The organism is Frankia sp. Mgl5, assembly GCF_023242985.1.
Lineage (GTDB): Bacteria > Actinomycetota > Actinomycetes > Frankiales > Frankiaceae > Parafrankia > Parafrankia soli.
The window spans coordinates 31,121-88,791 of sequence record NZ_JALKFY010000010.1 but is presented as its reverse complement, the minus strand read 5'-3'; the positions used below and the strand labels follow the sequence as shown (position 1 = coordinate 88,791).

The window sequence follows — 57,671 nt, the reverse complement described above, 5'->3', positions numbered from 1 at the left end:
TGTGCGTTCCGACGATGCGGGCCCGCCGGCCGGGGATCGACAGCCGCGCGGCCTGGGCCGGCGCGCACGACGGTCGGAGGATGAGACCGTCCGGCGGATGCTGCGCACGGCGGCGGACGTGGTGAACCGGACAGGACTGACGGTGAGCCTGGACCACCTCAACCTCGAGGAGATCATTCGTCTCGCCGACGTGTCACGCAGTGCTGTCTACCGTCGCTGGCCGTCCAAGGACCTTTTCGTCTCCGACCTGGTGAAGGAACTGGCGGCGGGTGCCGTCCCGGGTATCGAACGGGACGAGATAGAGCTTTTCCGACGTGTCGTGCGCGCACACGAGGACGGGTTCAGCACGCCGCAGGGCCGGCAGGATCTGATTACCGAGCTGTTCCGCGAACTGGCTCTGCTCGACTTCGAGGTGCTCCGGACGTCGGCGGGGTGGCGGACCTATATCGCCTTGCACGCCACATTCCTGAGCCTGCCCGACGGAGGGCTCCGTGAGGAGGTCCGCGAGGCTCTCGCCCGATCCCAGCGCGACCATGTCGCTCGCGTCGCGCGATCCTGGGTGCAGCTCACCCAGGTGTTCGGCTACCGGCTGCGCCCTGAGCTGGAGGCCACGTTCGACACGATGGTGAACCTGTTCGACGCGACCCTTCGGGGGTTGTACCTCGTATCCCTCGCCACTCCGGACGTCGCCGAGCGGCGGCTGAACGCACGCCCGTTCGGGGCTTCGGGCACGGAGGAATGGTCGCTTCCAGCGATGGGGCTCGCCGGTGTCGCGATGACCTTCCTGGAGCCCGACCCGACTGTCGTCTGGAGCGACGAACGGATCACGGCGGTGCGTCAGGCACTGGCGCACTGGACGATTCCCGACGAATAAGCCGCTACCCCCGGCCCAGGACGACTGAGGTGACAGGAGCCCCCATGGCGACCCCCGCAATCCGCGCGGTCGGGCTCGGTAAACGCTACGGCAAATTCCACGCACTGCGCGATCTCGATCTCGAGGTTGCTCCCGGCGAGGTCGTCGGCTATCTGGGGCCCAACGGCGCGGGGAAGACCACGACGATCCGGCTGCTTCTCGGATTCGCGCACCCGACATCCGGACATGCGGAGATCTTCGGGCACGACTGCCAGCGACGGAAGACACAGGCCCACCGTCATCTCGCCTACGTTCCGGGCGAGGCGAACCTGTGGCCGGAACTGACCGGAGCCGAAACGCTGTACCTGCTGGGCCGAGTCCAGGGCCGGGTGGACGCCGCCTACCGCGACGAGCTCGTCGAACGGTTCAGCCTCGACCCGTCGAAGAAGGTGCGGGCCTACTCCAAGGGCAACCGGCAGAAGGTGCTGCTGATCGCCGCCCTGATGAGCCGCCCCGACCTGCTCGTGCTGGACGAGCCGACCAGCGGGCTGGACCCGTTGATGGAGCAGGCGTTCCGGCTCAGCGTCGCGGAGGCCCGCGACGCGGGCCAGAGCGTGTTCCTCTCGTCGCACATCCTCAGCGAGGTCGAGGCCCTGTGCGACCGGGTCGGAATCCTGCGCGAAGGGCGGCTCGTCGAGATGGGAACGCTCGACCAGATGCGCCACCTCGCGGAGTTGGCCGTCGAGCTCACCTTCGACCGGCCGCCGCCCGACCTTGCCCGCGTACCGGGCGTGACCCGGGTCGTGGTGGACGGCCACCGAGCCCGGCTGGGGGTACGGGGGCCGATCCAGCCCCTCCTCGACGCCCTTTCCGGCACCAATGTCCAGGAGTTCCTCAGCCGGGAGCCCTCCCTGGAGGAACTGTTCCTCGCCCACTACGGCCCGGACGAAGCCGAACGCGACGAGGGGTCGCCGGAACAGCTGACACGGCAGCAGGCACTGGCATGACGGTGCTGCCCCTCTCCGTGCCGCGTGGCGCCCTGAGCCCAGCGGGCGGTGACGCACGCCTGGTCGTGGGCGGTCGGGTGGCCCGTGCCGCCGCCCGGTCAGGCGCGCTGTGGGGGTGCGTGTTCGGACTGTTCGTCGTCGTGCAGACCGTCGCGTTCACAGCGCAGTACGACACCCAGGCGGCCCGCGACCAGATGGCCGCCACCTACGGCACGGAGGGCGGCCTGACCGCGGTCCTGGGCCAGCCGGACGCGCTCGACACCGTCGCCGGCTGGGCGACCTGGCGCTTCGTCGGCATCCTGGGCCTGCTCGGCTCGGTGTGGGGAGTCCTGCTGGCGACCCGCCTGCTGCGCGGCGAGGAGGAGTCCGGACGCTGGGAACTGCTGCTGACCGGGCAGACAACCCCGCGCCGCGCGGCCGGTCAGGCGGTGGCCGGCCTCGGCGTGGGACTCGCGATCCTTCTCGCGCTCACCACGCTCGGCATGGTGGTCTCCGGCCGTTCGACGACTGCGGACTTCAGCCTCGGGCAGTGCCTCGCCCTCGCCGCCACCGTCGTCGCCGGCGCGGCGATGTTCCTCGCCGTCGGCGCACTCGCCAGCCAGCTCGCCGCGACCCGACGACAGGCGGCGACGATCGCCGCCGCCGTTTTCGGAGTCGGGTACGCCCTGCGGATGGCCGCCAACACCGACCGCGGCCTGCACTGGCTCGGCTGGCTGAGCCCGCTGGGATGGGTGGACCGGATCCGCCCACTGACCGACCCGAACCCGGTCGCCCTGGTCCCCGTGCTCGCCCTGACCGTCGGGGCCACCGCCGCGGCGGTATGGCTGGCGGGGCGCAGAGACGCCGGGACGGCGATCCTCCCGGAGCGGCACGCCGGACCGCCGCGGGTGGCGCTGCTCGGCGGCCCGGTCAGGCTCGCGGTCCGCCAGACGCGGCTGGGCGCGGCCGGATGGCTGGTCGCGATCGCGGCGTTCGCCGCCCTGTTCGGCGTGGTCGCCGACTCCTCGACCCAGGACGTCGACGGATCACGGGACATCGAGGAGGCGATCAGCCGACTCGGCGGGCACGGGGCACCGAGCGCGGTCTACCTCGGCCTCATCTTCCTGGTCGTCTCGTTTCTGATCGCGCTGATCGCCGCCGGCCAGGTCAACGCCCTGCGCGCCGAGGAGGAGGCCGGGCAGCTCGACGCCCTGCTGGTCCGTCCGGTCAGCCGGGCCCGGTGGCTCGCCGGACGACTGGCGGTGTCCTGCCTCCTGCTCGGCTGCGCCGGCGTGGCCGCCGGCGTCGGCGCCTGGGTCGGTACCGCCGGCCAGAGCGACGGGATAGGCGCCGGGGACCTGGTGACGGCCGGGGTGAACATCGTCCCGCCCGGCCTGCTCCTGCTCGGCTTGGGTACCCTGGCCTTCGGTGGGTGGCCCCACGCTACCCGGCCCGTTGTTTACGCCTACCTGACCTGGGCTTTTCTCGTCGAGTTCTCAGGCGGCGCCGTGCGTCTCAATCACTGGCTGCTGGACACGTCTGTCTTCTTCCACGTGTCCCCCGCACCGGCGGGTCCCCCGGACTGGTCGAGCGCCGCGGTCGTCAGCGGCCTCGGGCTCGCGGGGGCCGTGCTCGGCGGCTTCCTCTTCCGCCGCAGAGACCTTCGCGCCGCATGAGCGCCGAGGCCCCGGACCGTACCGGGAGCAAGTACGAAAGGCGGGGCACGTGACAGTGTTGATCGTGGCGGAGTCGTGTTTCGGCAACACGACCGCGGTGGCTCATGCCGTCGCAGCCGGTCTGACCCGAACCGTCCCGCTGGAGCCGGTCAGCGTCGTCCACCCCGCCGAGGCTCCCGTGGCCCTGCCCGGCGACGTCCGGCTCCTGCTGGTCGGCGCCCCGACCCACGCCTTCTCACTTCCCCGGCCGCAGAGCCGTAGGGAGGCCGGAGAAAAAGGGGCACAGGGCGTCGACTTCCCCGGAGTCCGCGAGTGGATCGAGAGGGTGACACCGTCCAAGGATCTTCACGTCGTCACCTTCGACACCTCTATCAAGACCAGGTTCGTCCCTGGAACAGCGGCCAAGGCCTCGGCGAAAGCGCTGAAGAAACGAGGGTTCCGCCACGTCGACCGTGGACCAGGTTTCTTCGTCACCGCCACCGAAGGGCCCCTGGCCGACGGGGAACGCGAGCGGGCCGAGGCGTGGGGGATACAGCTCGGCCGAGACCTGAACGGCTCGCCGGGCCACACGGGCAACCGCACCGACTGACCGCCGCCATCCAGGTTCCGGGCCTCTGATGGGACGTACCGGGTCGCCGTGAGGCAGGCTCGGTGCTGGTAGCCGCTGGCAGCCACGAAGCGTCGGCTCAGCTCTCAGCGGGGGGGATGTTGGGGTTGAGCCGGAAGCGGTTTTCCGGGTCGTAGCTGCGCTTGACCTGTCGAAGGCGATCGACGTTGCGTCCCCAGGCTCGTGCCCGGGCGGCGTCGTCGAGATCGGCGTCGCCGCCGAAGTTGAGGTAGGTGCCCGACGCGGCCCGCAGCGTGACAGCCTCGTCGTAGGCATCGCGCACCCAACGGATGTTCGCGGCGTCGTCGGCCGGGTCCAGCCAGTTTCCGTCGAGGCTCAGCATGTGCCGGGCGCTGCGATCGCCGAACGCGGTCTCCGTCGCCCCGACCCGCGACATGGCGCCTCCCAGAAGAGGCACGTGCACCAAGGTCGTCGGGTGCGGGCGGTCCTGGCCGACGCGGACCACGAACGCGGTCGCATCCTCGTCGAGTCGGTCCAGGTAGACGGACTTCCAGTAGCTCTGCAGCCCGCCCTTCGGGAAGAACGGGTCGAGGGAGGACTGCGCTGTCCGGTACGACAGCGCCTGGCTCATGTCGGCGAGCGGCGTGCCGAACTCGGCAAGCGCCCGACACGCCCGCTGACCCTCGTCCGGGTCGCCCGCGTACAAGGCGGCCGTGATGAACACGTCGCGGTTGTGTACAGCGGGCGGGAGTGCCGGCGACGCCGGCAGCGACCACATCATGGCACGGCTGGTGACCTCGTCGGGGACCGTGGACGTCCACTCCCCCCAGCGGGGGAGCACCTCGGCAGCGGCGTCGATCGGGTAGACGACCATGCCGTTCCAGACGACCGGACCGAGCGGATAGGCCTCGAACTCGAAGGACACCACCACGCCGAAGTTGCCGCCCCCGCCACGCAGCGCCCAGAACAGGTCCTCGCGCTCGGAGGCGCTACACCGCACGACGTCGCCGCTGGCCGTCACGACCTCGGCCGCACGCAGCGCATCGCAGGCCAGCCCGTACTTGCGGTGCAACCAGCCGATTCCGCCACCGAGCGTCAGACCAGCCACACCCGTGGTCGACACCACTCCCCCGGGTACCGCGAGCCCATGCAGCTGCGTCTCACGGTCGACGTCGCCCCAGGTCGCACCACCGGCCACCCGCACACGCCGCTGTTCCGGGTCGACCCAGACGCCCCGCATCGCCGACAGGTCGATCATCAAGCTGTCGTCGGCCGTGGAGGTCCCGGCGATGCTGTGGCCGCCGCCGCGGACGGCGACGAGCAGGTTTCGCGTTGCGGCGAGGCGGACGGCGTCGACGACGTCGGCAGCCCCGGTACACCGGATGATCAGACCTGGCCTGCGGTCGAGCATGGCGTTCTGGATGACCCGCACGTCGTCGTACCCGACGTCGTCCGAGGTCAGAACCTGCCCGCGGAAGATCGCGCGGATCTCCTCGACCGTCTCGTCCGAGAGTGTCTGCCGCTGGCCTTCCAGCGTGAGCACCTGTGCCGACATGGAGCGCTCCTCCCCCTTGCGCTCGCCGGTGTCCACTGGTGAGCACCGGTCTGCGTCACTCACCCATACAGGGTCGCGCTACGACCGGGTCGTCGCAAAGCGTGCCGGTACAGCAACCAGGCGTTGCCGTCACGGGCGACAGGTCTGACGCTGAGGATCGGCGCCGAAGCAGACACCCGACATGCGCGAAGGCTGCAGCGCATCGACATCACCTGCCGAAAACGACCTCGGGAGCAGACCGCGACGATCTGATCGTCCTGCGTCATGGTGCCCACACACGCGACGAGGACGAGCCGGCCCGCCCCGCCCCGCCCCGCCCCGGGAAGCACCCTTACAGGAGCACACCGAGGAAGATGAGCAGGATCAGTGGGAGAAAGCCGACAAGACTCCAGGTCAGGGAGGAACGGGCGGCCCGCCGGGCGCCAGCGAGATCCCCCTGAATACGTCGTGGCTCGACCGCCGCCGACCTGTTGATCGCAACGATGCCACACGGCGGGAAGATCATCGTGACGATGATCGCCAGCCAGAGAAACGAGTGCACCGGTGGGATCACCGTGGGGCCTGGCCATCCATAACCCCACGCGCGGTGGGGAGCCCCGTAGCCCGCTTGCGGATAGCCATGGACCGGATAGCCAGGGCCATAGCCGCTGTGGGGACGAAACCCAGGCGTCCAGCCGCCAGGGCCCGTCCCAGCGGTTGTTCGCCACGGCTGCCATGGGTCCTGTCGCTCATGCCCTCGCCGTTCATCCCACAGGCTCGGTTCCTGCTCCGGTCCGGCGCCGTTGTCCGCGCCGGCGCGCGCCTGCGCGGCGGTCTCCTCAAGGTCTTCGGCCGGGGCGGACGGGGCGTCCCAGAGCCCGCCGGCGGGGTGGCCGCCGCGCGTTCGGTCCGCGTCGCCGGTGTCGGCCCGCCTGTCCTCGGCCGCGGTCTGCCCTCGTTCGGATGTTCCGTGCCGCCCGGTCCGCGACGCGGCGAGATGGCGGTCGTAGTCCGTCCGCAGATCACGTAACACCTCGTACGCCACGTTGATCAGAGCCATCTCCGCCACGTCGGTCCCGCCGGTCCGGTCCGGGTGACGGGCCCGCGCGAGGGCCCGGTAGGCCTCCTTGATCTCCGTGTCCGACGCCGACGCGGAGACATTCAGCGTCTCGTAGGCGTTCTGGCCGTGCAGCGCCCGCAGCGTGCGGGCCAGCCGGGTCAACGCCCGATCCTGCGGACCACGTCGGCGCGGTAGCAGGCGAGGGACCAGTGAGCCGTCGCGAGGCTGTGCCCCGGCGGGATGTGCATGCGGCCCGCCGCGACCGTCACGGTCCGTGGGCCGGCGAGGATGAACGTGACAGCGTCCATGGCCGTGGCGTTGCCCTCGTAGTGCCAGTCGGCGCGCAGGATCTGCTCGCCGCGGACGAAGGGCTCCTGTAGGAGCTGCTGGACGAGGGGCGGTAGGTTGCCCAGCACCTCGCGCTCGCGGCCGCTCAGGCTCGTGCTCGGCGGAGCCCCGTACGGCAGATGCTCGTCGGCCGGCGACATCGACGTCGACGATGCCGCCGGCGGTGGGGTGCCGGAAGCGCGGGCGCCGGGACGATGATCGATGTTCTTCCTGCGGACCGTCGCCGGATCGATGACGTAGGTGCTGACGGAGTAGCTGCGCGTGCCGTTCGGACGGGTCGTGGGTTCGGCGACGCAGAGGCCGAGGCTTCCGAAAGCGACCGCCTTGACCCGCCCGTCCGCCTGGGTGGTCGCCCACCATGCCTGGATTCGGCCGGCGCGTTCCTCCACACGGGAGCGGATCTGGGAGTCGAGCATCCGCCAACAGGCGTCACGCAACGGGAGTGCGGCCAAATCGAACCCGTGCGCGGCGAAGACCGGCGGAACCGGAGGGTCTGCTCCACGGATATCCGCGGCCGTGGACCGGAAAGGCTCCACAGTGGACGGCGTCGACGCGGGCGGCCGAGGACCACGTCGGTCGGGATCATCGATCAGGGGAAGGCGGTCGGGGGGCATACGCGACATCACCTCGGCTTGGGGCCGGACAGGACCGTGCACCGCTGACGCGCCGGCGGCTGCTTGCGGGGCGAGTACATAGCGCATCAGAACGTGCGCTGGCTGACAAGAGTCGATCGCACATGGCCCAACCCTGGGACGGCAAGGCCCTCGTCGAACGCATCGGGTAGCAGTCGGAGCCGCGGCATGACCTTTCCGCCGTCGGCGGGCGGTCATGGTCACGCCTGGCACTAGGGTGGTGTCACTATGGCGGGAATGGTGGGGGTGGGGCGGATCCGTCCCGGCAGCTGGTGATCGTCGGACGGGAACGGGTCGAGCGGGCGCTGCCCGGCTACGCACGGGCGCTGCCCGGCTACGCAGTGGGCGAGCGGCTGGGGTCGGGCACATTCGGCCTGGTACTGGCCGGGACGGACCAGCGGACCGGCCGCCCGGTGGCCGTCAAGGTGATGGAAGGCGAACGTGCCGAGGGCACGACACTCGACTTCGCGGCCGAAGCCCGGGTGCTGGCGGGGCTGGACCATCCCCACGTGGTGCGGGCGTTCGACTACGTCGAGGCCGAAGGTCTGTGCCTGGTCGTGATGGAACTGCTGGCGGGGGGCACCCTGTCGGCCCGGCGCCAGGGGATGGGTCCGGAGCAGGCGTGCGCGGTGGGGCTGGCGGTCGCCGCGGCGTTGGGGCATGCGCACGGCCGCGGCGTGCTGCACCGCGACATCAAGGCGGACAACATTCTGTTCGCCGCGGACGGCACCCTCAAGGTCGGCGATTTCGGCATCGCGAAACTGTTCGAGGGGTCCGCGGCCACGGCCAGCGGGCTGGGCCCTCGGCACCGAGCTGCCTCTGCATCTGGCCGACGACGTCCGCGAGGCCACCCTCCCGCCGCCACCGACGGAGGCGCAGACGACGCAGGCGTCGCGGGGGGAGTCCCTCTCGGCGTCCTCCGACGTCCACGGCGAGGCGACCGTTCTGGCCGGGCAGGAGCGGGCACGACCGGAACCGCCGCGGGGGCGGCGCATCCGGCCCGCGGCGGCGGCGGCGCTGCTCGTCGCGGTGGCGCTGGTGGTGCCGCTGGTGGTGTGGCAGCTGGGCGGGAAGTCCGCTTCCCACGCCGGCTCCGGCACCGGCCCCGAAGCGCAGGCGGCGTCCCGGAAGCTGGCGGCCGAAGCCGGCCGGATCGCCGGCGATCAGCCGGAGCTCGCCCGCCGGCTCGCGGTGGCCGCCTACCGCAGCTCCCCCACGCCCCAGGCCGCCAGGAGCGTGCTCGCGCTGCTCGTTCCCACCGGGCCGCTGGCCACGCTCACCGGGAGCCTGTCACCGGCATGGCGTTCAGTCCGGACCAGAGCCTGCTCGCGACCTTCAGCTATGACGGATCCACGTCGCTGTGGGACACGACCGCGCAGGGCGAGCTCGCCCGACCCCTCGCCACTCTCGGCCAGCCGAGGGACGACATCATGGACGAAGTACTCGACGCGCGTTTCAGCCCCGACGGCAGACTGCTCGCCACCAACAGCAACGGCAGTGTCCGGCTGTGGGACACCTCCGCCCGTGACGAGAACGTGCAGCCGCGCGCCGTCCTCCCCACCGGCACGGATTTCATCAAAGGCATGAAGCTGAGCCCGGACGGGAAGCTGCTCGCCACCATCACCGGAAACGACGCGGCTCAGCTGTGGGCCACCGACGCCCATGGCACCGTCCAGCCCGTCGCCACCCTGGGCCGTCCCGGGGAGGTGCTGGATGTGGAGTTCAGCCCGAACGGGGAACTGGTTGCCGTCGCGAACCTCGCCACGATCCAGCTCTGGTCCACCGCCACCAGGGATCAGAACGCCCAGCCGCTGGCGACCCTGACCGGCCACACCCAGCTGGCCACCGACGTCGTCTTCAGCCCGGACGGCGAACTGGTGGTGGCCGTGAGCGCATTCAGCGGGAGCGCGCTGGTGTGGAAATCTGCTGCCCGTAGCGAGAACGTCGCACCGCTGGTCACGCTGGCCGACGTCGCTGGCGTGCGGTTCAGCCAGGACGGCAAGCTCTTCGCCGCCTACGGTGGCGACACCGTCCGCCTCTGGGATATCGGCTCCCTGAACCGGAACGCCCCGCCGGTGGCCACCTACTCCGCGGCCGCCACCGATTTCCACGATCTGGTCTACAGCCCGGACAGCGCGATGTTCGCCACCCTCAGCCGCTCGGGCGGTTCTGCGTTCCTGTGGGATGCCACCGCCCGGGGTCAGAACATCGCACCGCTGGCCACCATGGTGAAGGACGGCGGGGAGAACAGTCCCCAGGACTTCGACCTCGGAATACTGGGTGCGGTGTTCAGCCCGGACGGGCGGCTGCTGGTGACAGCTTCCAGCGACACCGCGCAGTTGTGGGACGCCGATGCCCGCGGCGCCCTCAAACCGCTCGCGGCTCTCCCCGGCGAGCCCAGCTATCTCTATGACACGGTGTTCAGCCCGGACGGGAAACTGCTCGCCACCAGCAGCTACGACAACAACGCCCTGTTGTGGGACTTCGACCCGGGACGGCTGGTCGCGGCTGCCTGCGCCGAGCAGGCGAACCGGCTCACCGAGGCCGAGTGGAAGGCGGTCGTCCCGGACGCCGCCTACACCCCGCCCTGCTCCTGATCCGTCCCGTCAGGGATGGCCCTCGCGGTAGAAGATCTCCAGCTGGATGCCGTCGGGGTCGCGCAGGCACAGCACCGACCCGTACTCCTGATGGCTGATCGGCGAGTGCCGCACGTCGAGATCGCGCAGGTGTGCGAGCCAGCCGTCCAGCTCGGCCCGTGTCTCCACCCGGAATGCCAGGTGGTCCAGGCCGGTCCGGTGCGGCGCGAAGGACTCCCCGGCATTGGCTTCGTGTTGCTGGAACTCCACGATCGCGCCGCTCGGGTGGGCGCAGACGGTCGCCTGCCACCCTTCGCCGCTCACCTCGTCGAGCGGCCGGAACCCGAAAACCTCTCGGTAGAAGGTGGCGCTCGCCGCCCGGTCACGAACCGACAGCGACACATGAGAGATGCCTTTGAAATCCACCATTTCATCCCCTTTCTCAGCGTGGGCGGTTCCTGCGCGCAGGCGTGTCGGACGAGGCGGCCCGCGGTGACGTTCCCGGCCTCGGCGGCCCTTTCGGATCGAGGCGCATCAGGTCTGATCGGGCGCCGGCTATGGGCCGACGAGGCTGACGGCGCCGAGCTGGGTCAGCAGGCCCAGCTCCTCGGGCACCGACCAGACCTCGGCCACCCGGCCGTCGGTGATGTGCAGGATGTCGATGACCCGAGCCTCGAAGACCCGTCCCGTCGGTGCGACCTCGCCCAGCGGGGTAACCCACGTCCCGGTGTGCCGGCCACGCAGCCGGAAGGCCACCACCTCCCGGCCGGGAGCCTGGACGTGGTCCAGGATCTCGTGGCCGATCTCGGAGAAAGCCGCGTGCAGGGCCCCGGCCCGCTCGGCCAGCTGCCCGACCGGCAGGGCCGTACCGTTGACGATCACAGGGTCGGTGTATAGCTCACCGAACGCCTTTTCCGCGGTGCCCTCGACGGGCGGACCGGACCACAGGTCCATCAGTTTCGACACCAACCCGGCCACGAAGATCACGTCCTTTCGGTTTTTCTTTTGCTGGGAACCGGCATTTCCGGCCTTCACGCCCGCCTGCGCGGCGGCAGACCGACCACCAGTATCGGCCAAACGAAGATCATGAAGATGAACAGTCGCTGAAACAAGCCGTGGTACGAGTTACCGATTTCGGCCATGAAGACGACGGCGATGATGGCCAGACACGACAAGGCGACCACGCGGGTCGGGGTCGCGAGATGCTCCCGGCCCTCACTGCGGCGCAGTGCCCGGGCGAGCAGGAACTGCGCGACGGTCAGCGCGAGGAACAGCGCGAGGGAGACATACTGGTGCACCCAGAAGTGGGTCGACGCCAGCGGTGCGGCACCGTGGTCGATGCAGGAGGTCAGCCGCTCCGAGCAGTCCTGCCGGGCCAGCCCGCAGACGACCAGGGCCGGCGCGGCCAGCATGACCAGCACGGCCGCGATCCGGCCGGGCCTGACACCGGCGAACCGCTGCCACAACGCGATCGCGGTGCAGGCCTGTGCTACGGCGGCGAGCAGAAATCCGCCGATCATGACTCCGGCGTGTTCCGCGTCCGTCGCGGCCAGTGCGCTGATGGCCTCCCGCACCGGGTCGTAGCCGGGGTCGAGGGCGCCGGCGATGATGGAGGCGCCGAAGAATCCGCCGACGCCGACGGCCGCCGCGCGGGCCAGCGGCGGCCAGGCGCGATCGGCGACGGCGTACTCCGGGACGGCCCCGGCGTGGATGGTTGCCATGGTGTTTCCTCTCGGACTCGAGGTCGGGAACACCATTGAGGCTCCTCGGAGCCGGGCCGCCTGCCGATGACGTGCGGGCCTCGATGTGTGGTGACACGGCCATCCCGCAGAAGGGGAAGGTGGCACCCCGGTGTCCGCGGCCCCGTCGCCGCCACCTGCTCCGCTTGACTTGGCGTTCAACCTCGTTTCGTGCCGGCAGTGGACTTCTTCGCGTACCCGCTCAGATCGGTCAACGGCGCACCCGATAGCGCAGGTGAAGCACCCGGTTGCCCTGAATCACCACGTCAGGTTCCTCCAACAGGTGCTGCGCGTCGACCGACCCGAAGTAGCGCTTGCCGGACCCGAACACCACGGGTACGACGTCCATGCGCACCTCGTCGACCAGACCTGCGGCAAGCACCTGGCCACCGACCTCGCCAGCGGCGACCTCGACCACGCGGTCACCCGCAAGCTCCTGCGCCTTGGCCACGGCTGCCTCGACGCCGTCGACGAAGTGAAACGGCGCCTCGGGGTCCCAGCCCTCGGGCTCCGGCCGGTGCGTCACGACGACCACGTGGTCGATCCCGCTCGGAGGCTTCCCGCCCCAGCCGTCCGTCAGGTCGAAGACGTGGCGGCCGACGAGCGTCACCCCGATCTGGTCCCAGTACGCCCGGGTGTAATCGTAGGAGGTCTGCGACACCTTCAACTCTCCGCTCTCGTCCAACGGGACGTCACCGCTGGACAACCAGTCGAACAGCGGTCCGGGCTGGTCATTCTCGTCCGCGACGAAGCCGTCCACCGACACCGAGCTGTACATGACCACCTTGCCCACGGGGCTCTCCTCTGCTTTGGGGTGCCGCCAAAATTAGCGTGTCGTGAGCTGTCGCTCTTGTAAGAAATCAATCGGCCGGCAGCGGCCAGCCGTCCATCACGTGGCCGGGATGCTCGCGCAGGAACCGCCGCCGGACTTCGACGTACCGGGTCGGCGTGAGCCCGGTGAACGCCCGGAACTCGTGGCCGAAGTGGGCCTGGTCGAAGTAGCCTGCGCCACCGGCGAGGTCGCCCCAGTCGACCGGTCCGGCGGGGTCGATCGCGAACACGGTGGCGGCGAAGCGGTGGGTGCGGGCCAGCCGCTTCGGCGTGACGCCGATGAGCTCCTTGAACCGCTATGCCAGATGAGTGCTGCTGACACCGGCTGCCACCCTCAGGTCGCCGATCGCCACCGCCCCGCTGGTCGCCGCGATGACGCTGCTCGTGTGGCGGACCAGCCCCAGGCCGGCGGTCTCGCACAGCCGTCGCATCAGCTCCTCCTCGAGCAGCGTCAGCATCTCGTGCGGTCCGTCCGCCGTGGCCAGCCGATCCCGCAGCTCAGCAATGGCGGGCCGGCCCCAAACCTGCTCTACCGTCACCGGCCGGTCACACAGCTCGGCCGCGGGCATCGGCAGGAACGGCGCCAGCCCCCACGGCTTGACGTGCACGCCGACGGACCGTCCGGAGTGGGTAGCCGAACTCCAACGCGCGGGTGGGCACGGTGACCACGCAGCCGTCGGCGTACTCGGCCGTCTCGATGTCGGTGCCGGCGCGGATGCGGAACGGCGCTCCGAGGTTGACGATGAGCAACGCCGACGGCATCGGCGGCAGCGTCAGCCGGGCGTACGGCGGCGCACCCTCCAGGTAGTAGAGGTCGTCGATCAGCCCGTCCAGCGGCGGTCGCGGCACTCTGGACACGTACTTCACGCGCACAGCATCGCCGACGCCCCGCCGGTATCGCGCGGGAATGCGGCGCCGACACCGCGTGAACAGCTTCGTGGCATCGACAACAAGATCTCCACACTTCCGGTGCGCTAGTTCCGGTCCGCTAGTTCCGGTTCGTTTAGTCCTGGTTCGCCGCGAGGTACAGCAGGACGGCCTTGACCCGTCGGTGCACCTCGGCCTCCTCGTTCAGCTGGAGCTTGGCGAAGATCCCGTTGATGTGCTTCGCCACCGCCCGCGGGGTCAGGAACAGCGCGGCGGCGATGGCGGTGTTGTCCTTTCCGGTCGCCATCGCGGCGAGCACGTCCCGCTCGCGCGGGGTGAGCTGGGCCAGCGCCGAGGACGGCCGCCGGCCGCGAACCAGCGCGTCAATGATCTTCGGGTCGACCGCGGAGCCGCCGGCCGCGACCGCGGTGATGGCCGCGACGAGCTCGGCGGGATCGGACATCCGCTCCTTGAGCAGGTACGCCCGTCCCCGCGAGCCCTCCTCCAGCAGGGCGAGGGCGAACTCGGGGTCGTCGTACTGGCTGAGGACCACGACCCCGGTCGACGGATGGGTCCGGCGGAATCGGGCCGCGGCGCGGACCCCTTCGTCGGTTCCGGTCGGCGGCATCCGGATGTCGGTGAGGACGACGTCGGGGTTCAGCTCGTCGACGGCGGCGACGAGCTCGTCGTAGTCACCACAGACCGCGACCACGCTCAGGTCCGGCTCGGCTCCGAGCAGGCTGCGCAGTCCCTCCCGGGCCAGCAGGTTGTCCTCGGCGAGCACCAGCCGCACGATCACCCGATCACCTTAGCCAGGGGCGACGGGACACCTGGCCCGCGGTCCACGCGGAACGTGATGTGCGGGTCCCAGGGATGGGGATGCCTGCGTCACCGCGGCGATGGCGGCGGCGGGACACAATCGCACCATGGTCACGCGTCCGCGGCTGGCAGCCGTCGCCGGGTCGTCCGTCGCCGCGGTCGCCCTCGCCGCGCTCGCCTCGGTTCTGGCGCGGGGGAACAGCGCCGGGGTGGACACGCCGTTCCTGCTCGTCTCGCTGCTGCTCGGGGTCGCCCTGGCCGGGGTGGGCGCGCTGCTGCTGGGAGTACGGCGGGAGAACCGGCTGGGTCCCCTGCTCTACGTCGCCGGAGCCGGTCTGACGGCGGAGTTCGCGCTGCGCGAGTACGCCTACCGGGCGCGGATCGCACCCGGCTCGCTGCCGGGTGCCGAGGCGGCGGCCTGGGCGGGACTCGCCCTCGACCCGTTGTTCTTCCCGGTGCCGCTGGCACTGGTGCTGCTGCTGTTCCCCGACGGGCGGTTGCCGTCCCGACGCTGGACGCCTGTCGCGGTCGCCGCGCTCGCCGCCGTCGGAGCCGGCGTCGCACTCCGCGCGCTGCGGCCCGGACCTCTTCTGGACGAGACCTTCGGCTATGACGTCCGGTGGCGGGGAGCTCTGCCGGCATCGGCCGCCGGGCCGACCACCGCGGTCCTCGGCGTCCTCGACACGCTGGGGGTCCTGCTGCTGGCGGGCGCCGCCATCGGGATGCTCGTCCGCTACAGCCGGACCGACCGGGAGACCAGGCAGCGGTTCAAGCCGCTGGCCCTTGCCGCGTCGAGCGCGGTCCTCTGCCTCTGCCTGCAGGTGATCCCGGGACTCGCCCAGGTCGGCGTGGTCGGTCTGGTCGCCTCGATCGCCATCGGCTTCCCGCTGGCCTTCACCGTCGGCGCCCTGCGCTACCGGCTGTGGGACCTCGACCGGGTCCTCGTCGCCGCCATCGTCTACGGTGCCCTCACCGTGCTGGTCACGGGCGTCTACATCGGCGTCGTCGTCGGTCTGGCCGCCCTGGCCGGGGTCCGTTCCGACGCTGCCACGACCATCCCGTCCGTGCTGGCCACCGCGATCGTCGCGGTGCTGTTCGGTCCGGTGCGGGAACGGGTCGGACGGGCCGCCCGAAGGCTGGTCCTGGGCCTACGGGCGACCCCGTACGAGGCGCTCGCCGCGCTCCCCCGCCAGCTCGCCGCGGCGCCCGCCGTGGACGAGACGCTTCCCCGTGCCGCGGACGCCCTCGCCCTGGGGCTGGGCGTCCCGGCCGCACGGGTGCGCGCCTTCATCCCCTCGGCCCGGCTGTCATCCCCGGCACCGGACGAGTTCGCCGCCGGGCCGGCCGCCGAGGTGCCCGTGCCCCGCGTAGCCGCCGAGAGTCCGCCGGCGGCGGCGGACGGCGCGCGGACGGCCTGGTCACCTGCGCCGCCGGCGCGGACTCCCCCGGACCTGGTCGTCGTCCCGGTGACCTCACTGGGCGAAGTGGTCGGCGACGTCGCGGTCCAGCCGTGGCCTGACCGGCCGCTCAGCGGAGCCGACCGCCGCCTTCTCGCCGACCTGGCGGCGCAGGCCGGGCCGGCCCTGCGAGGGGTCGCCCTCGCCGCCGAGCTGAGCGGGCGTCTCGATCAGATCACCCGGCAGTCCACCGCGCTGCGCGCCAGCCGCGAACGGATCGCGACCGCCCAGGTCGAGGAACGACGACGGTTGGAACGCGACATCCACGACGGTGCGCAGCAGCATCTGCTCGCCGCCGTGCTGAGCCTGCGCACCGCGGAGGGCCTGGTGACAACGGCGACCAGGGCGGCGACCGGGGCGGCGACGACGGAGGCCGCGGAGCCGGAGCCGGAGGCGGCGGAGGAGGACGCCGCCGCCGCGCTGCGCCGCTGCCGGGACGATCTGGACCGCTGCATCGACGATCTACGGGAACTCGCCCGCGGCATCTACCCGCCGGTGCTCGCGGCCCGAGGCCTGGTGGCCGCGATCCGGGCCCGGGCCAGAACCGCGCCCGGGACGGTCCGGGTGACGGGAACGGAATCCCTCAACGGCCACCGGCTACCCCGTCAGACCGAGGCTGCCGCGTACTTCGCCTGCCTGGAGGCGATGCAGAACGCCACCAAGCACGCGCCCGGTGCCGCCGTGTCCGTCGAGATCGGGCTGGCCGACGGGGTCCTCAGCTTCACGGTCAGTGATGACGGCCCCGGCTTCGATCCGACTGCCCCGCAAGGCGGTGGAACGGGCCTGCTCGGGATGGCGGACCGGGTGGGCGCCGCGGGGGGCGCGTTGAGCATCCGCTCGGCCCCGGGCAACGGCACCACGGTTTCCGGGACGCTACCCGTTTCACCCGACGTCTCTGGGCAGCAGGATGACGGGGCACCGTTCGCCCGCCATCTCGGCGCATAAGGCGAATGGGCGGAGGCGAACAGCCCACGGCAGACCGAAACCGGCCGAACTCGGCCGCGGGGATGCGCGCCGAGCGGTGGGTGCCCATGCTGGTGCGGTCCGAAGGGTTCGCCGTCGAAGGAGCGCCATGATCGAACTTCTGGCCCCGATGCCGCTGTCGTCATGGGCGGGCACGAAGGAGACCCTGCACCGGTACGTGCAGGTCGTGGGAAAGATCCGGCTGAGCGCCAGCCCGCGTCGGAACCACTGGTGGAACGTCCCGTTCCACCTCACCGGCCGCGGCATCACGACCCGGCCGATGGGCCTCGTCGACGGCAACCCGATCTTCACGATCGACTTCGACTTCGTCGGACACGATCTCGTCATCCAGCGGCTGGACGGCGAGGCGGTCTCGTTCCCGCTCGCGGGCCGGTCGGTAGCGTCCTTCTACCAGGAGACGCTCGAGGTGCTCGGCGCGCTCGGTATCAGGGTGCACATCGACCATCCGCACCCTTTCGACCTCCCCGACGCCGCCCGGCCGTTCCAGGACGACACCGAACACGCCGCGTACGATCCGGTGCAGGTCACCCGCTACTGGCAGTTGCTCAGTCAGGTCAATCTGATCCTGGAGGAGTTCGCCGGCGGCTTCTCCGGCAAGGTCAGCCCGGTGCACCATTTCTGGCATACGTTCGACCTGTCCCATACCCGCTTCAGTGACCGCCGGATCGACCAGCCTACCGACATCGACCCGGTGACGCGCGAAGCGTACTCACGTGAGGTCATCAGTTTCGGATTCTGGTTCGGCGACGCGTCCATGCCCGAACCGGCCTTCTATTCCTACACCGCCCCCGAACCTGCCGGAATCACCGACGGGCGGCTACGACCAGACGCCGCTCGCTGGACGCCACGCGGCAGCAGCCACCTCGCGGTACTACCCCTGGGCGCCATTCAGGACAGCCCCGACCGACGGGGCACCGTCCTCGACTTCTACGAGAGTGCCTACCGCGCCGGAGCGACCCGAGCCGGATGGGATATCGACCGGCTTACCTGCCCACATGGCATCACCGACCCCCAGCTGGCTCCCTCCATGGCATCCACCGGCAGCGCCACGCGGTAGATAGCACGCCGCCCGGGGGATCGGTGATCGTAACCAACCTCTGTGGGCTGTGCTCCTAGGCCGGCGGGGTGTAACCCTTGATCGCGTGCTCGGCGATACGCCACACACCGTCCGGCTCGCGTCGCTGGATCTGGCGGTGGTCGAACACGGACCGAGCGGTGAACGGCCCGTCGCCCTCAAGCGTGAACGCCGCCGCCGTGTACTCGACGGCGATGCGATCGGCATCGAGCGACCAGGCCCGCAGGTTCGTGATCAGGTGTCGACCACGCGATGGCGACATACCGCGCTCCATCACAGACCGGACGGCGTCCCTCCCGTGGGCCTGGAACACCGTCGCGTCCTCGGTGTACAGCGCCAGCGCGGCGTCGACGTCGCGGGCGTCGAACCGGCTGAACAGCTCGGCCACGAGCGCCTCGGCGGTTAGCCGCCGCGCGACTTCCGCACTGTCGGGAACCACGCCTGGATCGCGCATACGCGGTGTCCGCCCATCGTCGTCGGCGAGTATTCGGCTCGGCCTGCTCTCAGAAGCCCGGGAGCAGATCTAGTTCTACCTCACCCGAAGCCAGATCAACGCCCTCGACGACATCCTCACCGTGATCCAGAACGCCGACCCGCGCAGGTCGGCGGCCGAACTGCGCAGCCTGGGAGCGGTCCGGCCAAGGGTCCGCTCGAACATGCGAAGGCGTGTTCAAGATCGAATCGGCGTAGGAGCGCCCGCCGCCAACGGTCTACGTCTGTCGAGCCGGCGACTCACCACGGTGCCCCGACGTCGGCCTGGGGAGCGTCACCGCGGCGGACCTCCGCATGCACAGGCTCGACCAACACGGTCGGGCCGCTGACGTGCACGTTCAGTTTCACTTAACGCCGGCTGGACACACAAAGACAGCGCTTCGATTGTTCAGAATAGCGCTTCTTGACTATACACCGAGTGGCCATATCGTTTAGAAGTCGCGCTCCGGCTACGGATGCGTGCCTGGCGGTTTTTGACGGACTCCCTGCTACGCTCCATAGCCAGCACGACACTCTGACCTTCTTCGGCACGCTTTCTTGCTAGGGATTGAAGTTGCTCTACGGTGGTACCAATCGTACCGGAAAGGCCATGCTTCACCAGCTCGATGAATTGAGTTCCGACGAGGTACCGTCCAATATTTTTGTAGCCGAGAACTCTAGCCCGACTATTGACTTTAGAACCAAGCGTACAATCATCCTCGAGAAGGATTCTGACGTAGGAAAGCGGAAGATACATCCCAGGAGCAAGACTATCGACCGGGCGACTATCGTTGGGCCAGTATGCGAGCTTGAGAAAGCACGGATCAGTGCCCAACCTCCATTCGCTGGGGCTTCCTGGAGCGACGCTGAGCTGCGCCACCTTCTCCAGTCGGTCCAGTTGGCTCCTCAACCGATCATCCACATAGACCGATCGGCTGATCAAGTCAAGACGCTTGTACTGAACAAGTACGAAGCTACGAGTCGGCTCGTGATAATAGATCATATCGGTGCCAAGACGAGCCTCGGCGGGCGTGGCGTTAACGTTAACCACTTCCAGCTGCCGCCCGCCGTCATCCTGGAGAACGTGAATATCGCACCTGCCGTAATTGCCGGCCTGCCAGACGCTCGTAAGATTGAACGCATAATCGGAGACACGGACGTCGTGGTCGATCAGGCTGTTCTCAACAGGCTGCGGGACGAGACCAGCCAGGTACGGAGCATCCCGCGATGCAGGACGTTGCCACGCAGCCATAGCGGATTTAGGGAAATCGGCGATCCGTAGGAGGCACCCCGTAGCATCCTGCTGCTCCTGCCACGCACGGTCGGCGGGATCACTGCTATTGAAGACTGGAGGGTTGGCCTGGGCGATCAGCCAGTCGAGCAGGTCCACCAGCCTCGGATATTCCTGCCGGAGCGCTGCGCCAACCGCAGTCCACACGGCATCGCTACAGATGCCGACCCCGCCACGAGGAGCAGATTGCTCGAACTCCTCACGCAGCCCGCGTGGAAGCCGTCGGAGCAGCCCAGAATCTCCCTCGAGGACGATCTCTTCGAAGCATTCTCGGAGCGGTTCGATGGTGATGCTGCCATCCACAGCTCCAACGATATTGTGTCGCGCCACGACCCCCAGCCAGGCGAGATACCGAAGTGGCGGTTCGTGGCTACCGCGCTTCCCTTCTCCCAGCAGGAGGACGATCTGCTTTCCAACGGTAGGGCCAGCCGCCTTCATCCCCTTAGGTAGGGCTTTAGTGAGGCGCTGCTCAGCCCGCAATTTTCCACGTACTGCAGACAGCTCGCCGAAAGAGAGAGTTATAATGTAGGCCACGCTTCGAGCCTAGCGTCGCCGACTCTTCCTCGTCACGGCCGGGAAAGAAATTCCGTCGACGATCCAAGCGATCGGCCGCAAGACTTTACCGCTGACCTGCGTGTCAGTACGACAGACAGTCTCGCCCCAGCGCAGCCAGGCCGGTCCCTCGGCTTAGTAAGCTCGGAGTGCACTTCAATGCCCAGCTACGACGGACCGCTTGCTCGTCCTCCTCAGCTGCGGGCCCCTAGAACTCACCCGCGCGCCGTGGAGCAGGACGGTATGCGCACCAACCTCCACCTTCTCCGGGATACACCCGGAGCAGATCGAATTCCTGTTCGACCGACCCCACCGGATAGTGCTCAATTTCGCTTCAACGGCAGGCAGGGTTCAGCCTGCCAGTTCGCCGGAACGGCGATTAGCCCGCCCCGCGGCCGACATATCGGCAACGCGGGCGCCAAGCCTCGGTGGAGTCCCGCCAGATAGACCCTCAGACCTGCCTGGAGCATCCCACACCCCATCTTGCGTGACTATCTGCAACCACTACCCCCCTACGATTACGTTCCGTACACCATTGCCGCCCACCATCTGCCGGTATTCATAACACTATAGGGTAACTTCTCGCGCCTTATGCCACTCGCGCATGGGGGATCAGGGGGCGGGGGGTTACGTGACTACGTTCGCGCCGGGTTCGATCGTGGTGGTCCGGGACGAAGAATGGCTGGTCACAGGGGCCGAGCAGGGCACGGACGGCTGGCGGTTGGACGTGGTCGGCCTCGGCGAGCTCGTGCGGGAGACCACGGCGACCTTCTTCAGCAGGCTCGACCACATCGAGCTGCTGGACCCCCGCGAGGCCGAGCTGCTCCCGGACGGCTCCCCGCGGCACCGGCGCACCCGGCTGTGGCTGGAGGCGACCCTGCGCAGGACGCCGATGCCGGCCGGCGAGACCTCGCTGACCGTCGCCGACGGGATGCTGGCGACGCACCTCGACTACCAGCGGCGGGCGGTCGCGCACGCCTTGTCCCCGGCGAACCTGCGGCCCCGGGTCCTCATCGCGGATGCCGTCGGCCTCGGCAAGACCCTGGAGATCGGGATGCTGCTCGCCGAGCTGACCCGGCGCGGGCGGGCCGACCGGGTGCTGGTGGTGACCCCACGGCACGTTCTCGAACAGATGCAGCACGAACTGTGGTGCCGGTTCGGGCTGCCGCTCGTCCGGCTCGACAGCGACGGTCTGCAGCGGGTACGGCAGAACCTGCCCGCGAGCCGGAATCCGTTCACGTTCTACCGCCGCATCATCGTCTCGATCGACACGTTGAAATCGCCGCGCTACCGGTCCTTTCTGGAGCGGCACCGCTGGGATGTCGTCGTCATCGACGAATCGCACAACCTGACGAACACCGGCACGCTGAACAACGAACTCGCCCGGGTTCTCGCCCCGAACACGGAGGCGCTGGTCCTGGCCTCGGCGACGCCGCACAACGGGAAGAAGGAGTCGTTCGCCGAACTCCTGCGGCTGCTCGACCCGACGGCCGTCGGCCCGGACGGCGAGTACGACGTCGCGGACGTGGAGCGGCTGTTCATCCGCCGGCACCGCCACTCCCCCGAGGTCGCCGCGGAGGTCGGCGCCGACTGGGCGCTGCGTCCCGAGCCCGTGGTGATCCCGGTGGCGGCGTCGCCGGCGGAGGACGCGATCGCCACGGAGATCTCCCGGACCTGGCTGTACCCGCAGGGCCCGTCCCCCGTCGCGGGCCGCGGGTCGGCGCTGTTCCCCTGGACGCTGGCGAAGGCGTTCCTCTCCTCTCCCGCCGCGCTGCTGGAGACGACCGAGGCCCGCCTCAAACGGCTCGCGTCGCGAGGCGGCGGGCACGACGGCGGGAACCACAGCGGGAACGACGGCGGGCACGGCGGCGGCGATCACGACCGGGAGCGGCGGGCCCTCGAGCACCTGCGTGAGCTCACCGAGCTCGCGCTGGCCGGGGAGAGCGCCAAGCTCACCGCGCTCGCCGAGTACCTGCGCACCGTCGGTGTCGGCGCCCGGTCGACGACCCGAGCGGTGCTCTTCGCCGAGCGGGTCGCCACCCTGCGCTGGCTCGCCGGCGAGCTCCCCGATCGGCTGGGCCTCGCCAAGGACCAGATCGCCGTCATGCACGGCGGCCTGCCCGACGTCGAACAGGAGCGGATCGTCGACGACTTCAAGACCACGGCGAGCCCGGTCCGGCTGCTGATCACCGGGGATGTCGCCAGTGAGGGCGTCAACCTGCACGCGCAGTGCCACCACCTGGTCCACGTCGACATCCCGTGGTCGCTGATCAGGATCGAGCAGCGCAACGGGCGCATCGACCGGTACGGGCAGAAGCATCCGCCGCGGATCGCGGCGCTGGCGCTGGTGCCCTCCGACGACCGGTTCAGCGGCGACGTGCGGGTGTTGCAGCGCCTGCTGGCCAAGGAGCATCTCGCCCACACGACGCTGGGTGACGCGGCGACGCTGATGCATCTGCATTCGGCCAGCGGCGAGGAGGACGCGATCCGGGACGCGCTCGCGCGCGGCCAGAACCTGGACGAGGTCGTCCCCGACCCGGGTGCGGGGCAGGGGTCCGAGGAGTTCTTCGGGTTCTTCGACGAGGAGTTCGCCGCCGCCGGCGACGACCTGCCGCCGGCTCCCCCGGACCGGCCCCGCGAATCGCTGTATCCCACCGACGCCGACTTCCTCGCCGACGCGGTCGCCGAGGTCTACGACGATCCCGCCCGCGCGCCGGACGACACCGATCCAGCCCGCGGCGGCGTCGGCTGGAAGGTCTTCCGCGACAAGAATCTGATCGCGCTGCGACCGCCGCGTGACCTGCGGGTGCGCCTCGACGCGCTGCCGGCGTCGTATGTCGCCGAACGCGGGATCCGCGAGCAGCTACTGCTCGCCGTCACACCGTCGGTCGCGTTGGACGGGCTGCGCGCGGCCCGCGAGGGGCAGACGGGCAGCGGCCCGGGACGGCCGGCACTGGTGCCCGCGGCGACGACCGCGGCTGCGACGACCGCGAGCGGGCCGGGGGGCATCACACCGGCGGCTCGCAGGGGGCGTCCGGCGAGGGCCCGCGAGGCCACCGCGCCCACCCCGTCCACGTGGCCGGAGGCGCATTTCCTCTCCCCGCTGCACCCGGTGCTCGACTGGGCCGCGGACAAGGTGCTCGCGGCCGGCGGCCGCAACGAGGTGCCGCTGGTGCGCGGGCCGGTGGACGTCCCGCGGGTGCTGGTGATCGCGACGCTGATGAACCGGCGCGGCCAGGTCGTGACCCGCCAGATGGTCGTCGTCGAGTTCCCGACCGGACGGGCCGACCTGCCGATCGCGCAGGTCGTCGAGGGTCTGGAGCTGTTCGCGGGCACCGGGCTGATCCCCGGGCCCGGCGAGCGGGAGCCGGCGGTGAACCCGGGCGCGGCCGTGGCCACCGACGAGCTGCGCGCGCTGGTGCCGGCCGCGATCGACGCGGCGGCCCGCGACCTCGACCTGGCCGAGGACATCCAGCACTCCGACCTGGAACGGCGGCTGGCGGGCTGGTCGACCCGGCGAACCCGCTGGCGGGAACAAGCGGCGCAGCTCGAACTCGACATGACCGGGCCGGGGCTGGCGAAGGTCCGCCGGCTCTCGAAGCAGGTCAGCCTCGAGGAGGAGATCGCGCGCTCGCTGCGCGCCAGCCAACGGCTGCTGCGCCCGCTCGCCGTCGTGATCCCGGCCGCCACCACCGACGGGGGGAACGTCTGATGCCCAGCTTCGACGCGGTGGTCGTCGGCGAGTCGTGGATCTCCGAGCACTACCTGACCTCGGAGGCGCGCACCGGCAGTTTCCTCGCTGAGGTGCTGGCGCTGCGCGTCCAGTGGAAGGCCGACGAGGACGACGGCCATCCCACCGCGCGCTCGGCGCTGCGCGACGCGGCCACCCCGCTGGCACGGCTGTTCGGCGGGCTGGGCGAACAGCCCGCCGACGAGGACGTCCGCGAGGTGCACCGGGAGATTCGCCGAGCGCTGCGGCTCGACCGGGAACCGACGTCCTGGGTGTCGGACCGGTCCGGGGACGAGGTGCGGCTACCCGCCGCGGTGGTGCACCCCTCCCCCACCGGGACGGCGCTGCTCATCCTGGAGGCCACCCCGGCCGGGGCGGTCGAGGACATCCTGACCACGCCGGACGCGGCCGGGCCGCGGGTCGGGCAGCTCCTCGACCCGGCGGTCGTCGACGGCAAGCCGCAGGCGGCCGTCGCGAAGGTCGTCTCCAGTGTGTTCCTGACCGACGACGCCCCGCCGTTCGTGCTGGTCCAGGCCGGCAGATGGGTGTTGCTCGCCGAGCGCAGCCGGTGGCCGGAGGGGCGCTGGCTCGCCGTCGACCTGGGTGTCGTCGTCGACCGGCGGGACGTCCGGGCGGCCGGCGAGCTGGAGCACGTCGCCGCCATGGTCGGGCCGGATCTGCTGCTGCCCGGCGAGGACGGCGTGGCGCCGTGGCTCGGCCTGCTGGAGAAGTCGGTGCAGCACACCGTCGGCGTCTCCGCGGACCTGCGCGAGGGCGTCCGACTGTCGGTGGAGATCATCGCCAACGAGGTGGTGGCGCGGCGGCGGGCGGCGGGGCTGGACGTCCTCGACGTCGCGAACCTCGGCCGGGACCTGACGCGGCAGTCGCTGCGGTTCCTGTACCGGATCCTGTTCCTGCTGTACGCGGAGGCGTCACCGCAGCTGGAGGTGCTGCCCGTCCAGGCACCCGAGTACCAGGCCGGCTACGGGCTGGACCGGCTGCGCGACCTGATCCTCACCGACCTGTCGTCGGACCGTGCCCGCCGCGGCCGGCACCTGTACGAGTCGCTGCACCGGCTGTTCGTCCTCGTCGACAAGGGCCACACCACGGAGACGGACACGAGTGCGGGCACAGACACGGGCACCGGCACCGATTCGGCGGCGCCGGCCGGGGACGGGCTGGTGTTCCAGCCGCTGCGCTCCGACCTGTTCGCCGCGGACGCCACGGCGCTCATCGACGAGGTCGGCCTCGGCAACGAGGCGCTGCAGCGGGTGCTGCGCCACCTGCTGCTGACCAAGGTGAAGAAGGGCAGCGACCGCGGGTTCATCTCCTACGGCGAACTCGGCATCAACCAGCTCGGCGCCGTCTACGAAGGGCTGATGTCCTGGTCGGGGATCATCGCCGACACCGACCTGTACGAGGTCGCGAAGGGCGGCGACCCCTCCGGCGGAACCTGGCTGCTGCCCGCCGAGCGCGTCAACGAGGTGCCCGCCGACTCGTTCGTCCTCGACCGGGACGAGAACACCGGCGAACCGAAGCCGAGGCTGCACCCGCGCGGGTCGTTCGTGTACCGGCTCGCCGGGCGGGAACGGCAGCAGTCGGCGTCGTACTACACCCCGGAGGTCCTCACCCGCTCCGTCGTCCACCACGCCATCGAGGAACTGCTCGACCAGGACGGGACGAAGACCCGCGCCGCGGACATCCTGGCGATGACCATCTGCGAGCCGGCGCTCGGGTCGGGCGCGTTCGCGATCGAGGCCGTCCGCCAGCTTGCCGCCGCCTACCTGAGCCGGGCCCAGGACGAGCGCGGCGAACGCATCCCCGCCGAGCAGTACCCGGCCGAACTGCAGCGGGTGAAGGCGTATCTGGCGCTGCACCAGGTGTACGGGGTGGACCTGAACGCCACCGCCGTCGAACTCGCCGAAGTCTCCCTGTGGCTCGACACGATGCAGGCCGGCCTCGCCGCCCCCTGGTTCGGCCTGCACCTGCGCCGCGGCAACAGCCTCATCGGCGCCCGCCGCGCCGTCTACGCCCCGGCGCTGCTGAAGAAGAAGGAATGGCTGACCACCGTTCCCACCGACGTCCCCCTGCACGACCCTGAGCTGCCGGCCGGCTCGGTGCCACCGGTCGGCGCCGGCATCCACCACTTCCTGCTGCCGGCGGCGGGCTGGGGCGCGGTCGTCGACACCGCCGAGGCGAAGGCGTACGCACCCGAGGCACGGGAGCGGCTGCGGGCCTGGCGGGCCGGGGTCCTGCGCACCCCCGGCAAGGAGCAGCAGAACCGAATGGCGCGGCTGGCCCAGCGGGTCGAGGTTCTCTGGGAACTGTCGCGGCGCCGCCTGGAGATCGCCGAAGCCGGCATCCGCCGGGCGACACCGGTGTGGGGCGCGGACGGTTCCGCGGAACCGCCCCGCGAGCCGGTGACCCGCGAGCAGGTGGAGCTCGTCCTCAACGACCCGAACAGCGCCTACCGGCGACTGCGGCGCGCGATGGACGCCTGGTGCGCCCTCTGGTCCTGGCCGCTGACCACCGAGATTCCTCCCCCGGACATGGACACCTGGCTCACCGGCCTGGAGGCTCTGCTCGGCAAGGCCACGAAGCCGGGACGGCAGGAAAAGAACGGCCAGTCCACCTTCGCCGACGACCTGTCCTGGGCCGGCCTCGACGACGCCGAGGAACTCGACCTAACCTTCGCCGCCGCGACGCCCGCCGACGAGGCACTACGTGACATCCCCTGGCTTAAGGTCGCGGCTGAGATCTCCGACCGCCAGGGCTTCTTCCACTGGGAACTCGACTTCCCCCAGGTCTTCACCCGCGGCGGCTTCGACCTCCAGGTAGGAAACCCCCCCTGGGTCCGCCCCGACTGGGACGAAGCCGGAATACTTGCCGAATACGACCCGTGGTGGACTCTGGTTCCGACCGCAGCAGAACGCGAAAAGAAAGAACGCCGCAAGAGTAATTTCCATCTAGTTGGCGCCGCGACCTGGTACCTAGACCGGCGCACCGAACAGGCCGGTTATTCTGCCCACCTTGGCAGCGCCGCCGAACGCCCCCGACTCCACGGCCTCCACCCAGACCTCTATCGCTGTTTCATGGATCACACCTGGCGTTCCACGAGCCCTATCGGCATCACTTCCTTGATTCATCCAGAATCTCACTTCATAGAACTACGAGCCTCAAATCTTCGAAGCGAAGCATACACCCGCCTTAGACGTCACTGGCAGTACCGAAATGAACACAAACTCTTCAACGAGATCAACAATACTAGGACGTACGGGATCCATGTCTACGGGTCGCCGCGCCCTAGGGTTGCATTTATTCAGGCCGCCTGGCTATATGATCCGTCAACAGCAGAGAGATCCCTTAGGCACGACGGGTCCGGACCCGAGCCCGGGATCAAGGATGGGGCGGGAAAGTGGGACATTAGCCCCCACTCTCGACGCATCATGAACATCAATTTGGACACCCTCAGGGGGTGGCGAGACCTACTGGAAATCCCGGCGACACCCCCTCACAGTGCCCGCGCAATTTTTCCAGTAAATCAATCTAGCGCAGCCGTTCTCCAAAAAATTTCAGCAGCACCTAGAATTCTTGATGATCAGATCCTATGGACACGCGGATGGGAAGAGGATCGCGATCGCAGAATCGGGAGATTCGAGCGTAGACCAGCGACTCCTTCCGGGTGGGCAGACGTAGTAATTCAAGGTCCTCAATTTAGCGTCGGCGCGCCACTCTCTGCACAGCCAAATAAAACAGCAAAAAGCAACGTCGACTATGAGCACCTAAACCCTGAAAATATCCCCGAAGACTTCATCCCGCGAACAATCTATCAACGTTCCCAACCCGGCCCCGAATTCCACGGGGCCTACCCTCGCTGGAACGGCCGACCAAGTAACGATTTTTATCGCCTTGCATGGCGAAAAAGAGTGGATTCCGCGACCGTTCGAAGTCTACATGCCGCACTAATTCCACCCGGCCCGACACACGTAAATCAAGTACATACATTAACACTTCCAGACATCAAAGATCTTGTAGTTGCTGCCGGGATTAGGTTCGCACTTACATCCGACTTCTTTGTCAAAAGTGCCGGAATTACCGATATGACTGTAAGCGTTTTCTCGAAATTGCCACATATACGAGGACACGCCTTGGAACCCGAGTTGACACTTCGAACACTCCGCTTGAATTGCCTGGTCCGACCGTACGCACCACTATGGAAAGAACTCTATTCACCTGAATGGCAGCAGGATCGATGGGCACCAAAGGTCGGAGTAGTCTGTCGGGAGCGCGCGGAGGTCGGAGAGGTTTCGGTGGAGTGGGGGTTCGGGACTCCGTTGCGGCGGGCAGCGGATCGGCGGCAGGCGCTTGTCGAGATTGACGCGATCGTGGCGGTGATGCTCGGGCTTACCGCCGATGAGCTAGTCACCGTCTACCGGACGCAGTTCCCCGTCCTGCAGGATTACGAGCGCAAGGCGCGGTACGACTCGTTCGGGCGGCAGCTGCCGGCTGACCTCGCCAAGCAGCTCGACAAGGCAACCGCGGCCGGGGAGCGGGTGCACACGCTCAACGGGCCCGACCGCACCTACGTCGGGCCGTTCAGTGGGGTGAACCGGGAGACCGACCTGCGGATCGCGCACGAGCACTTCAGCCGGCTGACCGCCGAGCGGGAAGCGAAGAAGGCGCAGGGCCAGGCAGAGGAGCAGCTGCCCGGATGACCGCTCCGCTGCTGCCGTCGTTGCAGGCGGCTGACCTTCGCCGTGCGCTGACGGACTACCTGGCGACCACCTTCGCGCTGACCGACGACGACGTCCGGGCAGCGCTGACGACGTTCCTCGGTGACCCCGAGGAGGGCATTTTCCGCGGCCCGTATGCCCGCCTACGGCTGCCGTTCCGGCCGGCGGACGGGACGTGGACGGTTCCGCTGGACTGGTGGCCGAAGGACTTCGTCCCGTACGTGCATCAGGCGCAGGCGTTCGAGCGGCTGTCGTCCAAACATGGGCGGCCGCGGCCGACGATCGTCACGACGGGCACCGGGTCGGGTAAGACCGAGGCGTTCCTCGTCCCGATCATCGATCATGCGCTGCGGATGCGGCGGCAGGGGCAGCGCGGGATGAAGGCGCTGATCCTCTACCCGATGAACGCGCTGGCGAATGACCAGGCGGGCCGGCTCGCCGAGATGCTGACCGGTGACCCGCGGCTGGGCGGACTGACCGCCGGCATCTACACCGGTGAGCAGCAGGGCCAGCGCACGCAGGTCAGCCAGGCGGGTCTGATCACCTCGCGGGAGGTGATGCGCTCGGATCCGCCGGACATCCTGCTGACGAACTACAAGATGCTCGACCACCTGCTGCTGCGTGCGAACGACCGCGGCCTGTGGGAGGGCGCGCAGACATCTCTCGCCTACGTGTGTCTGGACGAGTTTCACACCTACGACGGCGCGCAGGGCACCGATGTGGCGATGCTGCTGCGCCGGCTCGGGTCGATGCTGGGCGTGGCCCGCCCCGGCGCTCCGCTGGGTGACTTGGTGCCGGTCGCCACCTCCGCGACCCTCGGCGTAGGCAGGGACGACGCTGAGGACGAGTCGTTCGCCGCGATGCGGGCGTTCGCCGAGACCGTTTTCGGCCGCCCGTTCGAGGCGGACGCGGTGGTCGTCGAGCAGCGGACCGCGCCGGACGACTGGCGTCGCGAGCACGGCCGTCCGACGACTGGGGTGGTGATCCGGCGGCTGCCGGCCACCCGGTCGCTCGCCGAGACCGTCCGGGACGCCGTCGCGGAGGGCCCGGAGCAGGTGGCTGACGCGCTGCTCGGCGCGCTGGTCGCCCGGGACGTCGACGGGTCGGAGTTCTCCGCCGCCGAGATCCGCCGGTTGCGCCGCGGTGACCGGCTGCCCGCTGTCCTGGCGGCGCATCCGCTCACCGAGGGCCTGCTCGCCGCGGCGCTGCGCCCGAAGTCGGTACGGGATCTCGCGGCGACGGTGCTGCCCGACGACACCAGCCCGGGGCGCGCGGACGGGATGGCCGTCGTCGAGGCCTACCTCGGTCTGCTCTCCCAGGCGCGGGCGCGGGCGAACGCCGAACCGGCGGTGGGACGTCGGCTGCTGGGGGTGGACACGCAACTGTGGGTCCGGGAGGTGACCCGCATCGACCGGCGGGTGTCGCCCACGCCGGCGTTCCGCTGGTCGGACGACGGGGCGCAGGCCGACCTCGACCTGTACCTGCCGGCGTTGTACTGCCGGCACTGCGGCCGGGCCGGGTGGGGGGCGCTGCGCACCCTGGTGGGACGGGCGATCGACGCCACGGAGACGACCGTCCGGCGGGCCTCGCGTGCCGGTGACCAGCGGTTCCGTGCGCTGCTGCACGCCCCGGGCGAGGCCGCCGCCGTGCTCGCCGACGCCTCCGACACCCCTGAGACGACCGAAACGGCCGAGACAACCGAGACGACGTCCGTCGAGGGCCTGCTGTGGCTGGACACGTCGACGCTGATCCTCACCGCGCACCCGGCGACCGACGGCGAGCCGGACGAGAGCGCCCACATCCCGGTGCTGACCGCCTGGGAGGACGACACCGCGGCGCGGGCGCAGACCTGCCCGTCGTGCCGCCAGCCGGACGGTATCCGCTTCCTCGGCAGCGGGGTGTCGACGCTGACGTCGGTGTCGCTGTCGGCGCTGTTCGGCTCGGCGTATCTGGACACCGCGGAGAAGAAGACCCTGCTGTTCACCGACAGTGTGCAGGACGCCGCGCACACCGCCGGGTTCGTCCAGGCCCGGTCGCATGCGCTGAGCCTGCGGGCGGCGCTGTTCGACACGATCGAGAGCCGCGGGCCGCTCGCCGTCGCCGACCTGGCCCGGGAGGCGATGGACCGGGCCGGTGACGACCCGGTGCGCCGGTACCGGCTGGTGCCGCCGGCCCTCGCGCAGTGGGCGGGGTTTCAGCGCTACTGGCAGCCGGCGGGCGGTGCGCACGAGCGGGCGCAGGCGCAGCGGCTCGTCGAGCGGCGCCTCGCGTTCGACGCGGCGCTGGAGTTCGGTCTCAACGCCCGCACCGGGCGCACCCTGGAGCTGACCGGCGCGGCCGTCGCCGAGGTCGACACCGGCGGGGCGGACGCGCTGGCCCGGGTGGCGGTGCGGGCGGTCGCGCGGGCCCGTCAGCAGCACTCGCTGTCGGCGGAGAACGACGACGCGCTCGGCGCGGCGCTCGACGATGCCCGGCTGGCCGCGTGGGCGCGCGGGGTGCTCGAACGGGTCCGCGTGCAGGGCGGGATCTGGCATCGCTGGCTGGAGTCGTTCGTCGAGCATGACGGCAACCGCTGGTTCCTCACCGGCGGGCGGCGGGCGGCGCGCGGTGAGGGGCTGCCGGCGTTCCCGCCGGGCCGGCCCGCGCCGACGTTCCCGACGACGGGACGGACATCGACACCGGCGGCGACGTTCGACAGCATCACCGGGGCGTCGTCCTGGTATGCCCGCTGGGCGCAGCGACAGCTGCGGCTCACGGCGCGCGACGGCGGGCTGGTGACCCGGGCGCTGCTCGACGAGATGGCGGACGCCGGCTGGCTGTCGCGGCGGCGCACCGAGACGAACGCGACGGTGTTCCTGCTCGACCCGGCGCAGGTCGTGGTGAGCGCGGCCGACCCCGAACTGCTCGCGGGCGGGGTGCTCGCGCTGCGCTGCGACGTGTGCCAGACGCTCACCCCGGGCACCCGGCGCACCGTCGACGACCTGGCGGACGCCGCCTGCCTGCGCCAGGCGTGCCCGGGGCGGCTGCGCCGGGCCCGGCGCGGCGACGACTACTACCGGCACCTGTACCGCAGCGTCGACATGCGCCGGGTGGTAGCGCACGAGCACACCTCGCTGCTGCCGGACGACGTCCGCCTCGACGTGGAGCGGCAGTTCCGGGAGGGGGGCGGGCCGGCCGTCCCGAACGTGCTGGCGGCGACGCCGACGCTGGAGCTGGGCATCGACATCGGTGACCTGTCGACGGTGATGCTCGGGTCGCTGCCGTGGACGGTCGCCTCCTATGTGCAGCGGGTCGGGCGGGCCGGGCGGTTGACGGGGAACGCGCTGGTTCTGGCCTATGTGAAGGGCCGGGGGCACGACACGCAGCGCCTCGCCGACCCGCTGGCGCTCATCGACGGGGACGTCCGGCCGCCGGCGACCTACCTGGACGCGGTGGAGATCCTGGAACGCCAGTACGTGGCCTGGCTGGTGGACCGGCGTTCCCGCGGCGGCGCGGCGGACCCGGGGACCGCCGCCACGATGTTCCCCGAGGCCGGCTGGGCGCCGGGGACCTGGCTGGGCGACCTGCTCGCCGACGCCCAGGCGAACGCGGCGGCCTACGCCGAGGAGTTCCTGGCCCTGTTCGGCGCCGCGGTGCGCCCCGACACCGCCGCCCACCTGCGCACCTGGGCCGGCGTAGGCCTGACGCCGGGCACAGGCGGGGAGCCGGAGGCGGTCTCCGGGCTGGCGCGGCTGTTGCGGCGGGCGGCCGTCGAGTACCGGCGGGAGGCCGACGAGCTGGGGCACCGGCGCAACGCCCTGCAGGACAGACTGCCCGAGCTGGCCGCCGCCGCGAACCGCCCGACCGCCACCGCCGAGGACGTCACCGACCACCGGCTGGCCCGCGCCGAGCTGCGGTTCCTGCGCGACCGGCGCAGCGCGCTGGCCACCCAGTTCTGGGTCAGCGCGCTGGAGGAACGCGGCGTGCTGCCCAACTACACCCTGCTCGACGACACCGTCACCCTCGACGTCGCCCTGCAGTGGATGGACCAGGACACGCAGGATTACCACGAGGAGCCGCGCACCTACCGGCGGGGCAGCGCGCTCGCGCTCACCGAGTGGGCGCCGGGCGCCACCTTCTACGCCCAGGCGACAGCCGTGCGCATCGACGCCGTCGGCATCGGCAACGACCTCGACGGGCTGCTCCAGACCTGGCGGGTCTGCCCGTCCTGCGGCTGGTCACGGGTGCACCGACACTCGCTGGGCGACGAGCCGGCCGTCCCGGCGACCTGCCCGCGCTGCGGGGACGCCGGGATCACCGACACCGGGCAGGCGCTGCCGGTGCTGCCGCTGGAGAAGGTCTCCGCGCAGGTGTCCCGGGACTCGGCGATCATCTCCGACTCGCACGACGACCGCGAGCGGCTGCCGTTCACCGTCGTCGCCGCCGCCGACGTCGACCCGGAGCAGATCAGCGACGCCTGGCACCTCGACGGCTACCCGTTCGGCGCCGAGTACGTCCGCCAGCTGGAGGTGCGCTGGGTCAACGTGGGGCGCGCCGTCGAGCAGGCGCCGGAACGGATGCTGGCCGGCACCGCGGTGCGGGCGCCGCTGTTCCTGCTCTGCCCCGGCTGCGGGATCGTGCCGGCGGCGCAGCTCGGCGTGCGCGACCCGCAGCAGGCCCGGCACCGGGCCTGGTGCCCGCACCGCACCCGCATCGACGTCCCGTGGACGGAACTGGCACTCGGGCGGTCGCTGCGCACCCAGGGGGTGCGGATCCTGCTGCCACCACAGTTCACCCTGGACCAGTTCGCCGGGCCGTCGTTCCGGGCGGCGCTGCTGCTCGGCCTGCGCGAGCTGCTCGGCGGCGCGCCGGATCATCTCGACGTCCTGGAGGTGCGGATGCCGGTCGGCGGCAGTGAGCGCACGGCCCTGCTGCTGCACGACCGTGTCCCCGGCGGGACGGGCTACCTCGCCGATCTGGCCCGGCCGAGCCGGGTCCGGGAGCTGCTCACCGCGGCCCGGCGCGTGGTCGCCGGGTGCGGGTGCGCCGAGGACGGGCTGCTGGCCTGCTCCCGGTGCCTGCTGCCGTTCAGCCCGCCGGCGCTGGTCGAGCGGACGTCGCGGGCGCGCGCCGAGCAGATGCTCACCGAGGTGCTCGGCGACGGTTGGGAGCCGGTCGGGCTGCGGTCGGTCGCCGACATCCCGCTGCCGTCCCTCGACAGCGCGCTGGAACTGCGGTTCCGGCGGACGTTCACCGACGCGCTGCGTGCCCGCGGGGCGAGCGTGCGGGAGATCCCGCAGCTCACCGGGACGGAGCTGCGGTTCGGCGTGCCGGGCACCGTCCACCGGCGCTGGACGCTGCGGCCGCAGGTCCGTGCCGGTGGCTGCCGGCCCGACTTCGAGCTGCTCTGCGAGGACCCGACGGTGCCCCGCGTCTACGTCTTCACCGACGGCCGGGCCTGGCACGCGACCCCCGCCCACAACCGGATCGCGGACGACGCGGCGAAACGCCGCGCGCTGCGCGAGGCGGGGCATGTGGTGTGGGCGGTCACCGACGACGACGTGGCGGTCTTCGAGGCGCTCGCCCGCAGTGAGCAGGTGACGGCTGCCGGCGCCGCCTGGTACGACGACGCCGTCCGGCGCCGGCTCGTGCAGCATCGCGCCGGGCGGATCCCCGCCGGTTCGGTGTCGGACGGGCTGGCCACCGCGGACGCGGTCACCCAGCTGCTCGACTGGGTGATGGAGCCGCGGCCGGCGGCGTGGCGGGCGCTGGCCGACGGGCTGCCGTTCGCGCTGTTCGACACCCGGCCGGCGCCGGTGGCGAGCCGGTCGGCTCTCGCCGGGCTCGCCGCGGCGGCGCTGGACCCGCACGCGGTTCCGGACGCCGTCGCGGGCCGGGGCGCGGCCGGTGACCTGCAGGGCTGGGTCTGGCGGCGCGACGGGCTGGTGGCGGCCTCGGCCGGCTGGCCGCGGCCGCCACACGACCTCGGCTGCGTCCTCGTCCTCGACGACCGGGACGACGGCCTGGCCACCGAGGGCGGCGTGCGGGCGTGGCGCAGCTGGCTGGCGCTGTCGAACATCCTCGGCCACGCGACCCGCACCGCCCTTCCGATCGCCCTGTCGCAGTGCCAGGACGAGCAGTCGGCGGGTGTCGCCCGGCCGAGCGCCGACGCGGCCGGGGCTGGGACTGCGGCCGGGGCTCGGGCCGGGGCCCGGGCTGGGGCCGACGCGGGTACCGGGGCCGGGGCGGACGGGGAGACCACAGCGGTGACGTCGCGGGAGGACGCGCTCTCACCGCCGTGGGCGGACCTCGTCCTCAACGCGCTCGACGACGCGGAGAAGGCACTGCTGCGCGGGCTGGCCCGGGCCGGCGTGCCGCTGCCCGAGCAGGGCCACGAGACAGCCGGCGGCTTCCCGTTCGACCTCGCCTGGCCGGACGCGCGCGTCGCCGTCCTCGTCCATCCCGAGGACGTCGACGCGGCGCTGCGGGCCGAACTCACCGGCGGCGGATGGCGGATCGCCGACCCCGACCCGGCGCGGGTCGCCGGCCTGCTGGCCACGGCCGGCGGGGGCGGCACAGACGGCGGCGGCACGGACATCCCGGTGGAGGGAACCCGATGAGCAACATCACCATGTCGCGGCAGTTCCGCAGGCGGCTGGACATCGACGGCTCGCTCAAGCAGCGGGCCTGGGACTTCCTGACCAAGCTGATGGCCGATCCGGCCAGCCCCGGCCTGCACATCGAGCCGATCAGGAACTCGGCCGACCCGCGGGTGCGCACGGGGCGGGTCAACGACAACTTCCGCGCCGTCATGTTCCTGGTCGCCGAGACACCGGAGCCGCATTTCGTGCTCGCGGCCGTCGCCAAGCACGACGAGGCGAACGCGCTGGCGCAACGCCTCGTCCTGACCACGAACCCGGTCAGCGGCGTCCTCGAGGTGATCGAGAACGCGGAACCGGTGGTCCTCCCCGGCCCGCGGCCGGTCCACGGGCACGGCACGGCGGGGTGGGTCCCGCAGGGCCCGCTGGCCGGGTTCACCCCGCGTGAGCTCGAGGACCTCGGCCTCTCCGCCACGCTCGCCCGGCGGGCCGTGACCTGCCCGGACGAGGACGCGCTCGTCGCCGCCGCCGGCGACGAACGGGTACCGCCGTGGCAGGCCGACGCGCTGCTCGCCCTCGCCACCGGCACGCCGATCCACGAGATCCACGAACAGCTCGGCCTGGCGGACCCGGAGACCGAGCAGGCCCCCGCGCGCCCCGACCAGGCCGACCAGACGAGGATCGGCGTCGGCATCGGCGCCGGCGTCCCCACCCGGCCTGCCAGCGACGCCGACGTCGCCGCGGCGCTGCGGCGGCCCAGCACGCTGATGGACTTCGTGCGCATCGAGACCGACAGCGAACTGCGGCGGGTCCTCGACGGCAGCTTCGCCGAGTGGCGCGTCTTCCTGCATCCCGAACAGCGCCGGTACGCCTACGTGCGGACCAGCGGCGCCTACCGGCTCTCCGGCGGCGCCGGTACCGGCAAGACCGTCGTCGCGCTGCACCGGGCGCGCAGCCTCGCGACCGCGCCGGCCGCGCCGCGGGTCGTGCTCACCACGTTCACCCGGAACCTGGCCGACAACCTCGCCCAGGACCTGCGGACCCTGGACGCCTCGGTGTGGCAGGGCCGCCTCGGCCAGGCCGGGGTGACCGTCCGCGGGATCGACCAGCTCGCCCTGGACGTCCTCGGTACCGTGCCCGCCGACATCCGGGCCGTCACCGGGGGGGATCTGCTCTCCGCCGGCGCCGTCCCGCGGCCGCTGTCCGACACCGACGAGCGCACCATGTGGACGGACGCGGCCCGCGCCGCCGGGCTCACCGGTGATCTCGCCCGGCCCGCGTTCCTGCGCGGCGAGTACCGGATGGTCGTCCTCGCGAACGACCTGACCACCCGCGCCCAGTACCTGCGGGTGCCCCGACCCGGGCGCGGCACCCGCCTCTCCCGTGCGCAGCGGATGGCGATCTGGGACGCGGTGGAGGCGTACCGCCGCCAGCTCGCGCTGGGCCAGACGGCGAGCTATGCCGAGATCGCCGTTCTCGCCGCCCGCTGCGCCGACGCCTTCGCCGCCGCGGGCGGCCCACGGCCCGCCGACCACGTCGTCGTCGACGAGGCACAGGACCTGCACCCCGGCCACTGGCGGCTGCTGCGCGCCCTCGTCGCCGAAGGCCCCGACGACCTGTTCCTCGCCGAGGACTCCCACCAGCGCATCTACGGGGAGAAGGTCGTCCTCTCCCGCTATGGCATCCAGGTGCGGGGTCGCAGCCGGCGACTGACCCTCAATTACCGGACCACCGCGCAGAACCTGCGGTTCGCGGTCGGCATTCTCGCCGGCGACACGGACGTCACCGATCTGGAAGGCGACGCCGAGGCCACCACCGGCTACCGGTCCGCGATGAGCGGGCCGGCTCCCGTGCTGCGCGCCTGCTCCGGGCTCACCGAGGAACTCGACGTCACCGCCGAAACGCTGCGCGGCTGGTTCGGCCCACCGTCCGGCCCGAACGGCAACGGGTCGAGCTCGGCGGTTGGCACTGGCACTGGCACTGGGGCTGGGACTGGGTCGGACGACGCGCAGGGCAGGGTGGAGGCCGGCAGCGTCGGCGTCCTCACCCGCAGCGCCCGGGAACGCGACATCGTGGCGCAGGGGCTGCGCGACCGCGGGATCGCGGCTCAGGTGATCGCCGGCCATGCCCTGCCCGGCCATGCGGGCGGCCGGGACACCCACCGGTCGGACGCGCCCCGGCTCATGACCATGCACCGCGCCAAGGGACTCGAGTTCAGCCGGGTGGTGCTGTTCGGCATCGACCGCAAAAGCGTTCCGTCCGAACGGGTGCTCGCCACCGAACCCGACGACGAACGGGACGACACCCTCGCCCGCGAGCGCTTCCTGCTCTACGTCGCCGCGTCCCGTGCCCGCGACGCGCTCGTCGTCGTCTGGGCCGGTGACGCCTCGCCGTTCCTCCCCGTCTCACCGTCAGGGGGCTGAGCGTGCCAGGACAGCGGACGGTCATCGCGGGGCGGTACGAGCTGACCGCGCCCATCAGCCGAGGTGGGATGGGGCAGGTCTGGCACGGATACGACACAGTTCTCGACCGCGACATCGCGGTCAAGCTGATCAGACCGGAAATCGTCGAGTCCGCCGACCGCGCCGGGTTCATCAGCCGGTTCCGCCGGGAGGCGCGGGTCACCGCGAAGATCGAACACCCCGGCGTGCCCACCGTCTATGACGCGGCGTTCGACGAGACGTCCGACATGCTCTACATCGCGATGCAGCTCGTGCACGGAGTGTCCCTAGCCGACCTCCGGCACGAGCATGACGGACCGCTCCCCCTCGACTGGGTCGTGTGCATCGCCGCGCAGATCTGCGCCGTGCTGTCGCACGCGCACGCCATCCCGGTCATCCACCGCGATCTCAAACCGCAGAACGTGATGGTCGACCGCGCGGGAACCGTCAAGGTGCTCGACTTCGGCATCGCCGCCGTGCTCGGTACCGACGTCGCCCAGCTCACCACTACCGGGCAGGTACTCGGCACCAAGCCGTACATGTCCCCCGAACAGATCAAGAGCACGCCGGTCAGCCCCCGCAGCGACCTCTACTCGCTGGGCTGCCTGCTGCACGAGCTGCTGGCCGGGCAGCGGGTGTTCCGCGCGACGGACGAGCTGTCCCTGATCTACCAGCACCTTCACACCTCGCCGACGCCCGTGCGCGAGCTGCGCCCGGACGTGCCGGCCAGTCTGGAGGCGCTCATCCTCGATCTGCTGGAGAAGGAGGCCGTCGACCGGCCGGCGAACGCCTGGGAAGTGCATGACCGGCTCGTGCCGTTCCTGCCCGCCGCCGCACCGGGCGCACCTGACTACTCCAGGGCGCCGGCCGCACTGCCCGACCCGACGCGCCCGTACCGCCATCCAGGAGCACCGCTCCCCCGGCCACGGCCTCCCGCCGGTTCCGATGTCGCCGACGCTTCCACCACGATCGTCCGCGACGAGGAGCTGGACGCCGCCCACAGCCAGGCCGTGGAGCTGCTCGAAGAGGAACGGTTCTCGCAGGCCGCCGACCTTCTCGCCGGCATCCTCACCGCGGCCGCCGGCAGCCGCCCGCCGACGGACCCGCGGCTGCTGGACCTGCGCCTCACCCTCGCCGCCGCCCGGTTCTACGGCGGCGACTTCCGCCAGGCCCTCCCCGAGCTGGACCATCTCGCGGAAGTCCTCGCAGACGTGCGGGGCCCGCAGGACGAGGAGGCGATCAACTGCCGTCGACAGGCCGCCTTCTGCCATGCCGAGCTCGGCGACTTCGACCACGCCCTGCGTGACGTCCTGCGGCTCACCGCACCGGTCGTCGGCAGGTACGGGCCCGACTCCGAGCCCGCGCTGGCCGTGCGTCTGGAGATCGCCCGGTTCCAGGCGGCAGCCGGTCACGCCACCGACGCCCAGGTGACCCTGCGCGGCCTCCACGCGGACGCCGGTCGCCTCCTCGGTCGCCAACACCCCGTCACCCAGCAGGCCGCCGGCCTCCTCGCCCGCCTCCGCCCGCAGCCCGACATCTGATCATCGGACTCCTGGAGTGGCACAGGAAGTCTCCCACCGAAGATCAGGTGGGGTGGGGTGCGGGGAGTAGTCGTGGCACGAGGCGGACGTAGGCGACCATGCCGAGGACTTCGACGAGGGTCTGGGTGACCACGACGACCGGTACGACGGCGAACTCGTCGGGCAGGGCGAGGGCGAGCGGGAGGACGACGAGGGAGTTACGGGTGGCACCGGTGAACAGCACCGCCCGTCCCGAGGGGACGTCGAGGCGGAACAGACGGGCCAGTGCCTTCCCGGTGAACGCCATGACGGAGAGGAACGCCAGGTAGAACGGGACGACGGCGGCGACGTCGCCGAGCCTGCCGTCGAGTTTCGGGATCTGGGAGGCGACGACGGCGATGAGCACGGCGGCCATCAGCGGGACCATCGCCGCGCTGGCCGTCTCCGACACGTGCTGCCCGGCTGGTCTGCGGCCTGCCCAGCCCTGGGTGACCCAGGCCAGGGCCAGCGGAACGACGATCAGGATGAGGAACGCTCGGAGGAAGGGCCCGGCGTCGACTATGTCGGCCAGGTCCGAGCCGAGGAAGGCGAACAGCAGGACGGGGAGGACCAGCATCTGCGCGAGCAGGAGCAGCGGGGTCGCCGCGAGCAGACGCCGGCTGCTACCTCCGGCAAGGCCGGTGAACACGATGACCCAGTCGATGCAGGGGCAGAGCAGAACCAGCAGCACCCCGAGGCGGACGGCCTGATCGTCCGGCAGGAACGGAAACATCGCGGCGACCACAAGCGGCACGACGGCGAAGTTCACGACCAGCGCGGCGATGAGGAACCGGCCGTCGCGCAGGGAGCGGGCCAGTTCGGCGGCGGGGACCTGGAGGAACGTCACGTAGAGAAGCGCCCCGAGCAGCGGGTTGATCGCGTGTTCCAGACCCGGTCCGAGGCCGGGTGCCGTAAGGCCGAGCACGGCACCGGCGGTCATGGCGGTGAGATAGACCGCGACCTGATGGTGTTCCATCCGGGCGACCACGCCGACCGGTTTCTGCGTCAGCGTCAGACTCCTTGATCGCTCCCCGGGCGTGTTCCTGTCATCGTCGCAGGTCACCGGCGCCCGCCGCCTCCGGTCGGGGTCGTGCGGTTCAGCGCCGGGTAGGTGTCGCCGGGTTCTGGTGATTGCGGGGGGCGGGCAGGCCCAGGTCGACCGGTCCGGTGACGGTCTGGCAGGCGGCGCGGCGGCGGACCACGACGGCGCCGAGCAGCGCCGCGACCGCCACCACGGCCAGCGCGGGAACCCAGACGGCGGCGACGGTCGCCACGGCGCCGACGGCGCCGAGCACGGCGAGCAACGGCCCGATGCAGCACACCGCGCAGGCGGCGAACGCCGCCGCGGTGGCCCCGATCGTCGACCAACGGCGCGAGTGACGGGTCGCAGAAGCGGAGGGGTTCATGCGGACACTCCGAACAGGTCGGTCAGCAGGGCGGTGGCGGTCTCGGGGGCGCGGACGGTCAGGACCAGACCGGTGGCGGTGAGCTGGAGGGTGAAGGCGAAGAAGGCGCAGCAGTCCTGCTCGGCCGCGGCGAGTGCGGCGACCCGCGCGGCGAGGTCGGGGCCGGGTGGAAACGTCAGCCGCAGGCCGTCAACGATCTCCTCCCTGCTGTCTGCCTCCTGGAGCAGCCGGCGCCATTGGGCGGCCCGTTCGGCCTGTTCGCCGCCGCTCAAAGTGCAGGCCACCGGTATCGACTGCGATCCCGGATCGTCGGTGGCGATCTCAGGTCGCCCCGGGGTGAGCGTGAGCGGCACCGGACCGGACTTCGCCGGGGTGCTGGATTGCGCCGGGGTGGTGGTCAGGCAGCCGCAGTCCGGACCGCAGCCACCCGCCGGTGCCGGCTCGGCGAGCTCGGTGTGGAACGCGGCCAGACGCGCCGAGAACGCGGCCAGTTCGGCGGCCCGCCGGTCGGCGTCAGCGATACGGGCGGCGACGAGCGGCAGCATCCGTTCCCGGACCGCCGCGCACACCCCCCGCTCCCAGACCGTCAGGAGATCACCGATCTCCTCCAGTGCCAGACCGAGGAGCTTCGCGGACGAGATGAACGCCAGCCGCTGCACCGCCTCCTCGTCGTAGACGCGGTAACCCGACGGAGCGCGCTCGGCGGGCAGCAGGCCCGCGGTCTCGTAGAACCGCAACGTGCTCGCCGGAACGCCGCAGCGGTCCGCCAGCTGCGAGATGCGATAGGTGGCCATGAGCCGGACGGTAAACCTTCGACCCGACTCGAAGGTCAAGCCAAGGGCCGGGGTGCCGGTGCCGAAGACGAGCCCGCAGAAGGCCCGCCCGTCCCCCTCCGGCTGAGTCGTGTGCCGTCACCAGGTCCGGGCGAGCACGTTGGTCAGGTAGCCGGTCATGCGGTCGAGCTTCGGCTTGTCGTCGGGGTTCGTCGCCGTGAGCTTGCCCTGCGCCCACTCGGCAGCCCAGGTGGGAACGTTGTGGGCGACGATCACATACGTCCAGTTGTGGCCCCACCGGTCGGAGTCGTACCGCTCACGCATCGCCTTGGCGGTCGAATCGAGGGCCCAGTACGGATCGAGCGCACGGTCCTTCGTCACGTCCGGCAGTGTGGTGTTCCACTGGCAGAGCCCGAAATCGGAGTTGGTCCAGTAGCCGACGGCCCCGGGATCCCAGTTGCTCTCAAGCGCCGTCACGCCCCGCAGCAGTCCCCGCGGAACGGTGTACTTGGTTGCGTACCGGTCGGCGATCGGCATGAACAGCGCGTACGAGGTCTCCTTGTGAACCAGGCCCGGCGGGTTCCGCTCGGTGGCGGCGAGGTACATGTCCTGGTTGATGACCGGCTGTCGGTGTTGCTGGAAGGCGATCACCGCGGCCCTCGTCCGCTCGGTGAACCGGCCGTCAGTCGGAATCGACGTGCCCGGGCCGTTGTGCCAGTTCAGCGCCCGCTGGATCGCTTTCACCGCGGCCCGCACGGCCGCGATGTCGTCCTGGCTGCTGCCCTCGGGAGCTCGCTCGCCGGCACCGATGCCGTAGTAGGGGCCGAAACCGGTTCCAGCGGCGTCGACGGTGCCCCCGTAACCGTCCTTCGGCCAGCTGCCCCTACCCACGCGCACCCGGTCCGGTGTGGTCAAGGTGCCTCCTTCTCGCCGCCGCCGGCTATCGCCATCGCCATCGCCATCGCCATCGCCGAGCGTAAGGCGCCCGGTCTCCGTGCGGGACGAAACCGACGGAAGCGATCGCCGATCTGATCCGCGAGCCGCACGCAGCCCGCGGAAGCACTCGACGCGCAGGTCATCGCACGCCGCCGGCCCCGCCGCGGTGCCGCCGTCCGGGCGAGGCGAGGCGTGCGGAACACGGAAGGCCTGCCGTGCGATTGTGCCAGTCATGGTGACTCTTGGACCGATCGGTATCGCGGCTTCCGGGCTCGCGGCGGACCATCCCGACGCCCAGATCGATCTCGCGCGGAAAGCGGAGGCCGCGGGCTACTCGACCGTCTGGCTGGCCGGTGGCCAGGGAAACAACCTGCCTGCCATCGACCGGGTCGTGCGTGCGACGGAGCACATCCAGGTGGCCAGCGGCATTCTTTCAGTGGACGTCGTACCGGCCCGCGAGGTGGCGCAAAGCTACACGGACCTCGAGAAGTCCGCACCGGGCAGGTTCGTCGTCGGCCTCGGCGGCGCGCATGGCCCCAGGCCCCTGCGAACGCTCAACTCCTACCTGGACGACCTCGACACCGAAGCCCCCGTCGTACCCGCGGCCTCGCGCGTGCTCGCCGCACTCGGCCCGGCGGTCCTCGCCCTAGCCCGGGACCGCGCGGCAGGCGCCTATCCGTACCTGGTGACCCCTGAATATGTCGAGGGGGCGCGGGCGACGCTCGGCCCAGGCGCGGCACTGGCTGTGCTGCTGACGGTCGTGCCCGAGAGCGATCCGGCCACCGCACGGGCCGCGGCCGCCGAAGGGCTGCGGTTCCTGCGCACGGTGCCGGGTTACCACCGCAACTTCCTCCGCATGGGATTCACCGACTCCGAGATCGCCGACCTCGACGCCAGATTCGTCGACGCGGTGACCGCCTGGGGGGATCTCGACACGATCGTCACCCGCATCCGTGAGTACCACACCGCCGGCGCCGACCAGGTCGTCCTGCGTCTCAGCGGCGAAGCCGAGTTCTTCGACCGCTGGCTCCACCGGTTCGCCGAGGCGTTGCTGCCCTGACCGACGGGCGGGCGGGCGAGTGGGCTCGCCTGTTCTGGGAGCATGGGTGGTGGCGGGCCCGTGCGAGGGTCAGGCGACGGCTGTCAGGCGGTGCGGCCCCGCCGTCGTGTAGGCCCCGCCAGGTGCGTAGGCCCCGTCGTCGTGTCGGGGCCGGCGTCGCGTCGGGGCCGCGCCTGGCGCCGCCATCGGCTGAAGGACGGAGCGAGGGCGATGACGTCGACCGGCAACGAGATCCGACCGACCATCCCTGACCTGTTGGGGCGCTGCGCTCGGGAGTTCGGCTCCGCCGACTACATCGTCTCCCTCACCGACCGGCTGACCTACGCCGAGGCGGAGGAACAGTCCGCCCGGGTGGCCCGGTGGCTGTTGCACGAGGGCGTCGGTAAGGGCACCCGGGTGGGCCTGTTCTTCCCCAGCGGCGTCGAGTGGGCCGTCTGGTGGCTGGCCGTGAGCCGGATCGGGGCCGTGGCCGTTCCGCTCAGCACCCTGTACCCGCCGGCGGAGATCGCCAAGGTCGTGCGGCTGGCCGATGTGCAGCTCCTGGTGGCACCGACGACCGTGCTGCGGATCGACGTCGCGCAGCGGTTCGAGGCGGCGTTCCCCGAGCTGGCCGGGCAGCCGGCCGGCCAGCTCGAGCTGGGGGGCGCGCCGTACCTGCGCCGGATCGCGCTGACCGGCCAGACGGACCGGGGCTGGGCCACCCGATGGGATCCGCGGCACTCGCCGATGGTGCGGGCCGAGCTGCTCGCCGCGGTGCAGGCCGAGGTCACCCCGGCCGACCTGGCGATCATGGTTCACACCTCCGGTTCCACCGCCGACCCGAAGGGCGTGCTGCACACCCACGGCACGCTGGTGCGCCAGACCTCCACCTGGCCGGCGGCGATCCGCCACCTCACCGGCGTCGACCACGGGCCGCGCATCCTGTGCGCCATGCCGTTCTTCTGGATCGGCGGGATCCTGGCCGCGACCGGAGCTCTGCACGCACCCGTCGCGGTCCTGGTGCTGGCGCGGCTGGAAGCCGGGCCGGCCCTCGACCTCGCCGAACGGGAACGGGCGAACGGCGTCGTCGGATGGCCCGCGTTCACCCAGCAGCTGCGGCTGCACCCGTCCTTCCCCAGCCGGGATCTGAGCAGCGCCCCCGCGCTGCGGGAGGGGCCGGTGGACCTGGCGATGTCGGGGGTCCCGGACGGCCATCCGATCCACCGCAGCCTGACCGAGTCCGGCGGCAGCTTCGCGTTCACCGAGACCGCGATCGTCGACGCCGCCGGCGAGCGCGTCCCGGACGGGACCGTCGGCGAGCTGCTCATCCGCGGCATCGGCTCGATGGCCGGCTACAACAAGCGCGAACGCGCGGAGGTCTTCGACGCGGACGGCTGGTACCACACCAGCGACCGCGTCTACCGCAGGACGGGCGACCCGCGGCTGTTCTACGTCGGCCGGGACAGCGAGCTCGTCAAGGTCGCCGGTTCGAACGTGGCGCCGCGCGAGGTCGAGGCCGTCATCGAGGAGTTCCCCGAGGTCGCGCACTGTGTCGTGACCGGTGTCGAACATCCGACCCGCGGCGAGGAGGTGTGCGCGGTCATCGTTCCGGCCGGCACGACCGGAACGGACGTCGACGTGGACGGTCTGGCCGCGCGCACCCGTACGCTCCTGTCGAGCTACAAGGTTCCGACCCGGTGGATCGTCGCCGCGGACGACGAGGTGCCGGCCCTGCCGAGCGGCAAGCCGGACCGCCGGGGCCTGCGCACACTGATCGAGGACGGCCGACTGAAGTAGGCGCACGGAGTTGATCGGTCACCGTACGCTGTCACGCCACCGACAAAGTCCGAGCGTCGCTCGAACAGAATGTTTGACTGGCGCCCGATGTGGCAGCTCGCTCGCAGGCTGTCGCGCAGACATCGACCTGTCTGAGGAGAATCCGTCGTGGCCCGATTCCTGTTCGCCACAGTCCCGGCCGTGGGCCACACCGTGCCCGCGCTGCCCGTCGCCCGCGCCCTGATCGAACGCGGTCACACCGTGCGCTGGTACACCGGAGTCGCCTTCGCGGAAAAGATCACCGCCGTTGGTGCGAAATTCCACCCGATCACAGATCCCGACTTCGACTACAGCCTCGTCGGGTTGGAGGAGCACTATCCGCGGCGCCGGGAGCTGTCCGGGCTGAAAAAGCTGCAGTTCGACCTGGTTCAGGGGTTCTCCAAGCCCGTGCCGAACCAGGTGCGGGACCTGATGGCACTGTTGCAGGAGGAGCCGGCTGACGCGGTGGTCACCGACACCGCGTTCATCGGCGGGGTACTCCTGCAGGAACTGGGCGGACCGCCGGTGGCCGGGTTCGGCATCAGCGTCCTGCCTTTCCCCAGCAGGGATCTCGCGCCCTTCGGCATGGGTCTGGCGCCGGCCACCGGCCCACTGGGCCGGCTGCGCAACAAGGCGCTGGCCGGCTTCACCCGCCAGGTGGTGTATCGGCCGGTCACCGCCGAAATCAACCGGACCCGGCGGATGCTCGGCCTTCCCGCGACTGCCGGGACGATTTTCTCCTACCCGCTGGCCACTCGGCTCTACCTGCAGTTCAGTCCGCCCAGCTTCGAGTACGACGTCTCGGACCTGCCCGGCCAGGTCGCCTTCGTCGGGCCGCCGCGCCCGCCGGTCGACCCCGGGTGGGAGCCGCCGTCCTGGTGGCACGAGCTGTCCGGACGGCGGGTCGTGCTAGTCAATCAGGGGACCGTCGCCACCGACGCCGATCAGCTGATCCGACCGGCGCTGGCCGGGCTCGCGGACGAGGACGTCCTCGTCGTCGCGGTCACCGGGGGCAGCGACCCGGCAGAGCTCGGGCCGCTGCCGGCCAACGCGCGGGTGGAGCGGTTCATCCCGTTCGACCAGCTACTACCGCGGGTCGAGGTGTTCGTCACCAACGGCGGCTACGGCGGCGTGCAGCTCGCGCTCTCGCACGGTGTCCCGATCGTCGGCGCCGGCAGGACCGAGGACAAGATCGAGGTCAACGCCCGGGTGGCCGCGTCCGGCGTCGGGGTGGACCTGCGCACTCAGACCCCGGGGCCGGACGTGATCCGTGGAGCTGTCGCGAAGGTTCTCGCCGACTCCCGGTACGCCACCGCCGCGCGTCGGATGCAGGCCGAGATCGCGCAGGCAGGACGCGAGACCCGGGCAGCCGAGTTGCTCGAGCAGCTCGCCGACGGATCGACGCCGGACCGGTCCGAGCTTGTGTCAGGGACGGCGGGCGATCGACTCCACCCAGACCACGCCGCGTGTTAGATCGCTGATGAAGAACCCCTTAGCACGGGAAGTCTGGAGCTCGATCGCGTGCAATCCTCACCGGAGCGACCGTGCCTGGACGGCGGACCAGCGGCTGGGCGGGCGAGACAGCCCGAGGTTCTCGCGCAATGTGCGGCCGGTGTACTCGGTACGGAACAGACCGCGGCGGCGCAGCTCCGGAATCACCAGGGTGGCGAAGTCGTCGAGCGTGTCCGGGAGATAGGGGAAGACGACGTTGAAGCCGTCCGCGCCGCGGCCCTCGAACCATTCCTGGATGTGGTCGGCGATCGACTCCGGGGTACCGACGACGGTCCTGGTGTCGCGGGCGAGCTGATGGGCGAGCTGGCGGATGGTCAGGCCGCCGGCCCTGGCCCGCTCGACGATGTGCCGCTGGGCGCTCCGGCTCTGGTTGGAGGGCGGCAGGTCCGGCAGCGGCCCGTCCAGCGGATGGGCGGTCAGGTCGACACCACCGAGCCAGTAGGCGAGGTCCGCCAGCGCGACGCGCGGGTCCAGCAGCGCGGTCAGCCGTTCCAATTTGTCCTCGGCCTCGCTGATCGTGCGGCCCACGACCGTCGACAGGCCGGGCAGCACGACCACCTCGTCCGGGTTCCGGCCAGCCGTCTGAATGCGCGCCTTCAGGTCGGCGTAGTACGCCTGCGCGCCCGCCAGGTCGGGATGGTGGGTGAACACCACGTCGGCGACCGAGGCGGCCAGCGCGCGACCGGCGTCCGACGAGCCGGCCTGCACGATCACCGGGCTGCCCTGGGGCGGCCGTGAGATGTTCAGTGGCCCGCGGACCGTGAAGTGCTCCCCCGCATGGTGCGGGGTGCGCAGCCCGGCGGGCTCGTAGTAGATGCCACGGGCGCGGTCGCGGACGACCGAGCCGTCGGCGAAGCTGTCCCAGAGACCATGGACGACGTCGACGAACTCCTCCGCCCGCCGGTAGCGCAGGGCATGGTCGAGGTGGGTGGCGCGACCGAAGTTGCCCGCCTCCAACGGGACGACCGAGGTCACCACGTTCCAGCCGGCGCGGCCTCCCGACAGGTGGTCGAGCGAGGCGAACTTGCGGGCGATGTGAAAGGGCTCGTTGTACGTGGTGGTCGCGGTCGCGACCAGGCCGATCCGTTCCGTCACCGTTGACAGCGCGGCGAGCAGGGTGAGCGGCTCGAAGTGGTCGGCGCGCGCGGTGCGCCGCAGGGAGTCCAGGTCGTGGCCCCAGATCGCGACCACGTCCGCGATGAACAGCGCGTCGAAGGTGCCGCGTTCCAGCGTCCGGGCGAGCCGGATGTGAAAAGGCAGGTCCAGCTGCCCGTCCGGCGGCGAGAGCGGATGGCGCCAGGCCGCGATGTGCCCACCTGAGCCGTGCAGCAACGCCCCGAATGTCAGCCGCCGCGTCCTCCCCGCCGTGCCATCGCCCGCCCGAGTTCGCACCTGGCCATTCATTGGACGGCCCCGACCGCACCGCCAGTGCTCGCCACGGCACCGCCTGTCTGCCCGCTCGGGCTTTCCTCACACGAACGCTGCCGGCATTCCGACCACCGGACCACCGGACCACCGGACCACCGGACCCGCCGAGCGTCGCATCGTGGTGTAAGCACCGTCAACCACCGGGCCAATTACTACTGAACTACTGCCGAAATGTTTCTCCTCTTTGACTGCGAAGAGGCATCGCCATCCGGCGGAAAGCAGCGCCGATCCCGACCGGAACACAATGCCGCATACCTGTCTCCTTTGATCCTTCCCCATGTTCCCGGCGAGGTACCCGCCGAGCACCGCGGGCCCCTTCCAACGATGCCCAGGGAGCACACGGGCCGCGGCCGGTTGCGTCGCAGTAAGGTGAGGCACCATGAAGGTCGAAGTCTGGTCCGACACCGTCTGCCCGTGGTGCTACATCGGCAAGCGACGGCTGGAGAAGGCACTCACCCGGTACGAGCACGCCGACGAGGTCGAGGTCATCTGGCGCAGCTTCCAGCTCGACCCGACGCAGCCACGCGGGGAGAACATCCCGACCTCCGAGATGCTCGCGCGTAAGTACGGCGTCACCCCGCCCGAGGCCACGGCCATGAACGACCGCGTCAGCGCACTGGCCGCCGAGGAGGGCCTGACCTACCACCTCGACCGGGCCGTCACCGCCAACACCTTCGACGCGCACCGCCTCATCCACTTCGCCGCCGCGCACAACCTCGCCGGCGCGACGCAGGAACGGTTGATGCGCGCCACCCTGACCGACGGCGCAGCCGTCGACGACACGGACACGCTCGTCCGACTCGCCACCGAAGCCGGCCTGCCGGCAGACAGAACCCGCGAAGTCCTCGACGGCGACGCGCACGCCGACGACGTCCACGACGACATCCGCCAGGCCCGCGCGCTCGGCATCAGCGGCGTGCCGTTCTACGCCGTCGACCGTACCTACGGCATCTCCGGCGCCCAGCCGGTGGAGACCATCCTGGATGCCCTGCGCCGAGCATCGTCCCCGCTCGCGTCCTGACCTGGTGGCGGGGAGACAGCATCCGAACTGGTGCGTCGCCGAACTGTTTGCTGTGCGCCGTGGCCGGGTGGCCGGGCCGCACCGGCCATGCTCCGTCAGCGAGACGCGGTTCGGGCTTCGGCGAGCGCCCTTCGGCTGAGCTGATCGGCCGCCCGGGTCGTCTCCGGCAGCCGGTACCTGGGGCACAGCTCCAGTACCCACCGGCAGGCGGAGTCAAGGTTGGTGCGGTGCCCGACCGAGACGTACACCTCGCGGACACCGTCGCGGGTCCGCAGCGCGGCTCCCACCGGCTCGCCGTCGAGAATGATCGCCGTTCGGTCTCCCCGACGCGGCCCAGGCGGCGAGTGCTCGCCGACAAACTGGGTCTTTGCCACGCCGATCGTCGGCAGGTTCAGGGTGACGCCGAGGTGACAGGCCAGCCCGAACCGCCGGGGGTGTGCGATGCCATGCCCGTCGCACACCAGCAGCTCTGGCGGCGCGGCCAACTGCGGGAGAACGGTTTCCCACGCTTCGAGTAGCGGCGACAGTTCCCGGAACGACAGCAGACCCGGAATGTAGGGAAACGCCGCCCGACCTACCGCCGTGGCCGAGGCGATCACTTCCCAGCCCGGCGCGGCGAGAACGACGACCGCGCCCGCGACCAAATCGGAGTCGGTGTCGTACGCGACGTCAAAGCCAGCCGCCGTCGTGATCAGGTCGGGGCCGGGCACGTCAGCCTGGACGAGCCGACGCAGCTCAGCCTGCAGCGCCTCAGCGTCCTCCACCTGCCTCACCGCAACCCCTCGCGCTGCCGAACGTCAACTCCCGCGACCGAACCGGACGTAGATCAGCTCAATTCGGTCCCGTCTTCGGACCAGCGCTTCCTCTCGACGACTTCGGCATGATCGTACCGCGTCTCAGATTCCGGCTGGCCGTTCGGGAACCAGGTACGGCCGATGCCGTGCCAGCCGCCGTCGACATTCCAGTACTCAGACTTGGTCGACCCATCAGGATAGAACGTACGCTCCAGCCCTCTTGGGATGCCGTTTCCATAGGTTTCAATCTTGCGGAGCTGGCCGTCTGCGTAGTAGTCGACCACCTCGCCAGTGAAAGGATCACCTTCATAGATGACGAAAAGATCGTCCGTGTATTCGATGTCATCAATATTCACCGAACGAACCGGATCGGATTCAGTCACCGCCTTCTCCATTCGTCGACCGGAAGCTTTCCGGGGATGGAATCTACGCCACCGTCACCTCCGAGGACAGCAGTACAGTCGGGGCAACAATGAGCCATCATATTACCCTCCGACCGGTAGGGAAATCGGTTATCCAAGAGCATTTCACCAAGCGATTCAGCGCTCACCTGATATCCCATCGCCTCCCGATCGTACAGCGCGCGACTAACATTTAGCACCTCGGCATGAGTGCGGCACCGACGGCCTCGGCAAGAACGAGGGCGTCCTCCACCGCCATACCGACCTGACCATCGTCGGTCGGCTGGCAGGATAGAGCTGAGGTCGGCATAGCAGGAGGTCGGCGTAGTAGAAGGGCCGGGCCGCCACCGAGCGGCATCCGCCGGGTTGACCGCGTTCAACGATTCAGGGACGGGAGACAGACATGCCCGACACAGATCGGAAGCCGCTCGGTGGCCAGGCGGTCCGGCGGCCGGCGGGATCTTCGGTGATCGGGCCGTACGACAGCACGTTCGCCGAGCTGTTGACCGACAGCTATCAGCGTCTTCTCGGTGAGCCGATGCTGCCCGGCGGCGATCCCGCCGGAGGGGATGCCACCGGAGGGGATGCCGCTCGTTGGCTCTACGACGCCGCTCCGTTCGGGCTGCTCGCGCACGACGCGTCGACCGACCCACTTTTCGTTTACGCGAACAGGACCGCGCAGCAGCGTTTCGAGTACACCTGGGACGAGTTCGTCGGGATGCCGTCCCGGCTGTCCGCCCGCCCGGCCGGCCGGGACGAGCGCCGACGGCTCATGGACGGCGTCCTGCTGCGGGGGTACGCCAGCGATTGCCGCGGCGAACGCACGGCCAGGTCGGGACGCCGCTTCTGGATCGAGGACACGACGATCTGGAACCTCCTGGACCGCGAGGGCGTGCTCCATGGGCAGGCCGCCCTGATCCGTGGCTGGACCGACGCCTGACGGACGATTCGGGCCACCGCCCGCCGACGCCGATCCGGTCGTGATCGCCCTGACCGAGATCGACGCCATCATGACAACGCTGACCGCCGTCTTCGGTGACCCGCCGCAGATCCATCCGCAGGCCGAGCCGGCGGACCCGCCGTGCACCCCGGACCCGTCGCATCACCAGCGATGACGGTGGGCATCGCTCCTGACACGGTTCGTGGGACGGCCGTCCGTCGGCAGGGCCGGCCCGTCGACGGATGGGGTCAACCGGACGGGAGCGGTGGGCTGTCCGCGCCGAGCAGTGCCGGCGGTCCTTCGCAGGGCGTGGACGTGAGGTCGTCGGCACGCATCCAGCCGACGCCGGTCGGGCTGTCACCCCGGTCGGGAAGCGCGACGGCGGCCCAGCGGGCACCGTCCTGGATGCGCTGCGGGATCTCGACCAGTACGACCCGGTCGCCGGCGTACTTGACCTTGATGTGCCCCTGGCCGCCGGCGCCGCCGAACACGTCGGACACAGGTTCCCGGACCAGGGCGCACCGCTTCCCCGTGGCGGTGGAACCCAACGTGTCCGGATTGTTGCCGCCGAAGGCGACCTCCGTGACCAGGACGACCGCCACCACACCGGCGGCGAGGACCGCGACGACGACTCGACCGCGCCCACGCGATCGGCGCGATCGGCGTGGTGCCGGCGGCGGTGGCGCGCTCGCGACGACGTCGTCCGCGCCAGCAGGCCCGTCTCCGGGGGTCGGCAGCTGCGCACCCGGCCGGATGCGCCGCGGCAGCTCGGTGGCGCCGGCCGCCGAGTGGAGGACCCTGTTGCCCGGGTAGTCGGCGAGGGCTTCGGCGATCAGCCGGTCCCAGCCGTCCACCGTGGCGCCGTCGGTGAGCAGCTTTCCGGCCTCGTACCAGAACTCACGCGGCGTGTTGCTCCACGGTGGCTGGCGGCTTCGGTCGAGACCGGCCCGCTCCAGGAGCTGGCGGGCCACGGCCGGTTCCGCGTAGATCCTGGCCAGCTCGTCGGCGAGTTCCACGAGCGGCGCCTGGCCGCTGGGCCCGTTGACCACGCGCCCAGGATGGCACCACGCCGTGGCGTCATCGTCGGCGGCGCAGGGCACCTTCGCCGATTTTCCGCACCAGGTTCAAGGGTCACAGGTAGGACGAGCCCCTGACCTGGCCAACCGCGCCCGGCCGCGGCGCGAGGGCCGAAACTGTCGTAGGCCGTGGCTACGGTGTGCCCATGTTTGATCACGTTGGTGTCCAGGTCGGTGACGTCGAGGCCTCCCTCGCCCTCTACCTCACGGTGTTCGCCCCGCTGGGGATGCGTGAGGCGGTGCGCATCCCGCTCGAGGGGTCCGCCGTCGTCGGGCTCGCCGGTCCTGACGGGGTGCCCGCCTTCTGGCTCAGCCCTGCGGCGGGTGCCGAGGCACGGGAGCTGCACCTGGCGTTCCACGCGGCTGACCGGCAGGCCGTCGACGCCGTCCACGAGGCCGCGCTCGGCGCGGGCGTCGAGGTGCTTCACGCGCCACGCGAGTGGCCGGAGTATCACCCCGGCTACTACGCGGTGTTCCTCCGCGATCTCGACGGCCACAACATCGAGGCCGTCCATCACGGAGGTTGATGGGTTCACCGGTTCTCGGCGTTTCCGGGGCCGGTCGGCTGTCTCCCCCATTGGCGGAGTCGAGGAGGATGGGGCGTGCGGCCATGGGGCCGCGGACGGGAAAGGCTGGGTTGGTGACGCAGACGGGAATCTTCGGGCTCGGCACGCCGGAGCACTGCTACCTCGAGTTCGACCTTCGTGACGGCGCGTCAGCCGCGGAGCTGGTGAAGGCGGTCGCGGCGCTGACCGGCCCGCTGTCGACCGGCGGCGGGGTCAACCTCGTCGTGGGCTTCCGCCCGGAGCTGTGGGCGCTCGTCGAGCCCGATGGAATGCCACCGGGGGTTCACAGCTTCACCGAGCCAGTCGTGGGCATCGAGGGGTTCCAGATGCCCGCCACCCAGCATGACGCGTGGGTCTGGGTCGCGGGAGGTGACCGCACCGCCGTCTTCAACAACACGCGGGATGTCGTCGCCGCGCTGGCCACGATCGCGACGGTCGCCAGTGAGGTCACCGGGTGGGTGTACGAGCACGACCGTGATCTCACGGGGTTCATCGACGGGACGGAGAACCCGTCACTGCTCGAGGCGGCCGGCGTGGCCGTGGTGGCGGAGGGCGCGGGCGCCGGCAGCAGTGTCGTTCTGGTCCAGCAGTGGCGGCACGACTCCGACAGCTTCCAGGAGCTCCCCGTCGAGGAGCAGGAACGGGTGATCGGTCGCACCAAGGACGACAGCACCGAGCTCGCCGAGGACGTGATGCCACCCACCTCGCACGTCTCCCGGACGGTCGTCGAGGAGGACGGCGCCGAGCTGAAGATCTTCCGCCGGAACACCGCCTTCGGCACGGTCACCGACCACGGCACCATGTTCGTCGGTTTCAGCAGCGAGCAACGACGCCTGGAGATCATGCTGCGGCGGATGGCCGGCAGCGACGACGGCCTGCGCGACGCGCTCACCCGCTACACGACGCCCGTCAGCGGCGCCTACTACTTCATCCCGGCGGTGCCGGCTCTGGCCAGGTTCGCACCCGAGGATGAGGACGGCTGACCCTGGGCACACGGCGCTCGCCGCCGTGGCCAGGCCTGCCACCGCGCGGTGTGGTTGCGACCCCATGGAGCGGGTGGTGTCCTGGGCCGTGGGTACTACCCCGGCGGAGGAGGTGGCCGTGTTCGAGGAGACGCAGTATTTCGCCCCTGTCGTCGAAAAGGCGGACGGGCAGGTCGAAGTCCGCCTGGCCAGCTCCCATCCGGGTGCGGCCGACCGCGAATACCAGGCCCGGCGCAACCAGATCGCCCAGCTCGCCCTGCGGTGGCGACCAGGACAGCCCGTTCCACGGGTGGCGTACACCGAGGCCGAGCACGCGCTCTGGCGGCTGGTCACCGGTGAGCTGGCGCTGGCCTACCGCGGCTGTGCCTGCGCCGAGTTCCTGCGCGGCGCGGCGCGGCTGGGCCTGCCCGCCGACCGGATCCCGCAGCTGGACGAGGTGAGCGGGCCGCTGAGCGAGCTGACCGGTTTCCGTTACGTTCCCGCGGCCGGGCTCGTCGGGCTGCGGGAGTTCTACGGCTCGCTCGCCGACGGAGTCTTCCACGCCACCCAGTACCTGCGGCACCACACGGTGCCCTTCTACACACCGGAACCCGACGTCGTCCACGAGGTCGTCGGGCACGCGAACGCGCTCGCCAGCGACCGGTTCGCCGCGTTGTACCGGGCGGCCGGCGAGGCGGCCCGCCGCGCCGAGTCGGCCGACACCCTGCAGTTCATCTCCAAGGTCTTCTGGTTCACGCTGGAATTCGGCACGGTCTACGAGGGCGGCGAACTCAAGGCCTACGGCGCCGGAATCCTTTCCTCGTACGGAGAAATGGCGGAGTTCCGCTCCGTGAACGTCCGCCCGCTGGACGTCACGGCCATGGGAACCACCGACTACGACATCACGAGATACCAGCCGGTGTTGTACTCGGCCGAATCCTTCGGCCAGGTCGAGGACGTCGTCGGCGGCTTCTTCGCCGGCTGCGACGACACGTTGATCTCGGGGCTTCGCGCGGCCGCGGTCGACTGACCAACCCATCACGCCACGGGCGCACTCGCACCGGCCCTACTATCGGGCCCGTGCGAATTCAGGTCCTCGGACCGGTCGAGGTGCTCCTGGGCGGTGCGCCGCTCGACCTCGGCCCACCGAAACAGCGCGCGCTGCTCGCCCTTCTCCTGGCGGCCGGCGACACCGTCATCCCGGTCGAGACGATCATCGAACGGCTGTGGGACGGCCAGCCGCCGGCCAGCGCGACGGCGAGCCTGCAGGTGTACGTCTCGAACCTGCGCCGTCTGCTCGAGCCGGAGCGGGACCCCCGGGCGCGGGCGACCGTGCTGGTGACCCAGGCGCCGGGGTACGTGCTGCGCACCGGCGCGGCGGAGGTCGACGCCCGGCGGTTCGTCGCGGCGCTCGGCGCGGCCCGCGGCTCGCTGGAGGCCGGGCGACCGGGCGAGGCGCTGCCCGTCCTCGACGCCGCCCTGGCGCTGTGGCGCGGTGACGCCTACGCCGACGTGCGGGACGCGTCCTGGATCAGGCCGGAGGCCGGACGTCTCGAGGAGCTGCGGCAGAGCGCCGTCGAGGACCGCGCGCGGGCGCTCGTCGAGCTGGGGCGGCACGACGAGGCCGCCGCCGATCTGGAGGCCCTCACGGCGCGTCACCCGCTCCGCGAGCGGGCCTGGGGGCTGTTCGCCCTCGCGATCTACCGGTGTGGCCGGCCGGCGGAGGCGCTGGCCGCGCTGCGGGCGGCACGCGCCCACCTGGCCGAGGAGTTGGGCGTCGACCCCGGGCCGGAGCTCGCCGCCCTGGAACTCGCCATCCTGCGTCACGACCCCGCGCTGGCCTGGACCGGTGGCGCCCACGAGCCGGCCACGGCGCAGCCGGCCGTGTCTCCGACGACGGGGCTGGACGGCCCGCGGCCCGTGCTTCCCGACGTGTCCCCCGCCGCCGCCGGGGCCCCTGAGCCGTCCGGCCCGTTCGTGGGCCGCGACGAGGCGCTGGCGGCGCTGCTCGCGGCGATCCCGGCGCCGGCCCGGCGCGGGCGCGTGGTGCTGGTCGACGGCGAGCCGGGTGTCGGCAAGACGCGGCTCGTCGCGGAGCTGGGCCGCCGGTGCGGCCGGTTGACGGCCTGGGGAGCATGCCCCGAGCACGAGGTGGCGCCGGCCCTGTGGCCCTGGGAGCAGAGCCTGCGCGCGGTGGCCGCCGCGCGGCCGGACGTCCCGGTGCCGCCCGGCGTGGCCGCGCTCATCGACCAGCGGGCGCAGGAGCCCGGCGGGTACGACGCGGCCGGAGCCCGGCTGCGGCTGTACGAGGGAGTCGCCGGCTACCTCGCGGCGGCCGCGCCGTTGGTCATCGTCCTCGACGATCTGCACTGGGCGGACGTCTCCTCGCTGCGGCTGCTGGCCCACGTCGGCGGGGCGGCGCCGCGGGGCGTGATGGTGATCGGCACGTTCCGCACCCACGAGGCCGGCGCGCTGGCGGACACCCGCGCCGCGCTGGCCAGGTCCGGCTGCGAGCGGCTCCGCCTCGACGGGCTGGACGACGCCGCCGTCCGCGAGCTGATGCGGGCCACCACCGGCACGGACCCGGGACCCGAGACGGCGAGCGCTCTGCGCTCCCGTACCGCGGGCAACCCGTTCTTCATCGGTGAGCTCGTCCGCCTGCGCGGGCCCGGCCGACGCGGCCTGGCGGGGACCGGCGCCGCCGGACCGGCCACGGACCGGGGCGCGGAGCGGGACACGGCGCAGGGCGTGCTGCCCGATCACGTCCGCGATGTGCTGTCCCAGCGGGTCGCGCGCCTGCCGGAGCCCGCCGCCGCGCTGCTCGCCACGGCGGCGGTGGCCGGCGGCGAGTTCGACGCGGACGTGGTCGCCCAGGTCGCCGGGCACACCTTCGAGACGTCCCTCGACCTGCTCGACGCCGCGCTCGCCGCCGGGCTCATCGCCGAGGCCGGCGACCGGCTTGGCCGGTTCCGGTTCTCCCACGCGCTGGTCCGGGAGGCGCTCGACGCCGGCCACTCCCGGCTGCGCCGCGCGCACCTGCACCGCCGGTACGGCGAGGTCACCGCCGAGCGGTACGCCGGACGTCCCGAGCGGGCCGGCGAGGTCGCGCGGCACTGGCTGGCCGCCGCCGAGCTCGGCGCCGAGACGGCCCGTGCCGCGACGGAGCACGCCGCCCGCGCGGCGCGCGCGGCGGCCGAGCGGCGCGCGGCCGCGGGCGCCGGCGGCGGCTGGGCGGGGGGGCGGGGCGCGGCCGACCGGCTCGCGCCCGAGGACGCGGCCGGCTACTGGCAGGAGGCGCTGGCCGCGGCCGAGCTGGCGGGCGCCGACCGCGGCACCCGGTTGGAGCTCCTCCTCGGCCTGGTCAGCGCCCGGTACGCGGCGGGCCAGCTCAACGACGGGCTCGACGTGGTGGACCGGGCTCTCGACGAGGCCGGCGACGATCCGCACCTGATCGTCCGGGTCGCCGAGGCCGCGATGGGTGGCTCGCCGTGGTTCCCGTTCCCCTACGGCACCGACCGCGGCCGGCTGCACCGCGCGCTCGAGCGGGCGCTCGGCGGGCTGCCGGGCGCCCGCCCCGCCCCGGCGCGGGGCGGCCGGGGCCGCCCCGGGGGCGGGCAGGCGGTCGGGCGCGGTGAGCCGGGT

At 71.1% G+C, this 57,671-nt stretch carries 40 protein-coding genes and 1 pseudogene; 22 read left to right on the top strand and 19 right to left on the bottom strand.

Annotation, left to right across the window (positions count from 1 at the left end; all coding sequences use genetic code 11):
• Positions 1 to 97 precede the first annotated feature (97 nt).
• Genes MXD62_RS07350 through MXD62_RS07335 form a run of 4 tightly spaced genes read left to right on the top strand, consistent with a single transcriptional unit; the run spans position 98 to position 4,104 of the window.
• Positions 98 to 874 carry a TetR/AcrR family transcriptional regulator gene (locus tag MXD62_RS07350; RefSeq protein WP_248828665.1) on the top strand — a complete coding sequence of 259 codons (777 nt, stop codon included), beginning with the start codon at positions 98 to 100 and terminating at the stop codon, positions 872 to 874.
• Between the two features lie 44 nt (positions 875 to 918).
• On the top strand, positions 919 to 1,860 hold the full coding sequence (locus MXD62_RS07345; RefSeq protein ID WP_248828664.1) for an ABC transporter ATP-binding protein: 942 nt from the start codon (positions 919 to 921) through the stop codon (positions 1,858 to 1,860).
• Positions 1,857 to 3,515 (top strand): ABC transporter permease subunit, encoded by a 1,659-nt coding sequence (locus MXD62_RS07340; RefSeq protein WP_248828663.1) that lies wholly within the window; start codon positions 1,857 to 1,859, stop codon positions 3,513 to 3,515. Before MXD62_RS07345 ends, MXD62_RS07340 begins: the two co-directional genes overlap by 4 nt.
• A gap of 49 nt (positions 3,516 to 3,564) precedes the next feature.
• Complete coding sequence (locus MXD62_RS07335; RefSeq protein ID WP_248828662.1) at positions 3,565 to 4,104, top strand: hypothetical protein; 540 nt, start codon at positions 3,565 to 3,567, stop codon at positions 4,102 to 4,104.
• A gap of 97 nt (positions 4,105 to 4,201) precedes the next feature.
• Here MXD62_RS07335 and MXD62_RS07330 read toward each other — a convergent pair whose 3' ends face one another.
• From MXD62_RS07330 to MXD62_RS07320, 3 genes are all read right to left on the bottom strand, one after another.
• On the bottom strand, positions 4,202 to 5,638 hold the full coding sequence (locus MXD62_RS07330) for an FAD-binding oxidoreductase (protein ID WP_248828661.1): 1,437 nt from the start codon (positions 5,636 to 5,638) through the stop codon (positions 4,202 to 4,204).
• 331 nt (positions 5,639 to 5,969) lie between these two features.
• On the bottom strand, positions 5,970 to 6,839 hold the full coding sequence (locus tag MXD62_RS07325) for a DnaJ domain-containing protein (RefSeq protein ID WP_248828660.1): 870 nt from the start codon (positions 6,837 to 6,839) through the stop codon (positions 5,970 to 5,972).
• Entirely contained in the window at positions 6,836 to 7,441 is a 606-nt protein-coding gene (locus MXD62_RS07320; RefSeq protein WP_248828659.1) for a hypothetical protein, read from the bottom strand. Before MXD62_RS07320 ends, MXD62_RS07325 begins: the two co-directional genes overlap by 4 nt.
• A gap of 488 nt (positions 7,442 to 7,929) precedes the next feature.
• Here MXD62_RS07320 and MXD62_RS07315 point away from each other — a divergent pair, with 488 nt between their 5' ends.
• Positions 7,930 to 10,254, top strand: coding sequence for a WD40 repeat domain-containing serine/threonine protein kinase (locus tag MXD62_RS07315; RefSeq protein WP_248828658.1), 2,325 nt, complete (start codon positions 7,930 to 7,932; stop codon positions 10,252 to 10,254).
• 9 nt (positions 10,255 to 10,263) lie between these two features.
• Here the strand turns inward: MXD62_RS07315 and MXD62_RS07310 are convergent, their stop codons facing one another.
• The 6 genes and pseudogenes from MXD62_RS07310 to MXD62_RS07275 form a co-directional block, all read right to left on the bottom strand.
• Positions 10,264 to 10,662: a VOC family protein gene (locus MXD62_RS07310; RefSeq protein ID WP_248828657.1), complete on the bottom strand. Its 399-nt coding sequence runs from the start codon at positions 10,660 to 10,662 to the stop codon at positions 10,264 to 10,266.
• A gap of 126 nt (positions 10,663 to 10,788) precedes the next feature.
• Entirely contained in the window at positions 10,789 to 11,211 is a 423-nt protein-coding gene (locus MXD62_RS07305; RefSeq protein ID WP_248828656.1) for an ester cyclase, read from the bottom strand.
• A gap of 53 nt (positions 11,212 to 11,264) precedes the next feature.
• Complete coding sequence (locus MXD62_RS07300) at positions 11,265 to 11,954, bottom strand: DUF998 domain-containing protein (RefSeq protein WP_248828655.1); 690 nt, start codon at positions 11,952 to 11,954, stop codon at positions 11,265 to 11,267.
• 229 nt (positions 11,955 to 12,183) lie between these two features.
• Positions 12,184 to 12,765 (bottom strand): dihydrofolate reductase family protein, encoded by a 582-nt coding sequence (locus MXD62_RS07295; RefSeq protein ID WP_248828654.1) that lies wholly within the window; start codon positions 12,763 to 12,765, stop codon positions 12,184 to 12,186.
• 67 nt (positions 12,766 to 12,832) lie between these two features.
• A pseudogene (locus MXD62_RS40115) lies at positions 12,833 to 13,652 on the bottom strand (helix-turn-helix domain-containing protein).
• A 154-nt stretch (positions 13,653 to 13,806) separates the two neighbouring features.
• Positions 13,807 to 14,469 carry a response regulator transcription factor gene (locus MXD62_RS07275; protein ID WP_248828651.1) on the bottom strand — a complete coding sequence of 221 codons (663 nt, stop codon included), beginning with the start codon at positions 14,467 to 14,469 and terminating at the stop codon, positions 13,807 to 13,809.
• Between the two features lie 127 nt (positions 14,470 to 14,596).
• On the opposite strand from MXD62_RS07275, the gene MXD62_RS39135 reads away from it, so the two are divergent.
• Both MXD62_RS39135 and MXD62_RS07265 read left to right on the top strand, forming a co-directional pair.
• Positions 14,597 to 16,891 (top strand): ATP-binding protein, encoded by a 2,295-nt coding sequence (locus tag MXD62_RS39135; RefSeq protein WP_285223985.1) that lies wholly within the window; start codon positions 14,597 to 14,599, stop codon positions 16,889 to 16,891.
• A gap of 127 nt (positions 16,892 to 17,018) precedes the next feature.
• Positions 17,019 to 17,987: a DUF5996 family protein gene (locus MXD62_RS07265; protein ID WP_248828650.1), complete on the top strand. Its 969-nt coding sequence runs from the start codon at positions 17,019 to 17,021 to the stop codon at positions 17,985 to 17,987.
• Between the two features lie 55 nt (positions 17,988 to 18,042).
• Here the strand turns inward: MXD62_RS07265 and MXD62_RS07260 are convergent, their stop codons facing one another.
• Together MXD62_RS07260 and MXD62_RS07255 are read right to left on the bottom strand one after the other, a co-directional pair.
• The gene (locus MXD62_RS07260; protein ID WP_248828649.1) at positions 18,043 to 18,459 is read right to left on the bottom strand and encodes a nuclear transport factor 2 family protein; all 417 of its coding nucleotides are present in this window, start codon (positions 18,457 to 18,459) and stop codon (positions 18,043 to 18,045) included.
• A 426-nt stretch (positions 18,460 to 18,885) separates the two neighbouring features.
• Entirely contained in the window at positions 18,886 to 20,070 is a 1,185-nt protein-coding gene (locus tag MXD62_RS07255; protein ID WP_248828648.1) for a hypothetical protein, read from the bottom strand.
• Positions 20,071 to 20,950: 880 nt separating this feature from the next.
• Between MXD62_RS07255 and MXD62_RS07250 the strand changes: the two genes are divergently transcribed.
• Genes MXD62_RS07250 through MXD62_RS07230 form a run of 5 tightly spaced genes read left to right on the top strand, consistent with a single transcriptional unit; the run spans position 20,951 to position 39,342 of the window.
• Complete coding sequence (locus tag MXD62_RS07250) at positions 20,951 to 24,031, top strand: helicase-related protein (RefSeq protein ID WP_248828647.1); 3,081 nt, start codon at positions 20,951 to 20,953, stop codon at positions 24,029 to 24,031.
• Positions 24,031 to 28,764 carry a class I SAM-dependent DNA methyltransferase gene (locus MXD62_RS07245; protein ID WP_248828646.1) on the top strand — a complete coding sequence of 1,578 codons (4,734 nt, stop codon included), beginning with the start codon at positions 24,031 to 24,033 and terminating at the stop codon, positions 28,762 to 28,764. The genes MXD62_RS07250 and MXD62_RS07245 overlap by 1 nt, the downstream gene beginning before the upstream one ends.
• Positions 28,761 to 35,381 carry a DEAD/DEAH box helicase gene (locus tag MXD62_RS07240; protein WP_248828645.1) on the top strand — a complete coding sequence of 2,207 codons (6,621 nt, stop codon included), beginning with the start codon at positions 28,761 to 28,763 and terminating at the stop codon, positions 35,379 to 35,381. Before MXD62_RS07245 ends, MXD62_RS07240 begins: the two co-directional genes overlap by 4 nt.
• On the top strand, positions 35,378 to 37,783 hold the full coding sequence (locus MXD62_RS07235; protein ID WP_248828644.1) for a 3'-5' exonuclease: 2,406 nt from the start codon (positions 35,378 to 35,380) through the stop codon (positions 37,781 to 37,783). The genes MXD62_RS07240 and MXD62_RS07235 overlap by 4 nt, the downstream gene beginning before the upstream one ends.
• Positions 37,784 to 37,785: 2 nt before the next feature.
• Entirely contained in the window at positions 37,786 to 39,342 is a 1,557-nt protein-coding gene (locus MXD62_RS07230; RefSeq protein WP_248828643.1) for a serine/threonine-protein kinase, read from the top strand.
• A 43-nt stretch (positions 39,343 to 39,385) separates the two neighbouring features.
• On the opposite strand, the gene MXD62_RS07225 is transcribed toward MXD62_RS07230, so the two are convergent.
• The 4 genes from MXD62_RS07225 to MXD62_RS07210 all read right to left on the bottom strand — a co-directional run bounded on the left by MXD62_RS07225 (position 39,386) and on the right by MXD62_RS07210 (position 42,454).
• Positions 39,386 to 40,369, bottom strand: coding sequence for an arsenic resistance protein (locus MXD62_RS07225; protein WP_368862332.1), 984 nt, complete (start codon positions 40,367 to 40,369; stop codon positions 39,386 to 39,388).
• Positions 40,370 to 40,457: 88 nt separating this feature from the next.
• Positions 40,458 to 40,766 (bottom strand): hypothetical protein, encoded by a 309-nt coding sequence (locus MXD62_RS07220; RefSeq protein ID WP_248828641.1) that lies wholly within the window; start codon positions 40,764 to 40,766, stop codon positions 40,458 to 40,460.
• Positions 40,763 to 41,560: a MerR family transcriptional regulator gene (locus tag MXD62_RS07215; RefSeq protein WP_248828640.1), complete on the bottom strand. Its 798-nt coding sequence runs from the start codon at positions 41,558 to 41,560 to the stop codon at positions 40,763 to 40,765. The genes MXD62_RS07220 and MXD62_RS07215 overlap by 4 nt, the downstream gene beginning before the upstream one ends.
• Before the next feature lie 117 nt (positions 41,561 to 41,677).
• A complete protein-coding gene (locus MXD62_RS07210; RefSeq protein ID WP_248828639.1) occupies positions 41,678 to 42,454 on the bottom strand; it encodes a peptidoglycan-binding protein in 777 nt (258 codons plus the stop codon).
• Between the two features lie 253 nt (positions 42,455 to 42,707).
• Here MXD62_RS07210 and MXD62_RS07205 point away from each other — a divergent pair, with 253 nt between their 5' ends.
• The 3 genes from MXD62_RS07205 to MXD62_RS07195 all read left to right on the top strand — a co-directional run bounded on the left by MXD62_RS07205 (position 42,708) and on the right by MXD62_RS07195 (position 46,802).
• A complete protein-coding gene (locus tag MXD62_RS07205; RefSeq protein ID WP_248828638.1) occupies positions 42,708 to 43,535 on the top strand; it encodes a TIGR03620 family F420-dependent LLM class oxidoreductase in 828 nt (275 codons plus the stop codon).
• A gap of 210 nt (positions 43,536 to 43,745) precedes the next feature.
• The gene (locus MXD62_RS07200) at positions 43,746 to 45,311 is read left to right on the top strand and encodes a class I adenylate-forming enzyme family protein (RefSeq protein ID WP_248828637.1); all 1,566 of its coding nucleotides are present in this window, start codon (positions 43,746 to 43,748) and stop codon (positions 45,309 to 45,311) included.
• A gap of 147 nt (positions 45,312 to 45,458) precedes the next feature.
• Positions 45,459 to 46,802, top strand: coding sequence for a glycosyltransferase (locus MXD62_RS07195; RefSeq protein ID WP_248828636.1), 1,344 nt, complete (start codon positions 45,459 to 45,461; stop codon positions 46,800 to 46,802).
• Between the two features lie 57 nt (positions 46,803 to 46,859).
• Here the strand turns inward: MXD62_RS07195 and MXD62_RS07190 are convergent, their stop codons facing one another.
• Complete coding sequence (locus tag MXD62_RS07190; RefSeq protein WP_368862330.1) at positions 46,860 to 48,233, bottom strand: LLM class flavin-dependent oxidoreductase; 1,374 nt, start codon at positions 48,231 to 48,233, stop codon at positions 46,860 to 46,862.
• 415 nt (positions 48,234 to 48,648) lie between these two features.
• On the opposite strand from MXD62_RS07190, the gene MXD62_RS07185 reads away from it, so the two are divergent.
• Positions 48,649 to 49,290: a DsbA family oxidoreductase gene (locus tag MXD62_RS07185; RefSeq protein ID WP_248828635.1), complete on the top strand. Its 642-nt coding sequence runs from the start codon at positions 48,649 to 48,651 to the stop codon at positions 49,288 to 49,290.
• 95 nt (positions 49,291 to 49,385) lie between these two features.
• On the opposite strand, the gene MXD62_RS07180 is transcribed toward MXD62_RS07185, so the two are convergent.
• Complete coding sequence (locus tag MXD62_RS07180) at positions 49,386 to 50,063, bottom strand: endonuclease V (RefSeq protein WP_368862329.1); 678 nt, start codon at positions 50,061 to 50,063, stop codon at positions 49,386 to 49,388.
• Positions 50,064 to 50,116: 53 nt separating this feature from the next.
• Positions 50,117 to 50,467: a toxin-antitoxin system YwqK family antitoxin gene (locus tag MXD62_RS07175; RefSeq protein WP_248828633.1), complete on the bottom strand. Its 351-nt coding sequence runs from the start codon at positions 50,465 to 50,467 to the stop codon at positions 50,117 to 50,119.
• Between the two features lie 421 nt (positions 50,468 to 50,888).
• Here MXD62_RS07175 and MXD62_RS07170 point away from each other — a divergent pair, with 421 nt between their 5' ends.
• Together MXD62_RS07170 and MXD62_RS39130 are read left to right on the top strand one after the other, a co-directional pair.
• Entirely contained in the window at positions 50,889 to 51,425 is a 537-nt protein-coding gene (locus MXD62_RS07170) for an MEKHLA domain-containing protein (protein WP_248828632.1), read from the top strand.
• A gap of 40 nt (positions 51,426 to 51,465) precedes the next feature.
• Positions 51,466 to 51,600 carry a hypothetical protein gene (locus MXD62_RS39130; protein ID WP_285223984.1) on the top strand — a complete coding sequence of 45 codons (135 nt, stop codon included), beginning with the start codon at positions 51,466 to 51,468 and terminating at the stop codon, positions 51,598 to 51,600.
• 73 nt (positions 51,601 to 51,673) lie between these two features.
• Here MXD62_RS39130 and MXD62_RS07165 read toward each other — a convergent pair whose 3' ends face one another.
• A complete protein-coding gene (locus MXD62_RS07165) occupies positions 51,674 to 52,525 on the bottom strand; it encodes an effector-associated domain EAD1-containing protein (protein WP_248828631.1) in 852 nt (283 codons plus the stop codon).
• Positions 52,526 to 52,647: 122 nt separating this feature from the next.
• Between MXD62_RS07165 and MXD62_RS07160 the strand changes: the two genes are divergently transcribed.
• The 4 genes from MXD62_RS07160 to MXD62_RS07145 form a co-directional block, all read left to right on the top strand.
• The gene (locus MXD62_RS07160) at positions 52,648 to 53,028 is read left to right on the top strand and encodes a VOC family protein (protein ID WP_248828630.1); all 381 of its coding nucleotides are present in this window, start codon (positions 52,648 to 52,650) and stop codon (positions 53,026 to 53,028) included.
• 113 nt (positions 53,029 to 53,141) lie between these two features.
• The gene (locus MXD62_RS07155; protein WP_248828629.1) at positions 53,142 to 54,050 is read left to right on the top strand and encodes a Dyp-type peroxidase; all 909 of its coding nucleotides are present in this window, start codon (positions 53,142 to 53,144) and stop codon (positions 54,048 to 54,050) included.
• A 118-nt stretch (positions 54,051 to 54,168) separates the two neighbouring features.
• Positions 54,169 to 55,059, top strand: coding sequence for a phenylalanine 4-monooxygenase (locus MXD62_RS07150; RefSeq protein WP_368862331.1), 891 nt, complete (start codon positions 54,169 to 54,171; stop codon positions 55,057 to 55,059).
• A gap of 50 nt (positions 55,060 to 55,109) precedes the next feature.
• Positions 55,110 to 57,671 (top strand): BTAD domain-containing putative transcriptional regulator (locus MXD62_RS07145; RefSeq protein ID WP_248828627.1); only part of this gene is annotated, 2,562 nt, incomplete at its 3' end.

Excerpts from the sequence above, each read along its gene's own strand:
- MXD62_RS07350 (WP_248828665.1), top strand. The coding sequence starts at position 98 with ATGCTGCGCACGGCGGCGGACGTGGTGAACCGGACAGGACTGACGGTG.
- MXD62_RS07245 (WP_248828646.1), top strand. The coding sequence starts at position 24,031 with ATGCCCAGCTTCGACGCGGTGGTCGTCGGCGAGTCGTGGATCTCCGAG.
- MXD62_RS07240 (WP_248828645.1), top strand. The coding sequence starts at position 28,761 with ATGACCGCTCCGCTGCTGCCGTCGTTGCAGGCGGCTGACCTTCGCCGT.
- MXD62_RS07330 (WP_248828661.1), bottom strand. The coding sequence starts at position 5,638 with ATGTCGGCACAGGTGCTCACGCTGGAAGGCCAGCGGCAGACACTCTCG.
- MXD62_RS07320 (WP_248828659.1), bottom strand. The coding sequence starts at position 7,441 with ATGCTCGACTCCCAGATCCGCTCCCGTGTGGAGGAACGCGCCGGCCGA.
- MXD62_RS07185 (WP_248828635.1), top strand. The coding sequence starts at position 48,649 with ATGAAGGTCGAAGTCTGGTCCGACACCGTCTGCCCGTGGTGCTACATC.
- MXD62_RS07160 (WP_248828630.1), top strand. The coding sequence starts at position 52,648 with ATGTTTGATCACGTTGGTGTCCAGGTCGGTGACGTCGAGGCCTCCCTC.
- MXD62_RS07300 (WP_248828655.1), bottom strand. The coding sequence starts at position 11,954 with ATGGCAACCATCCACGCCGGGGCCGTCCCGGAGTACGCCGTCGCCGAT.
- MXD62_RS07235 (WP_248828644.1), top strand. The coding sequence starts at position 35,378 with ATGAGCAACATCACCATGTCGCGGCAGTTCCGCAGGCGGCTGGACATC.
- MXD62_RS07205 (WP_248828638.1), top strand. The coding sequence starts at position 42,708 with ATGGTGACTCTTGGACCGATCGGTATCGCGGCTTCCGGGCTCGCGGCG.
- MXD62_RS07170 (WP_248828632.1), top strand. The coding sequence starts at position 50,889 with ATGCCCGACACAGATCGGAAGCCGCTCGGTGGCCAGGCGGTCCGGCGG.
- MXD62_RS07260 (WP_248828649.1), bottom strand. The coding sequence starts at position 18,459 with ATGCGCGATCCAGGCGTGGTTCCCGACAGTGCGGAAGTCGCGCGGCGG.
- MXD62_RS07220 (WP_248828641.1), bottom strand. The coding sequence starts at position 40,766 with ATGAACCCCTCCGCTTCTGCGACCCGTCACTCGCGCCGTTGGTCGACG.
- MXD62_RS07200 (WP_248828637.1), top strand. The coding sequence starts at position 43,746 with ATGACGTCGACCGGCAACGAGATCCGACCGACCATCCCTGACCTGTTG.
- MXD62_RS07340 (WP_248828663.1), top strand. The coding sequence starts at position 1,857 with ATGACGGTGCTGCCCCTCTCCGTGCCGCGTGGCGCCCTGAGCCCAGCG.
- MXD62_RS07310 (WP_248828657.1), bottom strand. The coding sequence starts at position 10,662 with ATGGTGGATTTCAAAGGCATCTCTCATGTGTCGCTGTCGGTTCGTGAC.
- MXD62_RS07345 (WP_248828664.1), top strand. The coding sequence starts at position 919 with ATGGCGACCCCCGCAATCCGCGCGGTCGGGCTCGGTAAACGCTACGGC.
- MXD62_RS07265 (WP_248828650.1), top strand. The coding sequence starts at position 17,019 with ATGATCGAACTTCTGGCCCCGATGCCGCTGTCGTCATGGGCGGGCACG.
- MXD62_RS39135 (WP_285223985.1), top strand. The coding sequence starts at position 14,597 with ATGGTCACGCGTCCGCGGCTGGCAGCCGTCGCCGGGTCGTCCGTCGCC.
- MXD62_RS07215 (WP_248828640.1), bottom strand. The coding sequence starts at position 41,560 with ATGGCCACCTATCGCATCTCGCAGCTGGCGGACCGCTGCGGCGTTCCG.